This window comes from Muricauda brasiliensis, from assembly GCF_003057865.1.
GTDB classification, from domain to species: Bacteria; Bacteroidota; Bacteroidia; order Flavobacteriales; family Flavobacteriaceae; genus Flagellimonas; species Flagellimonas chongwuensis.
In genome coordinates, this window is sequence record NZ_QBTW01000015.1 from 115,343 (window position 1) to 173,013 (window position 57,671).

A 57,671-nucleotide genomic window follows, 5' to 3' on the forward strand; every position below is an offset into this window, starting at 1 on the left:
GCATTGACCAAGATTAGGGCAGGTAAAGCAAGCCCCATCATGCTTTCTACGGTAATGGTAGACTACTACGGTTCCCAGACACCACTTTCCCAAGTATCCAACATCAATACCCCCGATGCGCGCACACTATCAGTTCAACCCTGGGAAAAAAATCTATTGGGTGAAATAGAGACCGCCATCATGAATGCTAATTTGGGATTCAACCCAATGAACAATGGAGAAACCATAATCATTAACGTTCCTCCGTTAACGGAAGAGCGAAGGATACAATTGGCAAAGCAAGCAAAAGGTGAAGCCGAAGATGCCAAAGTAAGTATACGAAGTGCTAGACAAGAGGCAAATAAAGAATTGAAAGCACTGGATATTTCCGAAGACCTGCTGAGCAACGCCGAGGTAGATGTCCAAGAACTCACCAATACATACAGCAACAAGGTGGATGCCATTCTCTCTGCTAAAGAAGCAGAGATCATGAAGGTATAAAACTTAGATTTTGACCAGCTACTTTCCTAGGAACACAGCATATCATTTTCTACCTTTGCGGCCAACAAAACCCAAATGGTAGCAAAGCTCACTAAAGGATTTTGGCCCAAGGTCGCAAGCATTATACTCCGCAATAGAATCCTGATTCTTTTGGCGGTTATCGGCATTACCGTTTTTTTGGCCATGCAATGGAAAAACATGCAGTTTTCCAATACAGAAGCCAATATTCTTCCAGACGACCATCCAGCTAGTATTCAATACAATGCATTTACCAAAATATTCGGTGAAGAAGGCAATGCCATTGTTCTCGCTATAAGGGATTCAGCCCTATTTACACCAAAAAACTTTAACCGTTGGAACACATTGAGCAAACAGCTCGATGCATTTCCCGAGGTTGATTATGTGATTTCCTTAGAGAACTTAAAGGAGCTCATTAAAGACAATGAGACCCAAACCTTCTCCATGGAACCTTTGATTTCAAAGCCTCCGAAGACAAAGCAGGAAATCGACTCCCTTACCAACCACCTGTTCAAAGAACTCCCATTTTACGATAACTTGGTGTACAATCCAGAGAGCGGAACTATACAGACGGTAGTTTATCTGGACAAGGACATTATGAACACCGCAGTAAGAAACGAGTTTATCCTGAACGATCTTGCTGAACTCGTGGAAGACTTTGAACAAGAGACCCAGATGGATGTTCGCATTTCCGGGATGCCCTATATCCGTACTTGGAACACCAAATCCATTGTTGATGAAATCGGACTGTTTATCGTAGGTGCACTCTTGGTCACATCCATTATATTTTTCTTTTTCTTTAGGAGTTTCAGGGCAACCTTTATCTCCATGTGCGTGGTTATTATCGGTGTAATGTGGGCCTTTGGAATTCTTGGACTCTTAAGATATGAGATTACCATCCTAACGGCACTTATTCCACCTTTGATCATTGTAATCGGTATCCCGAACTGTATTTTCTTGATCAACAAGTACCAGCAAGAGGTCAAAAAACATGGCAATCAAGCTCTTTCCCTTCAGCGGGTGATTTCCAAAATCGGTAATGCCACATTAATGACGAACATTACCACAGCATCGGGTTTTGCCACCTTCATTATTTTGGATAGTGATCTGCTTAAAGAGTTTGGTATCGTTGCCTCCATCAATATTATCGGGATTTTTATTCTTTCCCTATTGATCATCCCTATCATTTATAGCTTTATGCCGCTTCCCAAAACCAAGCACCTAAAGCACCTGAACAAAAAGTGGATGGACTTTTTTGTGAATTGGATGGAAAACATTGTTAGAAATCATAGGATTGCCGTTTACATTACCACGGTTGCCGTACTGGTATTGAGCATCATTGGTATCTATCAGATGCGAATTACCGGTAGCCGGATTGAAGATTTGCCCAAAAACAGCCATTTTTATAAAGACATCCAATTTTTCGAAGCCGAGTTTGATGGCATCATGCCCATGGAAATTGTGGTGGATACCAAACGTAAAAATGGAGTTGTAAAACCTGCAACCCTTAAGCGAATGGACCGCTTGGGAGCTGTTATTGATGAAATCCCAGAACTGTCAAGACCAATTTCCATCGTTGATCTGGTGAAATATTCCAAACAGGCTTATTACAACGGCATTCCAAAATACTATCAGCTCCCTACCAGTCAAGAGAATACTTTTATCATGAACGCGGTTCAAAAGTCATCCACTGGCGGAGCCGACCTCTTACAAAGTTTTGTGGACAGCACAGGTCAAACCGCCCGGTTGACCACCTATATGCGCGATGTAAAAATCGACCGTATGGAGGAAATCGAAAAAGATGTTCAAGAGGCCATCACCAAGGAATTCCCGTCAGACCGCTACAATGTTTTTATGACGGGAAAGGCCTTATTATTTCTGAAAGGCACCAAATACCTCGTAAAAAACCTCTTATTGTCCCTAGCCCTGGCCATTGGATTAATTTCCCTTTTTATGGCCTACCTGTTCCGATCCTTTAGAATGGTCATCATATCGTTGGTGCCCAATCTATTGCCGCTGGTGATAACAGCGGGCGTCATGGGATATTTGGGAGTGCCCATAAAACCATCCACCATTTTGGTATTTAGCATTGCCTTTGGGATTTCCGTGGACGACACGATACATTTCCTGGCCAAATACCGGCAGGAACTCACAGCAAATCGTTGGCACATTAAACGGTCGGTGTATGCGGCCTTGCGTGAGACGGGAGTGAGTATGTTCTACACTTCCATTGTACTATTCTTTGGGTTTTCCGTATTTATCATCTCAAGTTTTGGGGGCACCAAAGCGTTGGGAGGACTGGTATCGGCAACATTGCTCTTTGCCATGCTATCCAATTTGATCCTATTACCTTCCTTGCTATTGTCTTTGGAACGAAGCATTGCCAACAAGCAAGTGCTCAAAAAGCCCCAAATCGACATTTTACCGCAGGAAGAGGACAACCTAAAGGACAAATAGTGCTTGTCAACAGCATAAATTAGGCCAATCCATTGCCATCATTTTTTATCAAAAACCTATCTTTACCAACTAAATCACGATAGTTTTAGAATGATGTCTTATTCCATAAAAGAATTGCTAGCAAAGCAACCCGTAGGAGATTCCGTTGAAGTAAATGGATGGGTAAAAACCTTTAGAAGTAACCGATTTATCGCATTGAACGATGGTTCCACCATACATAATATTCAGTGCGTCGTGGATTTTGAAAATTTGGACGAGGCATTGCTCAAAAAGATTTCGACCGGGGCTGCCCTAAAAATCACAGGGACGTTAGAGGAAAGCCAAGGTCGAGGACAAAGTGTGGAAATCCAGGCCACGGATATATTCGTGCATGGAACCGCCGACCCGGAGACCTACCCCATTCAACCTAAAAAACACTCATTGGAATTTTTAAGGGAAAAAGCGCATCTTAGGGTTCGTACCAACACTTTTTCTGCCGTAATGCGAGTAAGGTCGGTACTTTCGTTTGCCGTTCACAGCTATTTTCAGCAGAATGGATTTTATTATATGCACGCCCCAATCATTACAGGTTCAGATGCAGAAGGTGCCGGTGAAATGTTCCGAGTGTCAACTTTGGATGCCAAAAAACCTCCATTAAATGATTCCGGCGAAGTGGATTACTCCGAGGACTTTTTTGGAAAGGAGACCAACCTCACCGTATCAGGACAGTTGGAGGCTGAAACCTATGCCATGGGATTGGGCAAAGTATATACCTTTGGACCTACGTTTAGAGCTGAAAACTCAAATACTTCACGCCATTTGGCAGAATTCTGGATGATAGAGCCCGAGATGGCCTTTTATGATCTGGATGCCAATATGGACTTAGCTGAAGACTTCATTAAATATATAATTCAATACGTTCTGGACCATTGCCAGGATGATCTTGAATTCTTGGAAAAACGTCTTTTGGACGAAGAAAAAGGCAAGCCCCAGAACGAACGTTCAGAAATGTCGTTAATAGAAAAATTAAAGTTCGTGGTAGAGAACAACTTTAAAAGGGTATCCTACACCGAAGCAATCGACATCCTTAAGAACAGCAAACCCAATAAAAAGAAAAAATTCCAATTCCCTATTGATGAATGGGGTGCGGATCTGCAAAGTGAGCACGAGCGTTTCTTGGTAGAAAAGCACTTTAAATGCCCCGTAATTCTTTTTGATTACCCTGCGAACATCAAAGCGTTTTATATGCGCTTGAACGAGGATGGCAAAACCGTTCGTGCCATGGATGTACTTTTTCCTGGTATTGGCGAGATTGTAGGTGGATCACAAAGAGAAGAGCGTCTCGAGGTATTGGAACAAAAAATTAAGGAATTGGATATTGATGCCAAAGAACTTTGGTGGTACCTTGACCTTAGAAAATTCGGTACCGCCGTCCATAGTGGTTTTGGACTAGGTTTTGAGCGCATGGTGCAATTTACCACCGGAATGGGCAACATTAGGGACGTAATCCCCTACCCTAGAACGCCGCAGAACGCCGAGTTTTAATTTGATTTTATTATTTTAAGAAAGTAAGATTGTAAATCATCAATCCGTATGCTGAAACAACATCTACAGTTTAAACTTTCCCAAAAACTGTCTCCACAGCAGATTCAGCTCATGAAGCTTATTCAATTGCCGACCCAGGCCTTTGAACAAAGGCTGAAGCAAGAGCTGGAAGAAAATCCTGCATTGGAGAGCGGTAAAGAGGAAACAGACGTGCTGGATGACATGTATGAGGATACTTATGATGAATCGGACGATAACGAAAGTATAGACACGGAGGAAATCAATATTGACGATTATCTGAGTGATGATGAAATACCCGATTACCGGACCCAGGCCAATAATTACAGTGCAGATGACGAGGAGAAAAGCGTGCCGTATGCCGCTGGCATCTCTTTTACACAGTATTTGCTGAATCAGCTCAACACCGTTTATCTAGACGATGAGGAATGGGCCATTGCCGAATTTTTGGTAGGCAGTGTGGACGAAAGTGGCTACATACGCAGACCTCTTGCGGACATTATGGACGATCTTGCCTTCACCCAAAATATTTATGCCGAAGAGGAGAAGATAAAACATGTTTTAAAGATTGTTCAGGACCTAGACCCCCCAGGGGTGGGTGCCCGCTCGCTGGACGAGTGCCTCATCATACAATTAAAGCGCAAGGAACAAAAGCCTTCCATAGAACTAGCCATCAATATACTGGAACGTTCTTTTGAACATTTTACCAAAAAACATTACTCCAAACTCATACAAAAACATCATGTTTCAGAAGAGGAACTCAAAGATGCAATTTCTGAAATAGAGAAATTAAATCCGAAACCAGGAGGATCATATTCTGGAAGTACTCGGATGATAGAGCATATCGTCCCTGACTTTTCCATTAAAATCGTGGACGGTGAACTGGAACTGAGCCTAAACGGAAGAAATGCACCTGAGCTTCATGTTTCCAAGGAATACAGCAATATGCTGGAAGGCTATAAGAACGCCAAGGAAAAATCCAAATCACAGAAGGATACTGTGATGTTCATCAAACAGAAATTGGATGCCGCCAAATGGTTTATTGATGCGATAAGACAGCGCCAACAGACGTTGTTCATCACCATGAGTACGATCATGGAATATCAAAAAGAATATTTTATGACTGGGGACGAACGCAAGTTGCGCCCTATGATCCTAAAAGATATTGCCGATAAGATAGATATGGACGTGTCCACCGTATCAAGGGTGGCGAACAGCAAATATGTGGACACTCCCTATGGCACCAAGCTGATTAAGGATTTCTTCTCCGAAGCCATGAAGAACGAGCAAGGTGAGGATGTATCAACAAGGGAAATCAAAAAGATTTTGGAGACTGTAATTCGTGATGAGGAAAAGAAAAAACCCCTTACGGATGCAAAATTGGCCAAGATTCTAAAAGAAAAAGGGTATCCGATTGCCCGACGAACCGTGGCCAAATACCGGGAGCAGCTAGATATCCCAGTAGCAAGGCTACGAAAAGAAATTTGATGCGCCACGTATACAACATTATATCTTACCTTTTCCATCCTTTGTTCATACCGATTGGAGGGACTATAGTGTATTTTTTGGTGGCTCCTTACAGCACTTTAGAGACCCAAAGTGGGAACATACTCCCCATTTTTATACTAACGGTGATTATTCCGATTATTTTTTTCCTGATCTTGAAAAATCTCGGTGTAATCAATTCCATATTTTTACCGACCATTCAAGAACGCAAATATCCGCTCTATATTAGCTGTATTATCTTTTTGATGATATTGTATAAGGTAATACCCAATAATTACGTACACGAGCTCTTTTATTACTTTACCGGGCTCTTAACGGCTACCACGGCTACCATTGTCCTGTTGTTTTTTCGATTCAAGACCAGTATGCACCTTTTGGGGATGGGAAGTATTCTGACCTTCATGGTTGCGTTGAGTATTCATTTTGAGATCAACATCACCATCGCCATTAGTTTGTTTACCCTATTTACCGGAATGGTAGCTACATCCAGATTATACCTAAAGGCCCATACAAAAAATGAGCTGTTGATTGGTTTTATGCTAGGATGCTGCTCCCAGCTTATAATTCTCAAATACTGGCTATAGAATATAAAAGGTGAGTCCCACCCTTAGAACTCTCAAATCGATGGATTCACCTGCAATTGAAGCCCCTTCTTTCAACAAAGGATTTAAACTATAATAGGCGTGGATGTTCCATGTATTGTATCCAAAATTCAGCATAAGACCGTACTGCAGAGCATCAATGTCATCATTTGAAAAAGAAACATTACCTTCATCGGTAACCAATTTAGATCTTCCAGAAAACACGTACCCCAATTTGGCTCCTGCATATATTCTCCAAAACCTATATTCTGTCGCTGTAGATGTACGCCACCTAACCTCTAAAGGGAATTCTATTGCATGTGTTTCCAATTTACTGCGGTTGAAGTTCTCATCATCTAAAATCTGGTAAGCCCTTACATCACCATCTTCCGTGACACCCATATTGGAATAATACGAATTAGCGGCATAGCCCAAACCAACACCAAGTCCAAAGTTCCTTCTTTTGTTGAGCGGAATATCTTTAATAAAACCAAGTTGAAGATTATAGGAAAGGTTGCGTTGATCTAGTGCATCCGGACTATTCAACAACACGTTATATCCCACACCTACGTAAAACTGGTCTTCCAGGTAATAACTATCCACAGGTTGTGCTTGTATGCTATCTGTAGCTGATTGGCCCAAAACAAAACAAGAGCACAGCATACTTAATGAAAAAATCGAAATCTTATAAAACAACTGAATCATGTGACAATTTAAAACAAAAAACGCCCCAAATTAAAATTTGGAGCGTTTCCCACTAAATCTAAGCTATTGCCTACTGTAGATTGTTAAAAGCATCTCCCTCGTAAGTGGTATAATTCACTTTAAGGGCATTAACTTCTCTCAATTGTTGCTTAATGTCGGTAATAAGACCCATATTGGCCTCTTTATCGACCTTCAAAGCAGTAGTCAATACATTTTGAAGTTCTTGCGGTTTCTTTGCACGTTCTGCCAAAATAAATGAACCTACTTCGTCCACATTGGCAAATTTATCATTCAATTGGATCTTTGGCTCTGTTCCAAAAACCTTTTGATATTCTTGAGTAGGTGTCCCTACATAAATGTAAATAACGCGATCCTTCTTTTCCAACTTCTTAATTTCCGAAGCGTTTGGAAGGGTGTTGGCAACCATTAAAGAACTATCCTTCATCGTGGTCACTGTCATAAAGAAGAAAAGCAGCATGAAAACGATATCTGGCAACGAAGCTGTTGACACCGCTGGTAAATCTCCTTCCTTCTTTTTGGTAAACTTAGCCATATTAAATATAGTTTTTAATCGGTTGTTGTTTCTGCTTCTGAAAGCTTTTGCGGAAACATATCTTGGATACGCTTTACTTTATCTTTCAGTTCATCTCTTACGTTTGATGGTGTCTCTGGGTCCAAATATTTGGATTCCATCGTTGTAAAGTCTGAACCATACAAACGCTGAGCTTCACGGTTACGCAAGTCATTGTACGCTCCCACCAACTCGTTTTGGACGGTTATGTATGTACTATACTTGGTTTCCCTATCGTTCTTCAACGAAATGATCGCTTTTGTTGGGTTATCTGATGAAGAGGGATCTTTCTTACCTTTACAATAAGTGCAAGATCCATCGGCGCCGTTTTCCAAAAAGGCGGTGGCCGCTTCTCTCAAATCCTTAATTTCCATCAAATTATCCTCAACCAAAAGTTGTCCATTTCTGTTGATGTTCACAGTAAAAATGTTTTTCTGCTTAATCACAACATCTTGCTCTGGCGGCTCTATTGGCGGTAGCATACGGTCCAAACCTGCATCTGTTTCAATGGTGGTGGTCACCAAGAAAAAGATCAGCAGAAGGAATGCAATATCCGCCATGGAACCGGCATTTACTTCCGGCGCACCTTTTCTTCTAGGCATAATTCAACTTTTTACTTTACAAACATTCTTTTCAAACCTGGTACTATCATTAGAATTACCGCTATAAGCGTAAGGATGAAAAATACGTTCAATCCCATTCCAATGTTTTTCACAGTTCCTTCCGTGGTCTCAATACCTCTTTCGGACATTGTTTCGACCACAGCCATATTATCTGAAGAAATCCCATAAGATATAGCTACGATGATAGCTAACCCGCCAATGGCGAAAAGGGCTTTCTTGACACTACCTTTTGTGGTGAACAATTTTGCCAACCCGAACACTACTGAAGTAATCACAGCAATAGCCAAAAGGATATACATTATAATGAACATGAAGTTCATCGCGCCACTTTTAATGGCATTTGGATCATCGGCAGACGGAAGAGAGAACCAAAGTACGGCTGCTACCAATCCGATGACGATGAGCAATATTTTTACTATTTTATTCATGATTCTCGATAGATTTTAATTCGTAATTATTTCTTGTGGGCAGCCAACATATCAATCAAAGCGATTGAGCTGTCTTCCATATCGTTTACGATACTATCGATTTTTGCAATAATATAGTTGTAGAAAATCTGAAGGATAATCGCTGTGATCAAACCGAATACGGTTGTCAATAACGCTACCTGGATATCTCCTGCAATCAAAGATGCACTCAAGTTACCTACTGCTGCAATTTTCTGGAAGGCCGCAATCATACCGATTACCGTACCCATGAACCCAAGCATAGGAGCAATAGCGATAAACAAAGACAACCAAGAAACGTTTTTCTCCAATTGTCCCATTTGTACGCCACCGTAAGCCACTACAGCTTTCTCAGCAGACTCAAGTCCTTCATCAACTCTATCCAAACCTTGGTAATAGATAGAAGCAACAGGTCCTTTTGTGTTTCTACAAACTTCTTTGGCTGCTTCAACACCACCAGAAGCCAAAGCGTCCTCAACTTGTTGCTTCAATTTGGTAGAGTTGGTAGTTGCCAAATTCAAATAAATAATTCTTTCGATGGCAACGGCCAATCCCAAGATCAAACAAAGCAATACAATTCCCATGAAGGCAGGACCCCCTTGGATAAATTGCTCTTTCAATACTTGGGTGAAGCTAGCGCTGGCTTCAGCTTCTTCTTGTAACATTGCTGCAGATGCAGTTGTTGTTCCCATCACAAACATTCCAGCAGCAGCCAGAGTAAAGGATATTTTTTTCATTTTACTTAAACTTAAATTTAGTTAGTTAATAATATAAAGATATAAAAATTTTACAATTGAAAAATTAAAATACCTAGCAGAGAGGAAGGGATTCGAACCCTCGATACACTTTTGGTGTATACACACTTTCCAGGCGTGCGCCTTCGACCACTCGGCCACCTCTCTATTGTTCCATTTAGGCCGACCAATAAACGAAAAATTTATTAGTTATAGAAATTTGATGCGTTAATTTTACACCATCTCACCACGAAGGGGCGTCTCAAAAATTGTCTTGAACAATTTGTCGGGAACCCCCGTCCCCAATAGGTACATCGCTTTTGTTATGGCTGCCTCGGTTGTAATATCCTTTCCGTTAACCAGTTGCATCTCCCTGAGTTTTTCACTCGTTTCATAATGCCCCATAAAAACACTTCCTCCCGAGCATTGGGTAACATTAATTATGTGCAATCCATTTTCTACGGCTTTTTTTATCGCATTTAAAAACCATTCGTCCATTGGAGCGTTTCCAGCCCCATAGGTTTCCAAGATAAGCGCCTTTAAATCGGGAATATTCAGCACCGATCGCAGCACATTTTGATTGATTCCCGGGAAAAGTTTCAAAATCGCGACCCCATCATCCATCTTTTTATGGACTTGAAGCGACTTGCTTTTGGTCACTTTTTTGATCAAATAGTTCTCGTGCACCTTCAAATGGACACCGGACTCCACCAATGGGGGATAGTTTAATGAATTGAAGGCCTCAAAGTGTTCCGCATTTATCTTGGTGGTTCTATTGGCACGATAGAGCTTATATTCAAAATACAGCCCAACCTCGCGCAACACGGGCTTTCCCTTTTTCCGAAGGGCCGCAATCTCTATGGAAGTAATCAGGTTTTCCTTGGCATCTGTTCGTAAATCTCCGATGGGCAATTGGGAACCCGTAAAAATTACCGGCTTCTCCAAATTTTCCAACATAAAGCTCAATGCCGATGCGGAATAACTCATGGTATCGCTGCCGTGCAGCACCACAAAACCATCATTGTCATCATAATGCTCTTCGATGATGTCCGCAATTTTGACCCAATACTCAGGATTCATATTGGAGGAATCGATGGGATTTTCGAAGGACACACCACTGAGATTACAATCCAATTGCTTCAGCTCCGGTATATTTTTTACCAGTTCATCAAAATTGAAGGCTTTGAGCGCTCCGGTTTTATAATCCTTTACCATACCTATGGTACCCCCGGTATAAATCAGTAATATGTTGCTTTTCTTTTTCATAAATCAAACTCCAAAGATGTTTTTTGAGTTTTCCGTGGTAATCTTGGCAATTTCCTCCTCGGGCATACCATATATGGAAGACAGTTTTTCCAACACCTTTATTATATAGGAGCTCTCGTTCCGTTTTCCGCGATATGGTGTCGGCGCCAAATACGGGGCATCGGTTTCCAGTACAATGTGCTTGATGTCGATTTCATTCAAAAATTGGTCTATTTTACCATTTTTGAACGTAGCCACTCCTCCAATGCCCAACTTCATGTTATAAGATATGGCCTGATTCGCCTGTTCCAAAGTCCCTGTAAAACAGTGAAAAATCCCGAAGAGCTCCTCGTCTTTTTCTTGTTCCAATACTTCGAAGACCTCATCAAAGGCATCTCGACAATGAATCACTATGGGTAATTGATGCTTTTTTGCCAACTGAATCTGATAGGCAAAAGCATCTTGTTGTTGCTTTAAAAAAGTTTTGTCCCAATACAGGTCCACCCCTATTTCCCCTACAGCGTAGAATTTTTTCTTGGCCAACCACTCTTCCACATGGGCCAACTCATCTTTATAGTTTTCCTTGACATGTGTTGGATGCAGACCCGTCATCAAAAATACATTATCGGGGTAATCGGACTCCAAATCCAACATAGATTGCGTGTAGGTCGAATCAATGGCAGGGATAAAAAAGCGCTCCACCCCAGCATCTAGGGCACGCTGCATCATTTCACTCCTATCCTCATCAAAGGCCTCACTATATAAATGCGTATGCGTATCGGTTATAATCATTGATTTGAATTGTTTTCTTTAACGGAAACCGAATCCATTCTGTTTTTAAAAACATCTATGGCTTTTTTGAATTTTATCGCCCCCTCCTTGGTTTGATCATAAATAAATCCATCCAATTCAGGATGATGCTCTGAAATCCAAGACACCAAACTTTCCCGTTTGGCAGTCCACAAAGAATCATTGAAATCCACATATTCCACAACATCGATTTGGTGGATGGCATCTCCCTCTATTTTAAAAACTTCGTTCGTAAAAAATGGTCCTTCATGCAGAAAGTTGATTCGCTCACATTCCTTGGAAACCAATAAATGTAACTCGTCTCCTTTTTCTTCTAGTTCCAAAATCTCATATTTGGGATGAAACACAGAATCCCATTCGAACAAGTGGCGATATTCCAACTTGGAAAAAGTTCGCTTATAACTCATTTCATTAAATCGGATGCTATCCTGAAAAAAACCAATCACCTTGGCGTAATCGGAATTGTTCAGCGCTTGATAATACTCGCGGACCAAAGTCTTTTTATCAATTTTTTTTGAAGAAGGACCGCAACCCCAAAGCATGCCTAAAAAAAGGACCGTAATAATTATATTCGTTAATCGGGAAGTTATCATACCACAAAAATAGACTTATCTTAGATGCCCCAAAAACTTTGTTTCTGATATTACATTCCTAAAGTCCCCTCAAGGGACATTCCATATTATGGCATCACTCAAAAAAATTCTTAAATCCAAAGACTACATTAAAATACCTTTGGTACTGACCGAAACCAATCATTTTGAACTTGCAGCCTCTATCAACGGAATAACGGGAAAGTTTATTCTGGATACGGGAGCCTCCAACACCTGCGTGGGGATGGATAAAATCGAATTTTTTGGAATGGCTTCGGAAGCTACGGACATTAAAGCCGCTGGGGCGGGTGCCACGGAAATGGAAACGTTGATCTCCATCAAAAACAAAATCCAAATCGGTGATTGGAAAAAGAAAAAGCAGAAAGTCGTACTTTTTGACCTCACCCACGTGAACCAAGCATTAACCTCGCACAATGCATTGCCCGTTGATGGGATTATTGGTGCCGATGTACTTAAAAAGGGAAAGGCCGTAATCGACTACAATAAAAAATGCCTCTACTTAAAAAAGTAAAGGCATTTGCAAGTTAGAGCGTAGTCGAGAACCTCTCGACACCCATTTTATTATAATTCCAACGCTTTTTTTACGTTGCCATCCATCAACAATTCTTCCGGACTTTCCAATGCTTCTTTTACAGCGACCAAAAACCCAACGGATTCCTTGCCGTCAATAATACGGTGGTCGTAAGAAAGTGCTACGTACATTACAGGCGCAATGGCAATGGCGCCATCCCTAACAATGGCACGTTCTACAATGTTGTGCATCCCCAAAATACCACTTTGCGGTGGATTGATAATTGGAGTGGACAGCATGGAACCGAATACACCCCCGTTGGTAATGGTGAAGGTACCTCCTGTCATTTCATCCACAGTGATCTCACCTTCCCTAGCACGGATGGCCAAACGTTTTACCTCTGATTCGATTCCTCTGAATGTAAGATTTTCTGCATTTCTGATTACGGGAACCATCAGACCTTTAGGCCCTGAAACCGCAATACTGATATCGCAGAATTCGTAGGTGATCATTTCCTTGCCATCGATCATGGAATTGACCGCCGGATACATTTCCAACGCCCGGATTACTGCTTTGGTAAAGAAGGACATAAATCCTAGACTTACGCCATGCTTATTTTTGAACTCTTCCTTGTATTGATTTCTCAACTCGAAAATAGCGGACATATCCACTTCGTTGAAGGTGGTCAACATCGCGGTCTCGTTCTTGGCAGAGACCAACCTTTCGGCCACTTTCCTTCTTAACATGGACAATTTAGAACGGCTTTCACCTCGGTTACCACCTGTTGGGGTCCCCATAGATGGAACAGCTTTTACAGCATCGTCCTTGGTGATGCGTCCATCTTTGCCACTACCGGATACAGAAGAAGAATCGATTCCTTTTTCGTCCAATATCTTCTTGGCTGCCGGAGATGGTGTACCCGAAGCATAGGTTTCCTTTTTAGGCTCCTCTTTCTTTGGCGCTTCTTTTTTAGGTTCCTCCTTTTTGGGCTCCTCTTTTTTATCGGATGCACCGGATGAACCTTCAGGTTTTTCCGCACTGGTATCGATGAGGCAAACTACCTCGCCAACGGCTACGGCATCTCCCACTTCGGCCTTAAGAGTAATAATTCCGCTCTCCTCTGCAGGAAGCTCCAATGTTGCCTTGTCCGAGTCTACTTCGGCTATGGCCTGGTCCTTCTCCACATAGTCTCCATCTTCTACCAACCATTCGGCGATTTCTACCTCTGTAATGGATTCCCCTGGTGAGGGAACTTTCATTTCTAAAACCATTCTATTATAGTTTATACTTGAATTATCTTATTTGCATGTTATCCTTACTCTTATCAAAAACGTAGTCCAGCACTTGGGCATGACGTCTTTTTGAGCGCACCGCACTACCTGCAGCAGGGGCTCCGTAGAACCTACGAGAAGCCACCCTGAACTGCTTGGCCTCGTCCAAATGCATCAACATGTGGCTCCATGCCCCCATGTTACGCGGTTCTTCTTGGGCCCAAACAATATCGTCGGCGTTTTTGTATTTTTTGATAATGCTTCGCATTTCTTCTGCAGGCAAAGGGAACAATTGTTCCACACGTACTAATGCTACATCATCTCTTTCCAACTCTTCACGCTTGTCCAAAAGATCGTAATAGAATTTACCGGTACAGAAAACCAATGTTTTTACTTTGGCCGCTTTTGCATCGGCATCATCTATAACCATTTGGAAACTACCGTTGGCCATTTCCTCTTTAGTGGACACCACTTTAGGGTGTCTCAACAAACTTTTTGGGGTAAATACCACCAAAGGCTTACGGAATTTGGCCTTAGTCTGTCTACGAAAGAGATGAAACAGGTTTGCCGGCGTAGTCACATCCGCAACGAACATATTGTCCTTGGCGCACAATTGTAGGTATCTTTCCATACGCGCTGATGAGTGCTCCGCCCCCTGACCTTCATAACCGTGCGGCAACAACAGCACCAATCCGTTCTGAAGCTTCCATTTGTCCTCTGCCGATGACAAATATTGATCTATAATGATCTGGGCACCGTTACTGAAATCACCGAACTGGGCTTCCCATATGGTCAATGTTTTCGGACTTGCCATGGCATAACCATAATCAAATCCCATAACGGCATATTCCGAAAGTAATGAGTTATAGATATGGAATTTCCCGTTTTGGTTATCTCCCATCTCGTTCAACAGCACCACTTCTTCTTCATGCATCTCTGTTTTGATGACCGCGTGCCTGTGCGAGAAAGTTCCTCGCTCCACATCTTGACCAGTCATCCTAACATCGTAGCCTTCCTCTATCAACGAACCATAGGCCAACAATTCGCCCATCGCCCAATCGAGTTTGTTATCCTCAAAATACATGGAATGGCGACCATCCACCAACTTGACCAATTTTCTCAAGAACTTTTTGTCCTCTGGCAATTTAGTAATGCTCTTGGCAATCTCATCCAATTTCTTGAGGTCGTAAGTGGTATCCATAGGTTTTAGCATCACCTCTTCGGTAACTTGCTCAAAACCTTCCCATTCATCTTGCATGAAAGGGGTTATTCTGGTCTTCTCGATTTTTCTGGAATCCAACAGATTCTCTTCGAGATCGTTCTTGTATTTTTCTTCCAGCTCTTTTACGTAGTTCTCATCGATTATCCCTTCGGCTATCAATTTGGCTGCATAAATATCCCTTGGGTTATCATGCTTGGAAATTGATTTGTACAAAAGTGGCTGGGTAAACTTGGGCTCATCGCCCTCGTTATGCCCATACTTTCTGTACCCCAATAAATCCAAGAAAATATCACGCTTGTAACGCATTCTATATTCCAAGGCAAAGGTAGTGGCATGCACCACGGCCTCAGCATCATCCGCATTTACGTGAAGTACCGGTGAAAGGGTCACTTTCCCAACATCTGTACAATAGGTCGATGACCTTGCATCCAAATAGTTGGTAGTAAACCCGATTTGGTTATTTATAACAATATGAATGGTTCCTCCTGTGGAATATCCATCCAAACGTGCCATCTGGATTGTTTCATAAACAATTCCCTGAGCTGCAAAGGCAGCATCACCATGAATCAAAATTGGTAATACTTCCGAGACATTATCGCTATGGTCGCGATCTTGTTTGGCTCTTGAAATCCCCTCCACGATAGAATTTACGGTTTCCAAGTGCGATGGGTTCGGGGCAATGTTCATATTGACCATTTTCCCTGAATCGGTTTCACGCTTTGAGGTCCATCCCAAGTGATATTTTACGTCACCATCAAAAATGGTCTCTTCGTAATCCTTGCCGTCAAACTCACTGAAGATATCCTTTGGCGACTTCCCAAATATATTGGTAAGCACGTTCAATCGTCCACGGTGGGCCATACCCACTACAAATTGCTTAACCCCTTTGTCTGCAGCTTTTTCTATAATCACATCCAAAGCGGGAATCAAAGATTCTCCTCCTTCGAGCGAAAAACGTTTTTGCCCTACATATTTGGTATGCAAAAAGCTTTCAAAAGATACAGCTTCGTTCAACTTTCGGAGAATGTTCTTCTTCTCCTCAGGGCTATAATCGGGATGGTTGTCGTTCTTATTGAGCCAATCCTGAATCCACTGGATACGTTCCGGGGTTCGGATGTACATGTACTCGACCCCAATGGCATCACAATAAATGCTTTCCAAGTGACGAACGATTTCCTTTAAAGACGCCGGGCCTATACCCAATATTTTTCCTGCATCAAAAGTGGTATCCAAGTCTTCTTTGCTCAGACCAAAGTTCTCTATGTCCAAGGTAGGGACATACTTTCTTCTTTCCCTTACCGGATTGGTTTTGGTAAACAGGTGTCCACGGGAACGGTAACCATCAATCAAGCGGATTACCTGAAACTCTTTCTGCAAGGCTTCGGGCATCTCTACTTTCCTACCATTGGAAAGCACGACCATGCCGCCATCACCCTTATCAGATTCGATTCCCAAATCTTCGAGGGAACCTTCCAAACCAAAATCAAATCCTTGAAAAAAAGCCCTCCAACTGGGCTCAATAGTATCGGGATTCGTTAGATATTTTTCGTATTGCTCCGCAAAAAATGAAGTGTGCGCAGCATTTAAAAATGAATATTTGTCCATTCTTTCTGTTTCTCCAAAACTTTATGGAAAATTTTGTCAAAAATACGGGTTTTAGCATTTATATACTTGTATTCCCGTGAATTTCTTACTCAAATTTACAACTATATCACAGAATAAACAGTAAAGCAATAAAAATGAAATTTTTAACTGAAATTAACAGTGGAAACTAAAAATAATTTAACTTGACCGACCAGCTAAACCAACCTAATATGTCCAAACTTAAAAACAGATACCTTTCCCTCGATGTTTTCAGAGGACTGGACGTTGCCTTAATGATCATAGTCAACTCCCCAGGAAATGGTTCTACCACTTTTTCTCCTTTATTACATGCCGAATGGAACGGTTTTACATTGACCGACCTTGTTTTTCCAACTTTTTTGTTCGTGGTAGGAAATGCTATGAGCTTTAGCATGAAAAAGTATGAAAATATGGGTACACCTGCGTTTTTCAAAAAAGTTTTGAAACGGACGGCGATTATTTTTCTACTGGGCTTTTTAATGTATTGGTATCCTTTTTTTGATGATGGTCAACTAAAACCATTTTCGGAGACGCGTGTCTTTGGGGTTTTGCAACGCATTGCGCTATGTTATATGTTCGCCTCCATCATCCTATATTTTGTAAAGACCAAAACGGCCATTTGGCTGAGCTTGGCATTTTTGGTTGGCTACCATCTCATCCTAATTGGTTTTGGAGACCTTACATTGACAGGAAATGCGGTTCTTAAATTGGATGAATGGTTAATTGGACCAAACCACATGTACCACGGCGAAGGCATTGCTTTTGATCCCGAAGGATTGCTGAGCACACTCCCAGCTATTGTAAATGTGATCATTGGTTATTTGGCGGGTAGATTTATCCAGAACAACGGACAGAATTATGAAACAGTAGCCAAATTGATGATGTTTGGGTTTGCCCTGATCTTTGCTGGTTTGGTGTGGGACCTAGTTTTACCCATCAACAAAAAACTCTGGACAAGCTCTTTTGTATTGCTTACTTGTGGAATCGATTTGATGGCTATTGCTATTCTTATCTACGTTTTGGACATGAAAAAAGCCAAAAGTTGGAGCTACTTTTTTGAAGTTTTCGGCAAGAACACCTTATTTATTTATTTACTATCGGAAATATTTATCATCACACTTTTTGCCATAGACATGAATGGGGAATCTCTCTACAGATGGATTGCCGACAACATATTTATCTCTTGGTCCGGTGGCTATATGGGTTCGCTCTTATTTGCCCTTTGGGTAATGCTCACTTGCTGGGCAGTTGGCTATTTTATGGACAAGAGGGGAATTTATGTGAAGGTGTGACCAAAAGTTCAGTGGCTATATTTGGCCTTGTACCACACTTTTTGCCATTCCCTTTTTAATAATAAAAAGGATACCTCCGCCGAAATGTCAACAACATCGGATGGAGCTATCTTTTTAATTTCTTTTTCCGAGATATCCACTACATATAATAGGTTGAGATATTCCGGGAACTTTTCCACTATTAAAAAGTAGATTTTTTCGTGAATGATACTTTTCAGTTCCTCGGGAGCTATATCCAAAGGAAGGTTAATAGGCACATTGGCCAATTCAAAATCCTTTTTGAGCTGCAGCAAAAGTTTTTGGTAGAGCTGCTCTTGCTGGACACTTTCCAGCAACTCCAAACTGTTATTGTAGTTGGGAAGCATACTCTATGTACGTACAAATCAAGATTTGGGATTACAACAACCTAACTTCTTACTATTTTTTCCCACTCCCAAGCGGACTTCATGGCATCATCCAGACTGGATTTTGCTTTCCACCCAAGTACTTCATTGGCTCTTTTGGTATCGGCATAAGCTTGGATTATATCTCCTGACCTTCTATCCACAATTTTGTAATTGAGTTTTTCCCCGGAAACACGTTCAAAGCTTTGTATCACCTCCAATACAGAACTTCCTGTTCCTGTGCCCAAATTGAAGACCTCGTAATTAGTTTCATTTTTATCCTTCAAAAGACGTTGCAATGCCGCTACGTGGGCTTTGGCCAAATCAACCACATGGATGTAATCCCTTATACAGGTGCCATCTTCAGTTGGGTAATCATCGCCAAAAACAGAAAGCTGCTCGCGAAGTCCAATACCTGTTTGGGTAATAAAAGGGACCAAGTTTTGAGGAACACCAATGGGCAATTCTCCAATTTTTCCTGATGGGTGCGCTCCGATCGGATTGAAATATCGCAATGCAATGGCTTTAAGGTCTGGATTCACCTTGCAGGTATCCCTAATAATTTCCTCTCCCACTTGCTTGGTATTACCGTATGGGGATTCAGCAGGTTTAACCGGGGCCGACTCAGTTATCGGCATTTCGTCAGCTTGACCATAAACTGTACAGGAACTACTAAAGATGAAACTCGCACCGCCCTTTTTCTTCAACTCCTGAAGAATATAGACCAGTACACCAAGGTTGTTCTCGTAGTACAGAAGTGGTTCTTCCACGCTTTCTCCCACAGCCTTTGATGCCGCAAAGTGAATTACTCCGACAACATCACTGTGTTTTTGGAAGAAATCTTGAACCTTGGGCTTATCACGAAGGTCAAATTCTTCAAAAAGAGGTTTCTTTTCTGTAATGGCCTCAATACCATCCAACACCTTGATGGATGAATTGGAAAGGTTATCTACAATGACCACTTCAAAACCTTCATTCTGTAGTTCAACAACGGTGTGGGAACCAATAAAGCCCAAACCACCTGTTACGAGTATTTTCATTTTTATTTGTTTACGAAGTCGATTACCAAACTGGTTATATATTCAATTTGTTCATCATCCAGCTCGGTATGCATCGGAAGAGAAATCACTTCGTTAACCAATTGATTGGTCACAGGAAAGTCCTCTTCGTTGTATCGGTCGTCCACATAAGCCTTCTGTTTGTGCAAAGGAACCGGATAATATACACCACAAGGAACGTCGTTATCATTTAAATGTTGCACGAGCGCATCTCTTTTGCCATTGGTAATCCGTAATGTATATTGGTGAAATACGTGGCAATCACATACACTTTTCTCGCTATCGCAGCCACAAGATATTTTTGGAACCACAATATGTTCCTGTCCTTTTAAAGCCTGGGAATATTTCGATGCAGCTTCCCAACGCTTTTGGTTATAATAGTCCAGTTTAGGCAACTTTGCCCTTAAAACTGCCGCCTGAATAGAATCCAAACGCGAGTTGACGCCCACAACATCGTGATAATATCTTTTGTACATTCCATGGTTTACGATACCACGGATTATATGTGCCAAATCATCATCGTTGGTAAAAATAGCGCCGCCATCACCATAACAACCCAAATTCTTGGATGGGAAAAACGATGTAGCCCCAACATGACCAATGGTTCCTGCCTTTAGTTTGGAACCATCTTTTGAATAATAGGACCCACCAATGGCTTGGGCATTATCCTCTACAACATACAAATCGTGTTTTTTGGCCAACTCCATGATCTCGTCCATATTGGAACATTGACCAAATAGATGAACGGGGACTATTGCCTTTGTTTTTGGAGTAATCGCCTTTTCAATGTCTTTCACATCTATATTAAAGGTATCGGGCTCTACATCTACCAAAACAGGCGTTAACTGCAAAAGACCGATTACTTCCACGGTTGCCGCAAAGGTAAAATCAGCGGTAATCACCTCATCGCCCGGTTGCAACCCAAGACCCATCATACATATTTGGAGCGCATCCGTCCCATTGGCACATGGAATCACATGTTTAACGCCCAAATACTCCTGTAGCTCATTTTGAAAAGCTTGTACATGGGGGCCGTTTATAAATGCAGAAGAATCCAAGATTTCCGCAATAGCTTCGTTGACCTCGGTCTTTATACCTTCATATTGACCTTTTAGGTCAACCATTTGAATTTTTTTCATCCGAATAAATTAATACGTCAAAATTAAGAAATTAAGATGCCATAATAGTCTCTGACCGAAAGAATGTATTTTAGCGAAAAAGATATTCTTGCGTTTTCTGTACAACATACTTATCAATATTGCTTGGCTAGTTCTTAAGGTGATTGCTCTTTTCAATGCCAAGATCAAATTATTCGTTCAAGGAAGGAAGAGAACTTTTCCATTATTGGAAGAAAAACTGAACCCAGGGGACAAAACCATTTGGATGCACGTGGCCTCTTTGGGCGAGTTTGAACAAGGACTTCCTATTCTGGAACGGTTACGCTCCAAATATCCTGAACACAAATTGGTTCTCAGCTTTTTTTCACCCTCGGGCTACGAAGTCAAAAAGAATACTTCGGTGGCAGATGTCGTGGTGTACCTACCTATGGACAGCCATCATAAAGTGAAGCGATTTTTAAATATAGTAAATCCCCAATTGGCCATTTTTGTCAAGTACGAGGTCTGGCCCAATTATTTATATCAACTCAAAAAAAGAAATATTCCTACCATTTTGGTATCGGCCATTTTCTCAGATAGACAGATATATTTTAAATCCTTTGGAGGATTTATGAGAAAGAGCCTAGGAAAGTTTGACCATTATTTTGTGCAGAATGAGAAATCGAAAAAGCTGTTGGAATCCATCAGGATAAAGAATTCCTGTATTGGCGGCGATACTCGGTTGGACCGAGTTTCGGAAATCCTGAAACGGAACAACCAATTGGACTTTATGGACCGTTTTAAGAACAATCAGCTGTGTTTGGTGGCCGGCAGTACATGGCCCGAAGATGAAAAAATCTTGATCAATTACATCAACTCCACTCCCGAAAAAATAAAGTTTGTCATCGCCCCTCATGAAATCAAGCCAGCCCATGTTGACAAAATAACCGCTGCACTTAAAAAATCCGTGCTTCGCTATTCCGAATTGGGAGACCAAAACCTGAAAGAGGTCGATGTTCTAGTAATTGATACGATTGGTTTACTGACCAAAATTTACAGTTATGCCAATATGGCCTATGTCGGTGGAGGCTTTGCCACGGGGCTTCACAATACTATGGAACCAGCGGTCTTCGGCATCCCAATTATCATAGGACCACAGTTTGAAGACTTCAAGGAAGCGGAGGACTTGGTCAAGGAGGGAGGAATTGTACCAATTTCAAGTCAGGATAGTTTTGATAATTTGATGAGCGACCTGTTGAGCAATCCTGTTTCCATCAAAAAAATCGGTGATATCAACTCTGGTTACATCAACGCCAATAAAGGTGCTTCGGAATTGATCATGAAATACATTTCCAAGATTTTATAAATTTTGGTTAGCTTTAGCAAAATTCATCCTCCATGGACAAACGTATTTTTAGAATTTCATTGACAGCGGCCCTAGCGGGCTTTTTGTTTGGGTTCGACACCGTAGTAATCTCCGGGGCCAACCAGCCCATAAAAGAAATTTGGGGCACCAACTGGTTTTTGGGCGATTCCATTTTTACGTTCCACGGTATCTTTATCATGTCCATGGCATTGTGGGGAACCGTTTTGGGTTCGCTTTTTGGCGGAATTCCCACGGATCGTTTGGGAAGAAAGAAAACCTTGTTCTGGATAGGCATTCTGTATTTCGCATCGGCACTTGGCTCGGCCTTTGCCCCGGAAGCTTACAGTTTTTCGTTTTTTAGGTTTATCGGTGGTGTCGGGGTAGGGGCCTCATCTGTGGCCGCTCCCGTTTACATTTCCGAGATTTCTACGGCCCAGACCCGTGGAAGGCTCACGGCCATGTACCAGTTCAATATTGTTTTTGGGATTCTATTGGCTTTTATCTCCAACTATCTCATCGGAATCATTTTTGATGAAAGCATAGCTTGGCGCTGGATGTTGGGCATTGAGGGCCTTCCCGCTCTGATCTATACCATCATGGTGTTCAATATTCCCAACAGCCCAAGATGGCTTTTAATGAAGGATAAGGCCGATGCCGTGGTCATCGAGTCCATTACGCTCTTGGGAATTGCAAAGGACAAGGCATCACTTCATCTGGAACAAATCAAAATTGCCATAGTGGAAACCAAGCAAAAGACAAGTGAAGGCTTGTTTTCCGGGAAGTACAATAAACCTTTGTTATTGGCTTTTTTAATCGCCTTTTTCAATCAACTATCTGGGATAAATTTTGTGCTGTACTACGCACCGGAAATTTTGGAGCGGGCAGGTCTCGCTTCAGGTGAATCGCTCTTTAGCTCCATATCCATTGGGGTAATTAATTTGATTTTCACCTTTGTGGGCATATCCCTTATCGATAAACTGGGTAGAAAACAGCTCATGTACATGGGGTCCATCGGATACATTGTGAGTTTGGCCATGGTGGGATGGTGTTTCTATTCAGGGGCCAACTCGATATTATTGCTGACTTTCATCTTGATTTTTATTGCCTCACATGCGGTTGGACAGGGCGCGGTCATTTGGGTGTTTATTTCTGAGATATTCCCGAACAAGGTTCGCTCCTACGGGCAATCATGGGGTACTGGGACACATTGGGTCTTTGCTGCATTGATTACCTTGCTCACCCCTACCTTTTTGGATGCGGAGATAGGCATCTTCAAGGAGAATCCATGGCCTATTTTTATCTTTTTTGCAGTTATGATGGTGCTTCAATTACTTTGGGTGATTTTTATGATGCCGGAAACCAAAGGAATTACCTTGGAGGAACTTGGAAAACTGCTCAGTAAAAAAAGAGGTGATACCGAATAACGTTTCCAACAACACATACCTATAAATTATCCGTTAATCGAATAGTGGGCACAACACTTAAGGAAATATGCAAATATTTTCTTAAATTGTTAGAAATTACACTATTATGGCAGATGAAATTAGCATAGGAAACAAACTCATGGTCGGATTTTTACGGATCATGGTTTTTATATTGATTGTTATCCTAGTAGCAATCCCAGTGTTGATTGCATTGGATTTTCTAGGTGTTTTGGAGGCTATCGGCCTTTCTAATTAAAGATTACATCTTGCTCACCCATTGATCTTGTAATCAATTTAATATAAGAATCAATAGTCTTGTTAACATTTTCGGGCTCGGTAACATCCACATCGCCCCTCCAGATAAGCTCTATTTCCTCACCTACACATATACAGTAGAGAGATGTTTCTGCATGGTACACATTAAAGCTGTCATAATATTCGGAATTGTAGTAGATATCCTGATGCTCTAAATAATCGTTACTGAACCTGAGCATCATTTTATCAATATTGTTGATGCGTTCCCGAAAAGTCCTTCTATTTTCTGCACCCACCACCTTGGTAAACAGAATGGCATCAAAGCCCTTGTCCAGTAGTTGTTCTTCTACCTCTTTCAATTCTTGCTCCGACCTTTCAGCTGAAGTAAATTCCACATCGAACAGGTCAATGCTGCGCATGGCCTCTACCCCTTGCTCTTTCAAGGCATGGACAAATCTATCCTCAAATTCCATTCTGGCCGCATCATCTTTTACCATACCCACGACCAGGACTTGATAGGCATCAAAAACCACATTGTCAGGGTTCTTCCAAGTACTCACCAACTTGGTTGAAGAACAGCTTGCAAGTACAAGTAGTAGTAGACCTATGCCTATTAATTTGAGTTTCATCACTATTGTTTTAAAGAGTCATGCGCAGCAAATGCCTAATTTATTAATGCGAGGCAAAAGTTGCCTGCCGCTTTTCAAGTTGTCTTCTTAAATCCTCAACAGTTTTGGACATGGATTTCTCAAAATCGTCGGTATTGGACTTTGCAAAAATTCTTGGTCCGGGAGCGCTCAATTCAATTTCACAGATCTTGCCTTCTCCCGTTTTATCGTTCTCTGTTTTGAATAACACATTGGCCTTGATCAACCAGTTATATTTTGTTTCCAAACCTTCCAGTTTTTTCATTAATAATTGGGTCAATGATTCACTGGTCATCATCTTTTGATATTGAACATGTACTTCCATGATTATTGTTTTGATTATATTCAAATCTAAGCCTAGTAAAGATACTATTTAATGACAATTGTCAGCTTAAATCCTAATTTTAACCCAAGAAAAAAGGCTGCCCTGTACTCTGTAATACGGAGAACCAAAATTCGCCCTCCAAATCAATTTTCTTACGCTTTTTGGTTACTTCACTAATGGGAATATACACATACCTGTTGTTCACACGACTGGCCACAAATTTGGTTTTTCCAGCCATGGCCCCGTGCACCGCATGATAGGCCAATCCACTACAGTATACGCTATCGCTGGAGTTGGCAGGTGCACAACGTACTATGTAACTGGGGTCGATATATTTGATGGTCACAGGGCTCTTTCCTTTGAAGTATTCCGATATTTTTTCCTTTAGGAAAACCCCGATATCTTCATGCTGAACATTTCCTGATGCATCGGTCACAATTTGTCTATCCTTGAAAAGTTGCTGCCCTGCTCCCTCGGCCACTACAATTACCGCATGCTTTTTCTGAAGCAGCCTTTGTTCCAGAGCGGCAAAAAATCCATTTTCCCCCTCCAATGAAAAATCCATTTCCGGAACCAACACAAAGTTGACCACGGGCATGGCCAAAGCGGCCGATGCTGCTATAAAACCACTATCCCTCCCCATTAATTTAATGATAGAAATACCATTGTAGGCTCCGGTAGCTTCGTTATGGGCATCCCTAAGAATGGGACTGGCCACATCAAAAGCAGTTTGGAAACCGAAGGATTCATCGATTAGGTCAATATCGTTATCAATGGTCTTTGGAATCCCTACAACGCTGATTTTTGCATCTCTTTTGGTGATTTCGTTCCCTATGGCATTCACACCTTTTAAAGTTCCATCCCCTCCGATGGCAAAGAGCATGTCTATTTTGTTATTTTCAAGGGTATCTACCATTACCGATACATCTTGACCGCCACGGGACGAACCTAAAAATGTACCACCAAATTGATGAATATCCTTGACCTTATCGGGCGTCAACTCTATCAACTCATGTTCTTTTTCAGGGTTGAGCCCTTCATAGCCGTAAGGAATACCAACAATTTTTTTTACTCCGTAGAAGTAATGCAAGGCCATCACTAAACCCCGGATTACATTGTTGATGCCGGGACAGAGCCCTCCGCATGTTACGATTGCTGCGGTAGTGTTTTTTGCATCAAAAAATATGTTCTGCCTTGGCCCTGCTTTTTCCATGCAAATGGGTGACTCTCCATCATTCAAGCATTGATTATAGTAGTCCATGGAAATGTCGAAGACCAGTCTATCGGACTCGCTTACAAAATTGAAAATACGGTCTCCCTTTACGGTACTAAGCTGAAGGGGCGACCTATATTTAGGCGCCCCTAAGTTTTCTATATTAAAGATGCTCTTATAACTCACTGTATTGCTTCTTAAAAATGTTCTGTCAAGCTGTGGTACGAATCGATGAGCGGTCCACCATTCATGGTCCCACCTGAGGCTTGCATGGCAAATTTATCAAAATTGATATGGAAAGAGTGCGCCAATTGAATGGCTTTGCTCACATACGCTCCTTTTTGTAACCACGTTTTCATTATGGCCAGATATTTTCCAATCCACACTTACTTTGGTTTTTTGGCTGTACTCATGCCTATGTTTAAATAAATCGAAGCTCCGCATCTACTGAACCGATAACAATGGTGCCATAAGGATGATGAATCGCCTCTCTTTTACTTAATCGCTGAATTCATAAACCTCGCTCATATTACCATGAAGAAGGTTATCACAGCATTGATTGTGGTATGACCTAAAAACAAGAAAATTTGTGAAAAAATGGGCGCATGCTATCAATATATGATTTAGTCCAAAGCCAAAACCGGTATCTCGGAGTGCAAGGTCAACAGTTTAGTTAGCCTGCCCTCCGATGGAGTACTTTTTTCGGTATGGTTTCTTGGCAATATAGTTAACAGGTCAATGCTTTTCTCTACGATATAATCCAAAATGCCTTGCTCTATGTCTTCATTTTTAGTGAATGTATGATCCGCATAAAAATGCTCCAAGTAGTATTCCAATAAATTCTCGTTGGATTCCTTTACAGCCTCTTCATCGTATATCGAATCTTTATAAATGGTAAGCACGTGGATCCTGGCGTCAAAAATTCTAGCTACATCCAAGAGTGTGCTCAAAACTTCTTTATCATCAATGCGTTCCCCGCCCATTACCAAAGCAATGTTCTTAGGGTCCTTGATTTCGGTTCCATAGGGGATGGAAATCACAGGACAGTTGGCTTCCAACACTAATTTTGAGGTATTGGTTATGGCTTCATCAGTGATTTTATCGCCCATGGTACCCATCATAATCAAATCGGCGTTATTCTCTTCTTGTGCCAACAGGATAGTTCCAATCACTTCTCCTGTATCTGTAATGAACTCAGGGGCAACTTTTAATCGTACCCCGAAAGAGTCCAACACTTTGAAAAAATCCTTTCCCAGTTTTTCATTGTCAGATGCGCTTATGGGCATCGCACCCACATACAGACCAAGGATACCAATGGGTTTTTCGGTGCCTACAAAATTGACCACATATTCCAAAGCGTTGACTGATGCTTCGGAAAAATCAAAAGGAATTAATATTTTATTCAAACTGCTCATACCTATTATATTTATTGATTTCAATTCTCATTTCAAAAGTAGAATCGACCTGTGACCTAAAACATGACAGATATCAGTAACTTCTATTTTTATCCCTGATTTTCCCAAAAAAAAGAGTCACTATAAAATTCTAACGAGCTATTTTATTGCTACCATATTGGTTATATTTAGGGACCAAACCACAACGTAATATTAAAATGGATTTAGTAATAGGAATTGATATAGGGGGAACCAAAACCAAGATAGGTTTGGTAAATGAACATGGCGAGTGCTACGAAAAAACATTTTTTAGGACCAAAGAATATCCCAACTTGGATAATTACTTGGATAAGATAAAATCTACCGTTGATGAGCTTTTAGATAATTTCGGAAAAGATGCCAACATAATCGGCTGCGGTATTGGGGCACCAAATGCATCAAGCAAAAATGGCACCATTGAAAGTGCCAGTAATCTGGCATGGAAAGGAAGCGTTCCCTTGGTAAAACTACTCAAACAGCGATTGGATATGCCCATCCGTATAATGAACGATGCCAGTGCGGCCGCTTTAGGGGAAATGCTGTTTGGAGGCGCCAAGAATATGACAGATTTTATAGTAATTACTCTGGGCACCGGTTTTGGAGCAGGAATTGTTGCCAACGGTCAACTTATTGACGGTTTTGATGGTTTCGCTGGAGAATTGGGTCATGTAGACATGACCATAGGCGATGGTAGACTTACCGGACTCGGTGTAAAAGGCGGACTGGAAGCCTATGTTTCAGCCACTGGGTTAAAGCGCACTGTAATGTATATGCAGAGCAAATATCTAGTGGATAGCAGGTTCAGGGATATTGCCTATAACGACCTTCACGGCGAGGACATTACCCAAGCCGCCGAAGAAGGTGACGAAATTGCCCTCAAGGCATTCGACTACACTGCCCGAATTATGGCACAGGCCTTGGCCAACTTTACGGCCTTCACCCAACCCGAAGCATTCATTTTAATGGGTGGCCTTACCAATAGTGGCAAATGGATCATGACACCTTTGGAAAAATACTTTAACGGTTTCTTGTTGGACGTTTATAAAGGGAAGGTAAAACTCCTCCATTCTGCCATGGAAGGAAAAACCGCCGCCATTTGTGGAGCTGCCGCCCTAATTTGGGAAAACGAAAAGAAAAAACAGGTTTAAATATTATTTATATAAGAGATACATTTGGGACTGCTGCCATATTTTAGTGGAAGCCATTGTATTCCAATAATCAAGAACCGCGGAATATAGAGTTTACAGAGTATTGTTCAGTACCGAAGCATGACGTTTATCATATTTTCTGATTTGGAAGAAAACTACCTTTAACTTAGTTAAATAGTAGAAGTCATGAAACCAAAAAAGAACCCAAACGTAGAAATCGGACGCAACAGCAGTCTATATTTTATGATAGGACTTACTTCGGTATTGTTCATGACATGGCAATCTTTTGAAGTAAAGTTCTATGAAGAGGAATCCAAAGTTTCTGAAGTTGTACAACTAACCGACGAGCTTAAGGAAGATGTACCTATTACCGAAATGATACGTACCGCTCCGCCGCCACCGCCACCTTCTGCTCCGGCTGTGATTGAAATCGTAGAGGACGTGGAAGATGTAAAAGAGACCATAATAGAAAGTACCGAGAGTAGCCAGGAAACTTTTATTGAAGATGCTGTAGTCCGAATCGAGGATGTTGATGTAGAAGAAGTGGAAGAAGATGTTGTGGTTCCTTTTGCAATCATTGAATATGTGCCTGTTTTTCCCGGATGTGAAGGTTTACAAACCCAAGCAGAACGAAAGGCTTGTTTTAACGAAAAGGTACAGGAACACATCAGGGCTAATTTCAATTATCCGCCATCTGCCCTGGAAATGGGAATCACAGGTAGAGTTTACGTACAGTTCGTGATTGATACCAACGGAAGGGTCGTAGGTATAGAAAAAAGAGGGCCGGACAAATTATTGGAACAAGAGGCCGGACGAATTATCGCCGCATTGCCCAAAGTGAAACCAGGTGAGCAAAGAGGTAAGCCCGTAAGTGTTAAATACAGCATACCCATTAACTTTATAATGCAAAATTAAATCACCAAACATAACCCAGAAAAGGGTCCAGATTAACTTGTCTGGGCCTTTTTTATGACGGATGTTCTACAATCATTTATGCAGTAGTGATACCTGGGATGGCAATACTGACAATTATCATGTTTTTTGCAAACCATCAAAAGTACTTTTGACCTATAATGTAAAGGTATGCAGCTTATGTGCGAATTAGTTCAAAAATATAATGTTCCCGGCCCTCGATATACGAGTTATCCCACTGTGCCATATTGGGACATGGAGAGTTTTTCAGGAAAAAAATGGAGGTCAAGCGTGATTCAAGCTTTCGAGGAAAATCCCGATGAGGGAATCAGCATTTATATACACCTACCCTTTTGCGAAAGCATGTGCACCTTTTGTGGTTGCCACAAGCGCATCACTAAAAGGCACGACGTGGAAAGTCCATATATATCAGCAGTTTTAAAGGAATGGGAATTGTACGTGGAACTGATGGGGTTTAGGCCTGTAATCAAAGAGCTTCACCTTGGCGGAGGGACCCCGACCTTTTTTTCGCCTGAGAACCTAAAAATGTTGATTAACGGTATTACACGCCTCAGTAAAAAGACAGATAGTATTCAATTCAGTTTTGAGGGACACCCCAACAACACAACAAAGGAACACTTACTGGCACTTTACGACGTTGGGTTTAGAAGAGTATGTTTTGGGGTACAGGATTACAATCTAACGGTACAAAGAGCCATCAACAGGATTCAGCCGTTTGAATACGTAAAAAATGTTACCGAGTGGGCCCGTGAAATAGGATTCACCTCGGTCGGACACGACATCATTTATGGTCTTCCTTTTCAAGATTGTAGTGATGTGGAACAGACCATTATGAAGACCAATGCCATAAAACCGGACAGAATAGCATTTTACAGCTATGCCCACGTGCCATGGCTCAAGGGCAATGGTCAGCGCGGGTACAAAGAAGAGGACCTCCCATCATCCATTGAGAAAAAAGCACAATATGAAATGGGCAAAAGAATGCTAGCAGAATTTGGCTATAAGGATGTTGGTATGGACCACTTTGCATTACCTGCCGACAGCTTATACCAAGCTTTGGAGAAAGGAACGCTCCACCGGAACTTTATGGGCTATACCCCGTCCAAGACCACCCTAATGATTGGTCTCGGAGCATCTAGCATAAGCGATAGTTGGTACGGGTTTGCCCAAAATGTGAAGAATGTGGAAGAATATCAGAATTTGGTTTCACATGGGGTTATTCCTATTTTTAGAGGACACATTTTAAATGAGGAAGACCAAATTTTAAGAAGACATATCCTCAATATAATGTGTCGATTTGAGACAAATTGGAAACCTGAAGAAAGAGAAGTCGTTGATTTTGAAAACATCCTGGCCAGCCTATCCGAACTGGAGGCAGATGACCTTGTTGAAATAGAGGACAAAACCATAAAGGTGACAGCCAAAGGCAGGCCTTTTGTAAGAAACGTCAGTATGGCCTTTGACCTAAAGATGCACCGTAAAAAACCGAATACCCGAATATTTTCCATGACCGTTTAACCTAAAAAAGCAAAAAAATGAAAAGTATAATCGTACCCGTTGATTTTTCAAATCAATCAGAAAAGGCACTAAAAGTGGCCGCCTCGTTGGCCAAGGAACAAAATGCCGAACTATTTGTTCTCCACATGTTGGAGCTTTCTCCAGCCATTATGGGAGAATCTGGATATATTTCCCAAGAACAGGTGGTACACCTTATTAAACTTGGCGAGAAACGTTTTTCCGATTTTTTGGACAAGCCTTATCTAAAGGATATCACGGTTACCCCTGTGATCAAACACTACAAAGTATTCAGCGAAGTAGCAGAGGTAGCCGAAAAGCATAAGGCAGACCTGATTGTTATGGGCTCCAACGGAGCAGATGGCTTGCAAGAAATCTTTATTGGCTCCAACACCGAAAGGGTGGTGAGAACCTCTGATGTTCCCGTATTGGTCATCAAAGGGAACGAAGCGGACAATTTTAATCCAAAAAACTTTGTCTTCGCGAGCGATTTCGAACATGAAAGTGTACCCGCTCTGAAAAAAGCAATAGAAATGGCCAAGCTTTTGGAATCAAAATTACATTTGGTATACATCAATACCCCAGGAGACGATTTCATGAGCACCAATGATGCTTATTCCAAAATTTCCAAGTTCCTGAACAAAGCCAATGTAGGAATGGAAGTAGAAATCTTTAACGACTACACCGTTGAAAAAGGTGTGATAAACTACAGCAAAAAAATCGGCGCCGACCTTATTGGCATCCCAACCCATGGAAGAAGAGGATTATCCCATTTCTTTATGGGAAGTATCGGGGAGGATATCGCCAACCATTCTGAGGCACCGGTAATCACCTTTAAAATTTGATGGATTACATTTTAATTGGTTTCATGTAATTCAATAAAAGAGGGGGCAATCCTAGGATTGCCCCCTCTTTTGGTTAGGTTTAATTGCTTATTAACCATGAAATCTTTCATAGGCTGCCTTTTCCAATGCCTCTCTATGGTCTGGGTGTGCAATGGAAATCAATGCTTCGGCACGTTGGTGCAGATTCTTTCCGAATAAATTTACCACTCCATACTCGGTGGCCACATAATGCATGTGCGCACGTGTGGTGGTCACCCCTGCACCTTGTTTTAAAAACGGAGTTATTTTGGAAACCCCTTTTTTGGTGGTGGAGGACATGGCTATAATGGGCTTACCCCCTTTTGACAGGGATGCACCTCTCATAAAATCCATCTGGCCACCTACACCGGAAAACTGATAACCTCCAATGGTATCTGCACAGACCTGCCCTGTAAGATCAATCTCAATGGCACTATTGATCGCTGTCGCTTTTGGGTTTCTTCGGATTCTCGCCGTATCGTTGGTATAACCGGAATCCCTAAAGTCGCATATCGGGTTATCGTCTATAAAGTCGTACAGTTTTTGGGAGCCTACGGCAAAGCAGCTCACTATTTTACCTCTTTTCACCGCCTTTTCCTTCCCATTGATGACACCACTTTGCAATAGTGGAAGAACTCCATCCGAGAACATTTCTGTATGAATTCCCAAGTTTTTATGATTGCCCAAGTTGGAAAGCACGGCATTCGGGATGTTTCCTATTCCCATTTGTAGTGTAGCGCCATCTTCTATAAGGGAGGCCACATGACGGCCAATCTCGTGTTCCACTTCCGATGGCTGTGTCGGGTCATGCTGATGGATGGGACGGTCAACCTCTATCGCGAACTCTATTTCGTCGATATGGACAATTCCCGTACCATGGGTGCGTGGCACTTTAGGGTTTATCTGCGCTACAATCTTTTTTGCTGTTCTTACCGCTGGCAATGCTACATCCACAGAGACTCCCAAAGAGCAATACCCATGTTTATCTGGTGGTGACACCTGCACGAAGGCCACATCCAAAGGCAAATATTCGTCAGCAAACAACCAAGGAATCTCACTTAAAAAAACAGGGATATAGTCTCCCATATAAGTGTTTACAAATGGCCTTACATTGCCGCCTACAAAACAGGCATTTAGGGTAAACGCTTCGCAATAAGGTGCCCTGGTATATTTTGCATCGCCTTCAGTGTGGATGGAAATTATCTCAACTTCCTTTAACTCCTTGTGACGTTCGCAGAGTGCATCTATCAATTCATTTGGGGTCATTGCCGCGCCCTGGAAAAAGACCCGGTCGCCTGATTTTACAATTCCTACCGCTTCTTCCGCTGATGTTATTTTCATTCTAGATTCGATTTTTAGGGTTGATGGCATTCTATGGTCGCCGAAACGGTGTCGGCCGGAGCTGCTTTTGGGGAAACATAGGGTATTCCCAATCCAAGCCCACGCACAATAAACAAAACACCAATGATGACCACAAATACCGGTATCAATTTCTGTATTCTAGACTTTATGGCTGTACTGAACATTCCTTTGGAATAGACCACCAGGGACATTAAAGGTACGGTGCCCAAACCAAAAACCATCATGTAGAGCCCACCTTCCAAAGGGTTTCCCATGGCCATGGCTCCCAAAAGCGCCATATACACCAATCCGCAGGGAAGGAAGCCATTCAAAAACCCTATGGTCAAAAAAGTATCCGGTGTCCTTTTTTTGAGCTCTGTCCCAAGTTTGTATTTCACCTTGGCGATTATGGAGTAAATGGGCGATAATAATTTATGTCCGTTCAGATGTTTTGCTGGAATAAGTACAAGGACGATCATGAGTACTCCAATGCCAATGGAAAGCTTCTGTTGTATTCCGAACAGGGACAATCCCTTGCCCAAAAGTCCGAAAAGCACTCCGATGATTCCGTATGCCAACAGTCTTCCAAAATGATAAATGGACAACTGAGCTGTCTTTTTAACCTGATTGGCATGGTCCAAAGGTAGCATAAAGGCTATCGGCCCACACATGCCAAAGCAGTGCAAGCTTCCTAACAGTCCCAAAACCAACGCAGAGGTCAACATGATCAGTACACTAATTTTTCTTTATGTAAAAAGGAATTACCTTCGTATTGCCAGTTAATGGAAATGTCCCAGCGACCGTCCACCAAGCGATTGTCAGGTATGAGCAAATGTGTATTGGACAAACTTATAGGAAAGTCTGTGTCCAAGTGCTTGTTAGACGGTCTGTATAGGGACACTGTTCCACTTATTTTTTTGGGGTCGAAACGTTCCGGAAACGCAATCACCAGACCCTCTGCCGTTTTTTCAACCTTGAGGTTGGCATTCATTTCCTTCGCGGTTTTTGAGGCATCAATATCCTGTTGATAGGACAATTCCTTTTTATAATATTCCTCTGTCACCAAATCGTGGTTGGCGCTATCATCGGTACTCATCCGTACCACAAAGTATAGGATAAACCCAATGAAGCCGATAAAAGCCAATACGATTCCTGTTCCCCAATTAATTTTCATCTCTGTATTTTTTAATTATAACTCCTTGGTGCCAAAAACTGTGTCACCGTGGTTTCTATGAGTTTATCCCCACTATAAACCCCAATCTTCAGTTTATCCTTGTCACCGTTCAATGCCGAAGCGTTTATTTCGATGAACAATGTTCCTTCTGTAAGCTCCTCTGCGGGAACGGTAAACTTATCCTGTGAAACCATTTTGATTTCCCCGTTATGTGACATCAATTCAAAAGATACATTTTCGATATCCTTTGCAGTCTTGTTCACCAATTTGTAGGTGTACACGTTACTGATGATATTGTTCTCCTTGCGCTCGTACAATTGTCCCGGCAATCTCAAAACATTGGCTTCCACTTCGTTCCGCATAAATAACATTCCGACCAACACACCTATCAAAACGAAAAGTACTGCGGTATACCCTTTCATACGGGGAGTAAACTTGAACTTATTGTTATTGGTAATCTCATCTTCACTGGCATAGCGAATCAAACCCTTTGGTTTGTTGATACTGTCCATAATGTGATCACACTCATCAATACATGCGGTACAGTTCACACATTCCAATTGAGTCCCATTTCGGATGTCAATTCCCGTAGGGCATACATTCACACATTGTAGGCAATCGATACAATCACCATGTCCCAGTGCCTCCCTATCCTCATTTTTCCTGAACTTTTTGCGGCCGTTTTCACCTTCGCCACGTTTATGGTCGTAAGCCACCACAATGGATTTATCATCCAAAAGCACCCCTTGCAATCTACCATATGGACAGGCAATAATGCATACTTGCTCCCTGAACCACGCGAAGATGAAATAGAACACCCCGGTGAAAATCAATAACGGAACCATAGTATCCAAATGAGCCATGGGTCCATCGGTGATGTAGGCCAAAAGTTGGTCGCTACCGATTAAATAGGCCAAAAAAACATTGGCGATAAAAAAGGAGATAATGAAGAAAACGCTCCATTTCAATACTCTTTTTCTAATCTTTTTTCCTGTCCAAGGAGCTTTCGCCAAACGCATTTGTGCCCCTCTGTCCCCATCAATCCAAAATTCGATGCGACGGAACACCATTTCCAAGAAGATGGTCTGCGGGCACATCCATCCACAAAAAATACGACCATAAGCGACCGTAAACAGTGCAATGAAAATTACTCCAATAACCATGGATATCACCACAAGATGAAAATCCTGGGGCCAAAATGGAACCCCAAATATGTTGAAGCGCCTATCCAGCACATTGAACAGGAGAAATTGGTGCCCGTTAATCTTGATAAACGGTGCAGCTATCAAGAAAACCAGCAAAAAGTAACTTACGTACTTTCGGTAATCATAATACCTTCCGCTAGGTTTCTTTGGAAAAATCCAGTTCCTTTTACCTTCTTGTGTGATTGTGCCTATGGAATCCCTAAAATTTTCTTCCATCGCATTTGTGTTTATGGATAATATATTATTGCCAGAAGGTCCAAATGGACTAATTCATGGCAACTTCTGTTGAATCGGTGGCCTGCTCCATTTCTTCCGGTGCGATTTCCTCCGTTTCAGATTCTGTTCCGTTGGCTTCTTCAGGAGCATTGGGATCTATCCAGATTTCTCCTTCAGGTTCCTTTGGATTGGCAGGAGTGGTTCCCCCCAATGAAATGACATAACTGGCCACCTGAGCTATTTCCGCAGGTTTTAAGCTTTGCTTCCACGCAATCATCCCTTTACCGTCACGACCTCCTTCTGAAATTGTGGTGAACACATTTTTGATACCTCCACCCAAAATCCAATATTTATCGGTTAGGTTAGGACCAATGGCCCCACCACCATCTTGCGTATGACATGCAACGCAATTGATCTGGAAAATTTTCTCCCCAGCGGCCAAATCGGATTCATCTGAAAGAAACTCTACGGTACTGGCATCCACCAGGTCCTTTGCAGTTCTTTTATATTCCTCTATGGCCTGCTGTGCCTCGGCAACTTCTTGTTCATATTCCAATTCTTGGTCGTAATCCCCAATAACATGGAATCGCACCAAATACACCACTGCGAATACAATGGTGGCATAGAACATATATACCCACCAAGGCGGCAAAACATTGTCCAACTCACGTATACCATCGTAATTGTGGTCCAGCACAATTTCACCTTCACGCTCAATGGAGCGGCTCTTGGTCAACTTTTTCATTAAGTTCTTGGCCCATGACCAGTCGTACTTTTTGCTTTTGGCCGCCAAGTAACGCTCCTTACCTTCTTCGGAAAGGGTTTGGAACATGATGTTCTCAATAGAACCTAAAATCAATTCTATGGCAATAAGAATCATCAATACCAACAGCATAAAAAACTGCGTGATGGGATATTCAATTATTGCAGGTTTATCACCGGAGTCTATAAAGAATTCCATCAATCCGAAGATCAAAAAGAATAAAACCGGGACTCGTATCCACCAAGGTGTTTTTGTGCTCATAATGTTATAGTTTGTTTTGTTGATCATCGTTATCCAAAGGCAGTTCGGACATCTCCCTTATGTGTTCCTTGGTGGCGGTGAAAACCCACCAAAACAATAACACAAAAAACACAAAGAAGATAAGCAAGGAAACCATGGGATAGTTTGCTATCCCGTCGATGGTTTCCATATGTTCTTTTACAAATTTCAACATGGTTATTTGTTTTGAGATATAGTTTCTTCTGTTCCTTCAATTTTGATATCGGTACCCAGTCGCTGTAAGTAAGCGATCAAGGCTACGATTTCACGATCTTGCATTTCCACAAAATCCAATCCATTTTCCTGTGCGTACTTTTTGTCCGCTTCGTAGGTTCTCTCAAATTCCGGGTCTGCGTAAAGACTCTTTTCAATTGCCGCAGCCTGCTCTGCCATGGACTGTGGAGCGTTTGCAATATCCTCCTCGGTATAGGGCACTCCCAATTTTACCATTGTCTCCATCTTGGCCTGAACATCGCTACGATCGTGCTCATCGGTCACCAACCATTCGTAGGATGGCATAATAGATCCTGCGGACGTACTCTGTGGATCGTACATGTGGTTCAAGTGCCAGCTATCGGAATATTTTCCACCAACTCGAAGCAAGTCTGGACCTGTACGTTTACTACCCCACAAGAACGGGTGGTCGTACACAAATTCCCCTGCTTTGGCATATTCGCCATAACGCTCGACCTCACTACGGAAGGGACGTATCATTTGGGAGTGACAGCTTACACATCCTTCTCTGATATAAAGGTCCCGGCCTTCCAATTCCAATGGTGTATAGGGTTTAACACTGGTAATGGTAGGTATGTTGGATTTCACCAAGATGGTCGGTACAATCTGGATGACACCACCGATCAATATGGCAATGGTGGCCAAAATGGTCAACTGAACAGGTTTTCTTTCCAACCAATTATGGAAGGTTTCGCCAGCCACTCTTCTTTTGGCTACGCGCTCCAATGCAGGGGCTTCCGCTGCCTCATCCTCTACCTTGCTGCCAGACCTAATGGTCATAACCACATTATAAAGCAATACGAACATACCCAAGATATACAACGAACCTCCAATGGCCCTCATCCAGTACATGGGGATGATTTGGGTTACAGTTTCCAAAAAGTTACCATAAACCAAAGTACCATCTGGGTTAAATTCTTTCCACATTAAAGCTTGGGTAAATCCAGCCACGTACATCGGCAGGGCATACAATACAATACCCAAAGTTCCTATCCAGAAGTGGAAATTGGCTAATCCTTTGGAGTGCAATTCCGTTTTGAACATTCGTGGCACCAACCAGTAGATCATACCAAAGGTCATAAATCCGTTCCAGGCCAAAGCTCCTACGTGCACGTGAGCAATGATCCAGTCGCTAAAGTGTGCAATCGCATTAACGTTTTTCAAGGAAAGCATTGGTCCTTCGAACGTAGCCATACCATAACCTGTGATGGCTACCACCATAAATTTCAAAGTAGCATCGGTACGAACCTTATCCCACACTCCACGAAGTGTCAACAGACCGTTGATCATACCACCCCAAGATGGAGCAATCAGCATGATGGAAAATACAACCCCAAGGTTCTGTGCCCAATCCGGCAACGCGGAATACAATAAGTGGTGGGGACCTGCCCAGATATAAATGAATATCAACGACCAAAAGTGGACAATGGACAATCTATATGAATAAATAGGACGGTTAGCCGCTTTTGGCACAAAGTAATACATCAACCCCAAGAAGGGTGTGGTCAAAAAGAACGCCACCGCATTGTGGCCGTACCACCATTGCACCAAGGCATCTTGCACACCGGCATAGACCGAGTAACTCTTCAATGCGGTCACTGGCAATTCCAAGCTATTGAAGATGTGCAGCACGGCTACAGTTACAAATGTGGCTAGATAGAACCAAATGGCTACATATAGGTGTCTTTGTCTTCTTTTTAAAATGGTACCGATCATGTTCCAACCAAAAATTACCCAAACCACCGCAATGGCCAAATCTATCGGCCACTCCAATTCGGCGTACTCTTTGGATGTTGTGTAGCCCAAGGGCAAGGTCAACGCTGCGGCGACAATGATCAATTGCCAACCCCAGAAGTTGATATTACTCAGGACATCACTGAACATTCTTGCCTTAAGCAAACGTTGCAGCGAGTAATAAACCCCTGCAAAAATGGCGTTCCCGACAAATGCGAAGATCACGGCATTGGTGTGCAATGGACGCAAACGCCCAAAACTCAACCACGATATCCCTTCTGTAACATTGGGGAACAAAAACATAAAGGCCAACAAAAGACCTACTGCCATACCCACCGCGCCCCATAAAATGGTAGCGTATAAGAACTTTTGTACGATTTTGTTATCGTAACGGAACTGTTGTATTTCCATATTTATTGGTTTGTACTTTTAGTTTGTTTGATTTCCTTCTTATTTGAATTTGATTTATCCTTGTCTTTGACCACCTCATCTTCAAACAACATTCTAACCGACGGGGTATAGGTATCGTCGTATTGTCCGCTTTTTACCGAAAAAACAAAGGCTATAAAAAAGACAACGGCCACCGTTATGCTTATGGCCAACAACACATAAATAACACTCATACCTACCTGAATTTAGGTGTAAAACTACTTTGATGGTATTCCGTAAAAAATGACATATATCAGCTTTCTAAATTTTTTAATTCTTTACCCAAATAATTTGTTGCCAGGGTGGTGAACACCACTATACTAATGGAACTCAACGGCATCAAAATGGCCGCAATTACAGGCTGTAACTGTCCGGTTACCGCAAAATATAGACCCACAACATTGTAGCAGAGCGATAACAAAAAGCTCATCTTTATAATGCGCATCGAACGTCTGGACAGTTTTATGAATTTTGGCAGCATTTTTAACTTGGTTGCATCCAAGATTCCATCACAAGCAGGCGAAAACACATTAATGTTCTCCGAAACTGCCAATCCCACATCGCTTTGGGCCAAGGCTCCTGCATCGTTCAATCCATCGCCCACCATTAAAACCTTATGTTTGTCCTGTAGCTGTTTGATGTAGCCCAACTTATCCTCAGGCTTCTGGTCAAATAGCATCTTTGTCTTCTTTGGAAGTACTTTTTGCAATTGCTGCTTTTCCCCATCGTTATCGCCCGAAAGAATGCCGAGTTCCAAATCATTTGATAATTCATTGAAAATTTGGCTCATTCCGTCCCGGTAGGTGTTCTTGAACACAAACCGTCCTTTTACATCTTCATCGGCACTTATATAGACCGCCGTATTGGTACTTGTACCAGACTTGTTCTCGCCAACGTAGGAGGCCGAGCCTACTTTTATGGAATGTTGGTTATATTTTCCCTCGATGCCTTTTCCTGTATGCTCCTGGAATTCTTCTAGGGTCATTATGGAGTTGGATTTTAAAATATCGTAAAGCGACCGGCTCAAAGGGTGGTTGGAAGCCCGCAAAGTTGTTTTTAAAAGTGCGGTTTCCTCTGCTGTGAGCTCCATTCCTTCATAATGGATAGTGTCTTTTTGATTGGTGGTAAGCGTTCCGGTTTTATCAAATATCGCAGTGTCTATTTTTGATAGACGTTCGATTACGCTGGTGTTTTTGAGATAAAATTTATACTTCCCGAAAATGCGGAGCATATTGCCCAATGTAAATGGGGCGGCCAATGCTATGGCGCATGGACAGGCAATGATCAATACCGAGGTGAACACATTCATTGCCAAGCTTGCATCAAAAACAAGCCAAAAAATTGTAGCTAGTGTAGCAATGCTCAAAATAGCAATGGTAAATCGTTTGCCGATACTATCGGTTATGGTCTGGAACTGGCTCGCCTTATCCTTTGAAAATACGGAGTTCCCCCAGAGTTGGGTCAGGTAACTTTGGGATACGGACTTTAAGACCTCAACCTCCAACACCCCTGATAATTGTTTGCCGCCTGCGAACAATTTTTCTCCAGATTCCTTTACAACAGGGTCGGACTCACCGGTTACAAAACTATAATCGATTTCAGCGTTTCCTTTGATGAGGATACAATCCACAGGTATAATCTCGTGACTACGGATGAGCACCCTGTCCCCAACTTCAATATTGTAAATCTGGATATTTTCCTCTTCTCCAGTTTTCTTCAATCGGGTAACTGCAATGGGGAAGTAGGATTTATAATCCCGCTCAAACGATAGGTAGGCGTAGGTCTTTTGCTGAAAGAATTTACCCAGTAACAGAAAGAAGACCAAGCCGGTAAGGCTATCAAAAAAGCCAGAGCCCAAATCAAATATGATATCGACACTGCTTCTTAAAAAGAGGACCAAAATCCCCAAAGCTATGGGCACATCAATATTCAACAGTTTAGAGCGGATGCCCTTATAGGCCGATATAAAATAATCTTGTGCCGCATAGCATACCACGGGCAGGGAAAAGGCGAACATCAACCACCGAAAAACGTGCTTGTACTGATCCAACCAAAATTCTTCGACCTCAAAATACTCTGGGAACGAGAACAGCATTACGTTGCCGAAGGCAAAACCTGCAACGCCCAATTTGTATATCAAGGAACGGTCTACCTTTTTCCCTTTTTTGTTGTATTCCTCCAAAGAGATATAAGGCTCGTAACCGATGTTTCCCAACAAAAGCACCAAGGCTTTAAGCGAGAAATCTTCGGTTTTGTAGGTGACCCGTATGGTTTTTTTAGGAAAATCCACCTGTGAAACGCTAACGGCCGAATGCAACTTGTTCAGGTTTTCCAAGACCCAGATACAGGAACTGCAATGAATGGTAGGAATACTCAAACTGACCACTTGCACGCCATCTTCATTGAATTCCAAGAGTTGCTGTGCGATTTCCTGGTTGTCCAAAAAATCGTATTTCTGACGAATTTCGTTCGGCATGGTCCCGGCCATGCCCTCTATTTCGTAGAAGGTGGACAAACCGTTGGATGTAAAGATTTCGTACACGGTCTTGCAACCATTGCAACAAAAATCCTTATCATCAAATTGAATGCTGCGGTTACCACATTCTTCTCCACAATGATAACAGGTTGAATCTGCCATTTCACATTTGCTTTACCTAGTGCAAATTTGTAATACTCTTCTTGCTAAAAACATGATATTTATCAGTTACCACTAATTCCTTGTCCCTTAAATTTGTTCTCTCAGGTAAACTAATCATTATGGAAAGCAGGTGTGAAAATTGTATCATCAGGCAGTTTAACTCCCTTCGTGCAATGAGCAAGGAGGAATTAAAACAGGTCTCCGACTCCAAAACTACTCGCACCGTTAAAAAAGGTGAGCCCATTTTTGAAGAAGGGGATAAACTCAATGGTGTCTACTGTGTACGAAACGGGGTATCCAAGCTTTCCAAGCTTAGTGCGAACGGCAAAGACCAAATCGTGAAGTTGGCAAGTAAGGGCGAAGTTTTAGGACAACGTTCTGTAATATCCCAAGAAAGCACTAACCTTTCCGCCATTGCGGTGAACGATATGGAGGTGTGCTTTATTCCAAAGGAAAGCATCAACAATACACTTCAAAAAAATCCAAATTTTACTTTGGAGGTGTTGCGGCATATGGCCCATGATTTAAAGGAAGCCGATGATGTAATCGTCAATATTTCCCAAAAGACCGTAAAGCAAAGAATGGCAGAGGCCTTCTTGTACCTTCAAAACAATTTCGGGGAGGATGCCGAAGGTTACTTGGCACTCACTCTATCTCGAGAAGATATTTCCAATGTGGTGGGAACTGCTACGGAATCCGCCATTCGAATTATTTCCGAATTTAAAAAGAAGGGATTGATCCGTACTTCGGGCAAGAAAATCGGCATTAAGGACGAGCGCAAACTCCTTGAAATGGTCGAAGGCTTTTAGTCTATTTTCCAAAACCTGACAATTGTCATAGTATCCCCTACCCCTTGGTTCTAATTTTATCGCATCGTAAATCTTAGTCCGATGCAAAAGATATTAATACCTACGGATTTTTCGGAAAACGCATGGAACGCCATTGATTATGCCATGCAATTGTTCCGCAACAGGCGTTGCACATTTTACTTGCTCAACACCTATACCCCGGTTATCCCGAGCAGCCGATTTATGGCCAAAATGATTGATGGAGTCCGTATCGTTGATGCAGTACGGGAGAATTCCGAACAGGGACTGAACAAGACCATCAAGCGTATCCAAACCAAATACGGAAATCCCAATCATAGCTTTGAAACCATTTCTTCCTTTAATCTTTTAGTGGAGGAGGTAAAGGATATTGTTGAAACTTTCGGTATCAACCTGGTGGTAACAGGCACTAAAGGGGCATCTGGCGTGGATGAAGTATTTATGGGAAGTAATACCGTACGTATTATTAAAAGTGTGAGAAAATGTCCTGTTTTGGCCATTCCTTATCATTTTGAATATATTACACCAACTGAAATTGCCTTTGCCACCGATTTCAACCGCTTTTATACCACTTCAGAATTGGAACCTCTTTTGGATATGGCCAAAATGTTCAAGGCAACCATTCGGATTGTCCATGTGCAATATGGCATCAAAGCATTGACCGAGCTTCAGCAATTCAATTTGAACATGTTGCGCCGTTACTTGAACGATGTAGAGCATTACGTTCATACCGTTTCCGAACTCAATTCAGTTTCTCACACTTTGGAAACTTTCTCCAAAGAACTAGGCATCCACTTATTGGCCATGCTGAACTATCAGCATAGTTATATGGAAAACATGACCCGCGAACCGATCATCAAGCGAACCGCGTTTCACACCCAAATACCTTTATTGGTGATTCCAGAATTGGGGATGGAGGGAGTTTCCATAAAATCCAAAGAAGAACAAAAGATAGAGGCTGAAGGTTGATAATCCCGTATTATCTTTATACCATATATAAAATTGGTACAAAGATTCATGGACAAGCAAAGCCTTATCGATTGCCACAATCGGATAAAACCGTTTATCCACAACACGCCTGTTCTTACTTCTCGCCTTATAGACAAGGTGGTAGGTGCTCAGTTGTATTTTAAATGTGAAAACTTTCAGCGAATGGGCGCCTTTAAAATGCGTGGAGCTGCCAATGCCATTATGCAACTTACCGATGATCAAAAACAGAATGGCGTGGTTACGCATTCTTCCGGAAATTTTGCTCAAGCGCTGTCCCTTTCCGCTAAAAGTTTGAGTGTCAAAGCCTATATTGTAATGCCCAGCACGGCTCCTGAGGTCAAAAAAGATGCCGTTAAGGGATATGGAGGAATTTTGGTTGAATGTGAACCCAATCTAGCCGCCAGGGAATCTGCATCGCAAGAAATTGTTGAAAAGTACAGCGCTAATTTTATACATCCATCAAATGATGACCACGTGATTTTAGGACAGGGCACAGCTTGCAAGGAACTGTTGGAGGAACAACCAAACCTTGAATACATCTTTACTCCTATTGGCGGCGGTGGTTTAATTGCCGGCACAGCTCTCTCTACCCATTATTTTGGATTTAATTGTAAAACCATTGGAGGCGAACCTTTTGAAGTTGATGACGCTTATAGGTCCCTGAAAAGTGGAAAAATAGAGACCAATATTACTACAAACACCATTGCCGATGGACTAAAAACCCAATTAGGTGACAGGAACTTTCCCATCATTCAAAAACATGTGGAAGAAATTGTAAGGGTGACCGAAGCGGATATCGTTGCGGCCATGCGCCTTATTTGGGAGCGTCTTAAAATTGTTTGCGAACCATCCAGTGCTGTGGCTTTGGCAGCTGTATTTAAGAGAAAGAGCGATTTGAACGGAAAAAAAATAGGGGTCATAGTTTCTGGAGGAAACGTTGATTTTGGTAACCTACCCTTTAAGTGATATGGTTTTTGGGAAAAATCAGAGTAAAGGTGGTTCCTACATCCTTTTCACTTTGTACTTCTATTTTTCCGTCCATGGCCTCCACTTGGGTTTTCACCAAATAAAGCCCAAATCCCTTGCCCTCCGTGGCGCCACTCAACCTGCCGTACATATCAAAGATCTTACGTTCTTTTTCGGGTGTCAGCTCCATACCTATTCCGTTATCCGTGAACCTTATTAGAATTGAATCGACCAGTTCCTCTGTGTTTATGGAAATGATAGCAGGTATACCTTCTTTGGCATAATTGATTGCATTTAAAATAAGGTTGTAAAAGATGTTGACCACATAGCTCTTGGCACCAAAAACCAAATCCATCTTGGTGAAATCTGTACGAATCGTAGCCTTATATTTTGTGATTTCTTCGGATAAAAGTCCATCAACATCCTTCATGACATCCTTTAGGTGAACTTCTCTGAATTTCTCCCTGTCCGCGGATTTTAACGATAAGGAAAGGTGTAAATCCTTTATTGTTTGATCTAAGGCCTCGGTTGTGTGCTCTATTTTCTTTACAATATCGTCGTTCATGGGGTCCTTCCCCCATTCATATATTTTGGACAACATTAAAACATTGGAAATAGGTCCGCGTAGATTATGCGATATGATCCGAACAAAGTTCTGGAGCTCATGGTTCTGTTCTACGATTTGTTGATTGGCCAGTACATCTTTGGTAACATCTTGGGTGGTACCTGCCATCCGGTACGGTTTTCCGTTCTCGTCATAAAACGGTCTCCCTTTTTGATGAACATACCGTATGTTTCCGTTGTCCAGAACAATCCTATGAATCACATCGTGCATCCTGTTTTTCTTGATGCTATCCTGAACGTCCTCAACGAATCCATCCCTATCTTCAGGGTGAATAATCTTCATCAAGGCATCAAAGGTTGCGTCAAATTTTCCGGGCTCTTGCTCAAAAATTCTGAACAATTGGTTGCTCCAACTAATTTTATCCTCTCGGATGTCCCAGTTCCAATGCCCAAAGACGGTTATTTCCTGAGCTTCTCTATACCTTCGTTCGCTTTCTTGCAGCCTATGTGTATTTTTTACAACTTGGGAAATATCTTTTTGCCAAATACAGCATCCTATAACTTCACCGAAGTTGTTCATAAAAGGTTGAAAAGAGAACTCGTGCACCGTCAATTCCCCATTTTCCTCAAAGGTATGTTTGGATGTTGTTGGATAACGATCAAGTGCCTGCGCACAACCCTTACTACAGGGATTAAAGAAGTACGCTGACTGATAAACGGGATGTAAATCCATACCTCGTTCAGGCTTTCCCCAACCGGCTTTGCTTAGACGATCCCCAAAAGATGTATTAAAAGCAGTCAACTTATAATCTACATCCATGGCCCATACCGCATCATCCCTATCCTCAACGATTTCAACCTTGTTATCAATTAAGATATGTTTATGCTTCACGGTTAAAATTTAATTTAAGAATAAAACAATGTCACCTATAGGGGGAACAATCAAAGGTTTTACTACTAAATATACGAACTATTATTTATTAGCTCCTTGCAAATAATCCTCCAAGTGCTCGATACGCAATGGTTTAGTGATAAACTTCTTTACAAATTTACCGTACTTCTCAGCCTCGGCTTTATCCGCCTCTGCCTCAGAAGAGGTTACCAAGAGGACTTCATTGGTTTCTGGAAAGTCTTCAAGCATCATGAATTCCAAAAATTCAAATCCGCTCATTTCCGGCATATTTATATCCAATAAAATAAGTGTTTTTATCCCGGGGTTATCTCTATACCTCAAATCGTCTAGGGCCAATTCGGGATTAGTAAAACTCTTCACCCTATCTTCCATTCCCATTCTTCTAAAGTGAATAGCATTTACAGTATTCACCAGGTCTTCGTCATCGACCAAGTATATTTCCTTGTACATAGCTTCTGGCCTATTTAGTTGGTTTCAGTTTGGTTTTATTGTGAAAAAAATTGACAAATATCAATAATTTCTATCTAATAAAACTCCAATAATAATGTTTTATTACAAATAAAAGTAACCCTTTGTGTATTGAATCAAGAAATTAAAAGATTCTTATAAATCCCATTAGACCCAATACCTTTCCAAACACCTGATTGTCTTAAATTTACAATTATTCTTGTATTTTAACAAAAACTCACCTAGACTTTTAAGTCCCTTTATTTATTCAAACCTTTATATTCTTATCTCCTATATTGTTTAGAAGATATCAACCAATGTTTAAGTCCGGCATGGCTCACTTAATAGATGAATTACAAAGTAGTTTTATGTAATTTCAAAATAGCAGTGAATAGAATACGTGCCCTTAATGTCCATACATTTTTATTTGCAAGCACCTATCCTATTTATAAAATGCCAACATTAGAGTTGAGAATTAACTTGATGCATAATTCTACACATAGAATTCTATTCAATCCACAAATTTTTCCTTCTTATGGTATAAATAATTTCATTTTCAACTCTTTTTTCTATTTTTAGTGGGAATACCAACCTCATGAAAACCAAAACAATAGTTCTTTCCTTATGGGCAACTATTATTTGTTCTGGCTCTTTAATTAGTCAAAACATGCCCAGCGAACCCGCCTATTATAATTGGTTCGACAGTAAAGTCCAGCGCTACAACACAGGACTTTTCAATGGCATCCGATATACAGAACAGTATAGGACCATTAACGAAAAGCATAAGTTTTTTGAGAAAAGTGAATTTCAGTTGGGATCAGTCGTATACAATGGCCAATTTTACGACCAAACTCCCCTAAAATATGATCTGGACACCGACCAATTACTTCTAAACATTGGATACAATTATAAATTCCCAACATTGATTCTTCTCAAAACCAAGGTAGAAGGTTTTAGAATTGGAGATAGCCATTTTGTTCATATTGAAAACAAATCAGATGAAACCGATATGGAAGGTTTTTATCAAGTCTTGGTAGCCAATGATTCTATAAGACTTCTTAAGAAGAATAGTAAAAAGAGGTTCAAGAGGATTAAGGGAAGTACCATTTACTACGAATTTTTACCGGAAAACAATTATGTAATCGACTATGGTGATTCCTATTATAACATCGCCAAAAAAAAGGATGTCATTAGAATATGGCCCAACAAAAGGGATTTCATTAATGAGAATTATAACCCGGCGTTAAGGAAAATCAATGAGGATGATTTTTGGACAAGCTTCTTTTCTAAGTTATCCGATTCTTTTAATACACAAAACATCGGGAAAGAATGATCAAAAAACCTCTAATCTTATTGGTTCTGCTCTTCGGAACCATGCTAATCGCCCAAGAAAAAAATCCAAAATTTAGTTTTGATTTTGATAATGTAAGTTTGACCGAAGCCCTGAACATCATTGAATCCGATACCAATGTTCTTTTCTATTACGATGAGAATTGGCTTTCAGGAGCAACCATTTCGGGCTCGTTCGTCAACAAACCTTTGTCGGAGATCCTCACCTCTATTTTGGAAGAAACCAACATCAACTTTTTTAGGTTAAGCGATGATAAAATCATTTTGACCCAAAACAGTATTGTATATGATAGTTTGCCCGAAGGTTTTTTCGGAAAAGAACAAACGGATTCGATAGAAGAAAGAACCGATATTAAAGTGTACAGCAATCCTGTTTTTTCAAATATCGAGGCAACAAAGGCAAATACAGTAACACGAACTGTAAGAATAGGCAAGGAAAACGTATCGGACAATAGAACCACTTTCAAAATAAGTGGTTATGCGACCACGGTAGAGCAAAACCAGCCCATTCCCGACCTTTCCATTGTGCTCAATGGCAAGAGTACAGGTACCGCAACAAATACTGAAGGATACTATGAACTGGAAGTGCCGGCAGGCACCAGCATTATCAAAACCAGTTCTTTGGGCATAGAGCCCAGCACCACTAGAGTAATCGTATTCAATGATGGCGAACTCAACTTTCAACTTAATGAAAGTGTAGAATTTCTGGATGAAGTCATTGTAGAGGCAGATGCATCCAAAAATGTCGAGGAAGCTATATCTGGAAGTACAGAGCTTGTAGTGGAAGAGACCAAAAACATTCCTCTGGTACTCGGTGAAAGAGATGTCCTGAAAGTTGCCGCTACGCTACCCGGAATATCCACCGCTGGTGAAGGAGCCGCAGGTTTTAACGTAAGGGGAGGTAGTACCGACCAAAACCTGATGTTGTTGGACAATGCGGTAATCTATAATCCCTCCCACTTTTTTGGCATTTTTCAGGCACTGAACCCTTTTACCACGAAAGATGTAAAGATTCTTAAAGGGGGGATTCCTGCAGAATATGGAGGACGTCTATCTTCCGTATTCGATATAACCTCAAAAGATGCCAATACCGAAAAAATAGCAGGTGAGGCTGCCATTGGCCCAGTTACCAGTAATGTTGCCTTAGAAATTCCTGTAATAAAAGGAAAATCCGGACTACTTGTTGGTGGCAGGGGTACGTATTCCGGTTGGATTCTTCGGTCGTTGGAGGAAGAATCATTGCAAAACAGTGAAGCTTCTTTTTATGATGCCATAGCCAAATACACCCACAAGTTCAACGAAAAAAATACCGTAAAGGCTATGGGCTATTACAGCAACGACGCCTTTAGCATTACCTCAGATTCTATTTATGGATACAACAACAGGCTGTTTTCGTTGCAATGGGACCATCAATTCAATGAAAAAAATACCGGTAGCCTTGTACTTGCGAACAGCAATTACAAATTCAACATCGCATACGAAGGCAACTCGGACAACAATTTTGACCTTGGCTTTGTGGTGGATGAAACTGAAGCCAAATTCAAGTTCACCTACCTTTATAGCAAAGCACACAAATTTGATTATGGGCTATCCGCAAAATTGTACAACGTTCAACCCGGAAATTTTGAGCCCAAAGGGAGCAACTCTATAGTTACCCCCATAAATATACCAAAGGAAAAGGCACTCGAGGGTGCGGTTTATCTATCCGATAATTTTACGGTAAACGACAAACTTTTAATCGATGCTGGTATTAGATACTCTGTATTTGCCGCCTTGGGCAGTACCGAAGCCAGAATTTACGAGGAAAATATGCCAAAGAACGAGGAAACCTTGGTAGAGACCGTTTCCTACGATAACAACGAAATCGTGGAAACCTATGGCGGGCCCGAAATTCGCTTGTCAGCAAGGTACTTTCTTGGGCCTGACTTTTCGGTAAAAGCGAGTTTTAACAGCACCTATCAATACATTCATAGATTGTCCAACACCACCACAATTAGTCCTATTGATACTTGGAAACTGTCGGACAATAACATAAAGCCTCAAATGGGAAGACAGGTAGGATTGGGCTTCTACAAAAATTTAGAGGGCAACCTTTACGAGCTTAGCTTGGAAGGATATTACAAGGAATCCGATAATCTATTGGATTTTAAAGTGGGGTCCGACCTTTTGCTCAACGAGACCATTGAAACCGAAACCTTACAAGGTGATGGCCAAGCCTATGGTCTCGAGTTTTTGATACGTAAAAACTATGGAAAACTCAATGGATGGCTAGGTTACACCTATTCAAGGTCCTTTTTAAAACTGGATAGCGAATTTGCCGAGGAACGCGTGAACAATGGCGATTTTTTTCCCACCAATTACGACAAACCGCACGATTTCAGCGCCGTTTTAAACTACAAATTGACCAAAAGATTCAGTTTATCGGCAAACTTGGTCTATCAAACAGGAAGGCCCGTGACCTATCCGGTGGCCCGTTACAATTTTAACAACTCAGAATATGTAGTCTACAGTAACCGAAATGAGTTCAGGATTCCGGATTATTATCGATTGGACTTGGGCTTTAATATAGAAGGCAATCACAAATTGAAAAAATTCGCCCATAGTTTTTGGAACATCTCCATCTATAATGTCTTAGGAAGAAACAACCCTTACTCTGTATTCTTTGCGACCGAAAATGGAGAGCTGAAAGCTTACCAAAGTTCAATTTTTTCGATACCCGTGCCTACCATAACGTATAATTTTAAATTCTAACCCAAGATGCAGATTAAAACCATAGCTAGATACTTTTTCTATTGCAGTTGTTTGCTATTGGCCATTAACTGCGTGGACCCATTCGAAATACAAACGGATGAATTCGAGAGGTCCGTAGTAATCGAAGGCACCATTACCAATCAAAATAAAACCCAGAGAATATTGATTTCGCAAACCTTTCCATTAGATACGGTCTTGATGTCGGGTCTGAGCAACGCTCAAGTATCTGTATCCGACAGTAACGGTTCCGTATACTCCTTTACAGAAGCAAACGTGGGCGAATACACTTCAACTTCACCGTTTGCAGCAGAAGCCGGATTAACATACACCCTACGTGTCGAAACCTCGGATGGAAGGACCTATATTTCGGAGGACACTCCTGTTCCCTCAACATCCTCGATAGAAAATATCTATGCCGAAAGGGATTTTAAGGACGATGCAGAGGAAGGCATGTTCATCTACGTGGATAGTTACGACCCCTCCGGGGAATCCAAGTACTATCGTTTTGAATATGAAGAAACCTATAAGATCATAGCTCCATTTTGGAATGCCGGTGATGTAAATGTAATTGCTGGATATCCCAATCCTCAATTTTCCATTGTACCGCGTTCCCAGGAAGAACAGATTTGTTACAATACCATAAAATCCAACACTATTATTCAGGAAAACACTACCAACTTTAACGAAGACCGTATCAGTAAGTTTCCAGTTAGGTTTATAAACAGGGACAATTATATTCTAACCCACCGCTACAGTATTTTGGTTAAACAATATGTACAGAGTCGGGCAGCGTTTGCCTATTACGAAACGTTGGGAAAATTATCAGGCTCGGAAAGTCTGTTTTCACAATTGCAGACCGGATTCGTGGAAGGGAATATCTATTCCGAAGCAAACAGCGATGAAAAGGTCATCGGTTTTTTTCAAGTAAGTACGGTATCAGAAGAAAGGATTTTCTTTGATTATGACGATTTTTTCCCAGGGGAAAGATTGCCGGATTTTGTAAGTGACTGTCCCCTACTTTCGCCTCCGGTTATGACAGAAGGCGGGATTTCACCTTTGTTGGATGCAGTGGAACAAGACCTTATAACCTATTACGAAGATTATTCCCCACCCGATAATGGACTTATTCAAACAGAACCACACGGTCCATACTATATGGTATACAGGGTATGTGGCGACTGTACAGCACTGGGAGATAACACAGTACCAGATTTTTGGGTAGAAGACTAAAAAATATGGCATGAAAACTATAGCACTATACCTCTTCCTCTTCATTCATGTAGGGATTTTTACAATGAACGCACAGAACAGCGCTGAGGACTTAACAATGAACAATATACGCGTTCCGCATCAGGAACAAGTATATCTGCATACAAATGCGACCATGATGTTTGTGGGAGAATATATGTACTACACGCTGTATTGTTTAAAAGAAAATACGGGGCAATTGAGCAATGTAAGCAAAGTAGCCTATGTAAAATTGGTCAATCAAAATAAAGAAGTGGTCCTCAACTTTAAAATCAAACTCGAAAACGGCATAGGCGACAGTAATTTTTTTATTCCTTCAAGCATACCTTCGGGGAACTATAAATTGTTGGCATACACGCAATGGATGTTGAACAACGGAAGAAACTACTTTTACTCCAAAGATATAACCATACTTAATCCTTATACCAGTAATCAAGCTGTTTTTCGTTCTCAAGCAACTGACACGGCCCCCGAAATAGTACGGCAAGATCTCAATGAACCTACCGTCCGACCATCTTTGTCCATATCCTTAAACCGTCGCCAATTTGGAACTCGCGAGCAGGTTTCTTTGAACATTACGCCTTATCCTGGACAAGAAAGTTCAGGAAACTATTCCATCTCCATTAATAAAGTAGATGAGTTGGAAGAAAAGGTGAATAAAACTGCTTTGGATTTTCGTAAATCCTATCCAAAAAAGCAATCCCTTAAACAGCAGATATTGCCAGAACTTAGGGGTGAATTGTTAAAAGGAAAACTCTCGGTACCCGATAGCGTTGAATTGGGCAACGGTCCAACGATTATAGGAGCTTCTTTTCCGGGAGAAAACTACCTTTTTAAAACTGCAACTCCAGATAACAATGGTGTTTTCTACATCAATGTGGATGAAGATTATAGTTCGGATGATTTATTTCTTCAGGTCATTTCGAAAAATAATGCAGATTATGACATTGTCATAGAGAGCGAGGAAGATATTGATTTGAACCCATTACAATTCAAAAGTTTTGAACTCGACAAGGAGATGGAAGCCATCATAAAAGAACGAAGTATCTACAATCAAATCGAAAACGCTTATTACAGCAGTAAACCGGACACCATCCTCATTGAAAATAGAAATGCCCGCTTTTATGGTCCGGCCACGATGACTTATCCTTTGGATGACTATACTAGGTTTTCCACCATTAAAGAAACTTTCGTGGAAGTAGTGGAACATGTCTGGATACAAAAAAACTCGAATGATGAGCAAGAGTTCCACGTAAGACCTCTAGCACCGGACTTGGATTCCGGAGAACTGCCATTGATTTTTATTGATGGAATATTGGTGCAGGATGCTCAAAGACTGTTGGACCTACCAGCAGCAAGGGTGGAATCCATCTCCATTTCCCGGAACCAACATTTTTATGGCAACAAAACCTTCCAAGGTGTGGTGGATGTGTCCACCTTTAAATCAGACTATTACACTTACTATTATTCGCCATACATAAAAACACATAAGCTTTTTAAACCCAACGGAGGTAAACAATATTACCAACAATCATACGAAGGCGATTTAAAAGAAAAATATCAGCGACTCCCTGATTTTAGATATCAACTACTTTGGTTGCCAAAATTTGAATTCAAGGGTATAGAGGAAAACGTATCCTTTTACAGCTCCGACATTAGTGGAACTTTCGAGATATCCCTGGAAGGATTTACAAAAAATGGTGTTCCAGTATCGCTAAAGAAACAATTTACGGTAGAATAATACTTTTTTTGCCAAAACAGCTGGAAGTACATCCATCTCCCAAACTTGTTAAAAAAAAGCCTTACCGAAACAGGTAAATGCTTATTATTTAGGTGTTTACCAACTGTTTTAACTCAATACACAACAAAAAAAACCTTTGTGCCTAAACTTTTTTTATTTTCATATATGTAATATTTTACTTACATATTTTGTAGATAATGAAGTTCATTTATACCATTACATTGACTGCTTTTCTTTTGATAGCCCTAAAGGGCAATGCCCAGGTCAAGATTGGGGATAACCTACAATTGATCGACGCATCATCCCTTTTAGAACTGGAAAGCAGCTCTCGTGTATTTGTACTCACAAGAGTCACGGAAAGTCAAATGAACGCCATAACCCCATTAAATGGCGCATTGGTCTATAATACGGATGCACAATGCATATTTATGTATTCAGGTGACTCATGGAGAAATCTATGTACTAACAATAACGACATAAACGCACTGGGAAATAATGGGCTTTCGGTAGTCAATGGAAATACCGTACAATTGGGCGGGTCCCTCATACGGCCTACCACTGTACAGACCGATGCCATCAACACCTTGACCATTACCGGTCTTGAAGAAAACAATGATCTTTCAAACGCAACAATGGTCCTCTTGGACGACACAGGAGCGCTTACCAAAACTTCTTTGGATGCTTTGGTCCAAAAGCAAGAGAGTGTAATAGCTGCATCGGAAGGGCAAAACCAGTTCACTACCCCACAAACCATTACGGACACCGGCAAGATAGATGTTTACAGGAACGGTATAAAAATCAGTTTTTCTGCTGTCGGACCTAACTTGATAGAGCTTCAATCGGATATTATCTGCTTTGACAACGATGAAATCCGAATCGTACAAATTCAATGATCAACATAAATCGCATTAACTAAACACTTTTTACATGAAAACTTCAATCCTTTTTAAAACTATGAACTTTGCTTTCCTTGTGATAGGAATGCTGTCCTTTGGGACAATGAATGCCCAACAAACTACTGGCGATGTCACCAAAGCATCTGATATTGTTCCTGGAACTACAACTACGGGTGGGGCCATCCGGGTAATCGACAACAGAGGTACCATTAAGTATATCCAAACACAGAATGGTATTACTATGCTATCCAATACTACAGACGATGTGACAACCACAACACTTCAACTGGGAGGAACCTTGACCAACGATACTTTTATTGATGTAGACGGAAACGTGTTCGGCTTGGATGGAATTGAATTGATCTCAACCGAAACAGCCTCCACCGATGCCACCACAGCGTCCGATCATGGAACTGGTACCGGATACACCATTCTTGTACGGGATGAAGCAACAGGTGCCGTAAAAAAACTCTTGACATCCGACCTTAGCTTAATTCAAAGTGGACAGGAAAGTTTTACAGCTTCAGCGGGACAAACAGCCTATCCTCTGACTGGAAGCCCAGAGTTACCCGCCTATAGCCAAGTTTGGGTGTATAGAAATGGAGTCAAGCTAATTGCTAATGTGGATTATACCATTGCATCATCAACAGTCACCTTGGTGCCGAGTGCCGTAGCTCCAAATGATTGGGCCGTATATGCCGGTGATGTAATCGAAGTACAGTATGTGAGGTAGATTAACTTCTAAACACCGCGAATGCTTCCGTACCGCTTAAAATCCATTATTTTATCGATACTCCTCATGGGGTTGGGGCAATTTATCTCATCACAGGAAGTAAGAGTAGTGGATAACAAGGGTACCACTACGATTGTTCGGAATACGTCGGTTACTGCGGGAACCGTGGCGCCTTCCTCACCCATATTGAACGATATTTGGTTCGACACCTCAAATAGCGAGCAACAAATCGTTAACATTTGGAACGGTTCCACTTGGCAGGAGATTACATTTACCGGTGCTCCAGGCTCTATCTTTTTTGCTGGTTCGGATGGCACTCCAGAACAAGAAAACGACCGATTGTTCTGGGATGAGGTCAACAATAGGCTCGGAATCGGGACTGCATTGCCCACACAATCCATTGATGTAAATGGGAGCGTTAGAGTGCGGACCATGACCCAAGCAGCTAACTCCGATGCTATTCTAAAAGCCGACACCGGTGGAGTTTTACACCTTTCCAAAGTAAATTATGGGGGAAGATGGACCAATACCGACACCTCAACCAACCTAAACGTCAACGATACACAAGTACCAATTTTTGGAACAGCCGATTATGTTGATGATGGCACCAGTTTATATGAAGTAAGTGGAAATACTTTAATCGTAAAAGAAGCCGGCCGATATGATATCAGGGCCAATATTGCCTTAGTTGGTTACGATGGTGGTGCATTGTACACCACAAAATTTGACACGAACGTCAATATTAGAATCGCAGTTAATGGCACCCCTGTTGGTGCCTATGGGGCCAGTGGATATATCAGCTTCGAATTAGGTCATAATCATTCCAGTGTACATACCAGCGAAATTTTAGAACTGGATACCAATGATGTGATTTCCATACTATCCTACAGAGATGCAAATTCAGGTTCTGTTCTGATGGATGGTAGTGGCAACTCCAGTTTTATCATCAATAAATTAAGATAGCCATGAAAGCAATTTATGGTATTCTTCTTTTTGTATCACTAAACCTAACTGCCCAGGAAGGCACCCGGAATTTGGGAATGATCAAAGTTCATGACCAAGGAAATTTGGGCTTCCACGGAAATTTGGTGAACGATGGGATTTTTAACGATAACCAAGGGCTTGTGGGCTTTTATAGCGAACAGTCCATTATAGTTTCAGGTCTATTCCCGACCATATTCAATGATAGTGAATTCATTACCGAACAAGGAATACAATTAGCGATTTCCATGGAAGTGCAAAACAATGCTAATTTTGTTCAAGGTGATATAAGAACCCCGAAAACCGATTCATTCACCTCACTTCAATTTTTATCTGAATCCTTTTACACCGGAACGACCGATATAGCGAAAGTGGATGGCTACGCGAGTATCCAAAACAAACAACAGTTCACATTTCCGGTAGGGGATATACAACAATTGCGACCGCTGGTCCTACTTTCGGAATCAGAGAACCCAGTAGCCCATTGCGCGTATTTTTTCTCAAATCCGGATGAGTTTCCATCATTGAACAGCTTAAACAGAGAAAACACCCTCCAACAAATAAGTAGACACGAATTTTGGAGATTGGAAGGCAGCGTACCTTCTACGATTCAAATTTCGTGGAACCAACGTAGTCAAATGCCGAACATGGCCGACACGATTGATGAAATAACAGTGGTTGGATGGAACAAGATCAATCATCAATGGGAAAATTTGGGGGCTGGGGCTGTGGGAACTTTATCCGATGGAGTTGCTGTTTCGACTTTATTTGTTCCCGATGCTTATGAAGCAATTACTTTTGGCACGTTGGATATGCTCGAAACTATACCGGATTTGGCTAATTATTTGCTCACCCCGAATGGCGATGGCATCAACGATTTTTTACATATTGATGAACTGGCACTTTCAAACGACAATTGGGTGAGAATTTTTGACCGAAACGGGATGCTGGTCTTTGAAAAATACAATTATACCAACCAGTTTAGAGGTTATGCCAACAAGGGAGATGTGGTACTTAACCGAAACAACGGTCTGCCACAAGGGGTTTATTTTTACATGGTTGTTATGGAAGACCTTGGTTTGGAGTACCAAGGCTATTTGTACTTGGCCAGATAAAATAAAAAAAGCTCCTCAGTTTTTGAGAAGCTTTTTTGTGCGGGTGAAGGGAGTCGAACCCCCACGCCTTGCGGCACTAGATCCTAAGTCTAGCGTGTCTACCAATTCCACCACACCCGCGAATTGGAGTGCAAATATAAATCAATTTTCCGATTTGCAAATGCCCACCCTTTAAAAACTTGTTTTTTGTACTTTTAGGGTCCTTTTTAAATCATTTATGAAAGACAT

55 protein-coding genes and 2 tRNA genes (2 of these 57 running past the window's edge) are annotated in these 57,671 nt (G+C 41.5%); 26 read left to right on the forward strand and 31 right to left on the reverse strand.

Annotated features, from left to right (window positions below):
* The 5 genes from frr to DCK90_RS11445 all read left to right on the forward strand — a co-directional run.
* Positions 1-480, forward strand: the 3' portion of a protein-coding gene (gene frr / locus DCK90_RS11425; protein ID WP_108246346.1) for a ribosome recycling factor. 75 nt of this gene lie to the left of the window's left edge; the window shows 480 of its 555 coding nt (coding positions 76-555); its start codon lies off the left edge, out of view; its stop codon occupies positions 478-480.
* A 75-nt stretch (positions 481-555) separates the two neighbouring features.
* Positions 556-2,955 (forward strand): efflux RND transporter permease subunit, encoded by a 2,400-nt coding sequence (locus DCK90_RS11430; protein WP_108246347.1) that lies wholly within the window; start codon positions 556-558, stop codon positions 2,953-2,955.
* A gap of 90 nt (positions 2,956-3,045) precedes the next feature.
* Positions 3,046-4,479: an asparagine--tRNA ligase gene (asnS, locus tag DCK90_RS11435; protein WP_108246348.1), complete on the forward strand. Its 1,434-nt coding sequence runs from the start codon at positions 3,046-3,048 to the stop codon at positions 4,477-4,479.
* Positions 4,480-4,527: 48 nt separating this feature from the next.
* Complete coding sequence (rpoN, locus tag DCK90_RS11440) at positions 4,528-5,985, forward strand: RNA polymerase factor sigma-54 (protein WP_108246349.1); 1,458 nt, start codon at positions 4,528-4,530, stop codon at positions 5,983-5,985.
* Positions 5,985-6,587: a hypothetical protein gene (locus DCK90_RS11445; RefSeq protein WP_108246350.1), complete on the forward strand. Its 603-nt coding sequence runs from the start codon at positions 5,985-5,987 to the stop codon at positions 6,585-6,587. The genes rpoN and DCK90_RS11445 overlap by 1 nt, the downstream gene beginning before the upstream one ends.
* Here DCK90_RS11445 and DCK90_RS11450 read toward each other — a convergent pair.
* The 9 genes from DCK90_RS11450 to DCK90_RS11490 all read right to left on the reverse strand — a co-directional run bounded on the left by DCK90_RS11450 (position 6,582) and on the right by DCK90_RS11490 (position 12,212).
* On the reverse strand, positions 6,582-7,289 hold the full coding sequence (locus DCK90_RS11450; protein WP_108246351.1) for a porin family protein: 708 nt from the start codon (positions 7,287-7,289) through the stop codon (positions 6,582-6,584). The two genes, DCK90_RS11445 and DCK90_RS11450, sit on opposite strands and share 6 nt — an antisense overlap.
* A gap of 70 nt (positions 7,290-7,359) precedes the next feature.
* A complete protein-coding gene (locus DCK90_RS11455) occupies positions 7,360-7,842 on the reverse strand; it encodes an ExbD/TolR family protein (RefSeq protein ID WP_108246352.1) in 483 nt (160 codons plus the stop codon).
* 14 nt (positions 7,843-7,856) lie between these two features.
* On the reverse strand, positions 7,857-8,462 hold the full coding sequence (locus tag DCK90_RS11460) for an ExbD/TolR family protein (RefSeq protein ID WP_108246353.1): 606 nt from the start codon (positions 8,460-8,462) through the stop codon (positions 7,857-7,859).
* An 11-nt stretch (positions 8,463-8,473) separates the two neighbouring features.
* Entirely contained in the window at positions 8,474-8,911 is a 438-nt protein-coding gene (locus tag DCK90_RS11465; protein WP_108246354.1) for a hypothetical protein, read from the reverse strand.
* Positions 8,912-8,937: 26 nt separating this feature from the next.
* Positions 8,938-9,666 carry a MotA/TolQ/ExbB proton channel family protein gene (locus tag DCK90_RS11470; protein ID WP_108246355.1) on the reverse strand — a complete coding sequence of 243 codons (729 nt, stop codon included), beginning with the start codon at positions 9,664-9,666 and terminating at the stop codon, positions 8,938-8,940.
* 77 nt (positions 9,667-9,743) lie between these two features.
* Positions 9,744-9,831: transfer RNA gene (locus DCK90_RS11475), tRNA-Ser, on the reverse strand.
* 66 nt (positions 9,832-9,897) lie between these two features.
* Positions 9,898-10,929 carry an asparaginase gene (locus DCK90_RS11480; RefSeq protein WP_108246356.1) on the reverse strand — a complete coding sequence of 344 codons (1,032 nt, stop codon included), beginning with the start codon at positions 10,927-10,929 and terminating at the stop codon, positions 9,898-9,900.
* 3 nt (positions 10,930-10,932) lie between these two features.
* A complete protein-coding gene (locus tag DCK90_RS11485) occupies positions 10,933-11,700 on the reverse strand; it encodes a TatD family hydrolase (RefSeq protein ID WP_108246357.1) in 768 nt (255 codons plus the stop codon).
* Positions 11,697-12,212 (reverse strand): hypothetical protein, encoded by a 516-nt coding sequence (locus DCK90_RS11490; protein ID WP_159075822.1) that lies wholly within the window; start codon positions 12,210-12,212, stop codon positions 11,697-11,699. The genes DCK90_RS11485 and DCK90_RS11490 overlap by 4 nt, the downstream gene beginning before the upstream one ends.
* A 187-nt stretch (positions 12,213-12,399) precedes the next feature.
* On the opposite strand from DCK90_RS11490, the gene DCK90_RS11495 reads away from it, so the two are divergent.
* Positions 12,400-12,840: a retropepsin-like aspartic protease gene (locus DCK90_RS11495; RefSeq protein ID WP_108246359.1), complete on the forward strand. Its 441-nt coding sequence runs from the start codon at positions 12,400-12,402 to the stop codon at positions 12,838-12,840.
* A gap of 50 nt (positions 12,841-12,890) precedes the next feature.
* Here the strand turns inward: DCK90_RS11495 and odhB are convergent, their stop codons facing one another.
* Together odhB and DCK90_RS11505 are read right to left on the reverse strand one after the other, a co-directional pair.
* Complete coding sequence (gene odhB / locus DCK90_RS11500) at positions 12,891-14,111, reverse strand: 2-oxoglutarate dehydrogenase complex dihydrolipoyllysine-residue succinyltransferase (protein WP_108246360.1); 1,221 nt, start codon at positions 14,109-14,111, stop codon at positions 12,891-12,893.
* Positions 14,112-14,133: 22 nt separating this feature from the next.
* Positions 14,134-16,938, reverse strand: a complete 2,805-nt coding sequence (locus DCK90_RS11505) for a 2-oxoglutarate dehydrogenase E1 component (protein WP_108246361.1) — start codon at positions 16,936-16,938, stop codon at positions 14,134-14,136.
* 209 nt (positions 16,939-17,147) lie between these two features.
* Between DCK90_RS11505 and DCK90_RS11510 the strand changes: the two genes are divergently transcribed.
* Positions 17,148-18,248, forward strand: coding sequence for an acyltransferase family protein (locus tag DCK90_RS11510; RefSeq protein ID WP_108246362.1), 1,101 nt, complete (start codon positions 17,148-17,150; stop codon positions 18,246-18,248).
* A gap of 8 nt (positions 18,249-18,256) precedes the next feature.
* Here the strand turns inward: DCK90_RS11510 and DCK90_RS11515 are convergent, their stop codons facing one another.
* The 3 genes from DCK90_RS11515 to DCK90_RS11525 are packed head-to-tail and all read right to left on the reverse strand — an operon-like array spanning position 18,257 to position 20,828.
* Complete coding sequence (locus tag DCK90_RS11515) at positions 18,257-18,613, reverse strand: hypothetical protein (RefSeq protein ID WP_108246363.1); 357 nt, start codon at positions 18,611-18,613, stop codon at positions 18,257-18,259.
* A gap of 41 nt (positions 18,614-18,654) precedes the next feature.
* The gene (galE, locus tag DCK90_RS11520; RefSeq protein WP_108246364.1) at positions 18,655-19,671 is read right to left on the reverse strand and encodes a UDP-glucose 4-epimerase GalE; all 1,017 of its coding nucleotides are present in this window, start codon (positions 19,669-19,671) and stop codon (positions 18,655-18,657) included.
* Between the two features lie 2 nt (positions 19,672-19,673).
* Positions 19,674-20,828 carry a DegT/DnrJ/EryC1/StrS family aminotransferase gene (locus DCK90_RS11525; RefSeq protein ID WP_108246365.1) on the reverse strand — a complete coding sequence of 385 codons (1,155 nt, stop codon included), beginning with the start codon at positions 20,826-20,828 and terminating at the stop codon, positions 19,674-19,676.
* A gap of 88 nt (positions 20,829-20,916) precedes the next feature.
* Here DCK90_RS11525 and DCK90_RS11530 point away from each other — a divergent pair, with 88 nt between their 5' ends.
* From DCK90_RS11530 to DCK90_RS17005, 3 genes are all read left to right on the forward strand, one after another.
* Positions 20,917-22,152, forward strand: coding sequence for a 3-deoxy-D-manno-octulosonic acid transferase (locus DCK90_RS11530; RefSeq protein WP_199912688.1), 1,236 nt, complete (start codon positions 20,917-20,919; stop codon positions 22,150-22,152).
* 32 nt (positions 22,153-22,184) lie between these two features.
* Positions 22,185-23,576 (forward strand): sugar porter family MFS transporter, encoded by a 1,392-nt coding sequence (locus tag DCK90_RS11535; RefSeq protein ID WP_108246367.1) that lies wholly within the window; start codon positions 22,185-22,187, stop codon positions 23,574-23,576.
* Positions 23,577-23,682: 106 nt separating this feature from the next.
* The gene (locus DCK90_RS17005) at positions 23,683-23,832 is read left to right on the forward strand and encodes a hypothetical protein (RefSeq protein ID WP_159075823.1); all 150 of its coding nucleotides are present in this window, start codon (positions 23,683-23,685) and stop codon (positions 23,830-23,832) included.
* Here the strand turns inward: DCK90_RS17005 and DCK90_RS11540 are convergent.
* The 5 genes from DCK90_RS11540 to DCK90_RS11555 form a co-directional block, all read right to left on the reverse strand.
* Complete coding sequence (locus DCK90_RS11540; RefSeq protein ID WP_108246368.1) at positions 23,825-24,460, reverse strand: hypothetical protein; 636 nt, start codon at positions 24,458-24,460, stop codon at positions 23,825-23,827. The genes DCK90_RS17005 and DCK90_RS11540 overlap by 8 nt on opposite strands.
* 43 nt (positions 24,461-24,503) lie before the next feature.
* Positions 24,504-24,803, reverse strand: a complete 300-nt coding sequence (locus DCK90_RS11545) for an HPF/RaiA family ribosome-associated protein (RefSeq protein WP_108246369.1) — start codon at positions 24,801-24,803, stop codon at positions 24,504-24,506.
* 79 nt (positions 24,804-24,882) lie between these two features.
* Positions 24,883-26,202: an ATP-dependent 6-phosphofructokinase gene (locus tag DCK90_RS11550; RefSeq protein ID WP_108246370.1), complete on the reverse strand. Its 1,320-nt coding sequence runs from the start codon at positions 26,200-26,202 to the stop codon at positions 24,883-24,885.
* Between the two features lie 11 nt (positions 26,203-26,213).
* A complete protein-coding gene (locus DCK90_RS17010; RefSeq protein WP_159075824.1) occupies positions 26,214-26,375 on the reverse strand; it encodes a hypothetical protein in 162 nt (53 codons plus the stop codon).
* Between the two features lie 264 nt (positions 26,376-26,639).
* Complete coding sequence (locus tag DCK90_RS11555; RefSeq protein ID WP_108246371.1) at positions 26,640-27,431, reverse strand: universal stress protein; 792 nt, start codon at positions 27,429-27,431, stop codon at positions 26,640-26,642.
* A 197-nt stretch (positions 27,432-27,628) separates the two neighbouring features.
* Between DCK90_RS11555 and DCK90_RS11560 the strand changes: the two genes are divergently transcribed.
* The 4 genes from DCK90_RS11560 (at position 27,629) to DCK90_RS11575 (ending at position 31,890) form a co-directional block, all read left to right on the forward strand.
* A complete protein-coding gene (locus tag DCK90_RS11560; RefSeq protein WP_108246372.1) occupies positions 27,629-28,597 on the forward strand; it encodes an ROK family protein in 969 nt (322 codons plus the stop codon).
* A gap of 186 nt (positions 28,598-28,783) precedes the next feature.
* Positions 28,784-29,512: an energy transducer TonB gene (locus DCK90_RS11565; RefSeq protein WP_108246373.1), complete on the forward strand. Its 729-nt coding sequence runs from the start codon at positions 28,784-28,786 to the stop codon at positions 29,510-29,512.
* A 177-nt stretch (positions 29,513-29,689) separates the two neighbouring features.
* Positions 29,690-31,048, forward strand: coding sequence for an oxygen-independent coproporphyrinogen III oxidase (gene hemN / locus DCK90_RS11570; protein WP_108246374.1), 1,359 nt, complete (start codon positions 29,690-29,692; stop codon positions 31,046-31,048).
* Positions 31,049-31,065: 17 nt separating this feature from the next.
* Positions 31,066-31,890 carry a universal stress protein gene (locus tag DCK90_RS11575; RefSeq protein ID WP_108246375.1) on the forward strand — a complete coding sequence of 275 codons (825 nt, stop codon included), beginning with the start codon at positions 31,066-31,068 and terminating at the stop codon, positions 31,888-31,890.
* 90 nt (positions 31,891-31,980) lie between these two features.
* On the opposite strand, the gene DCK90_RS11580 is transcribed toward DCK90_RS11575, so the two are convergent.
* From DCK90_RS11580 to DCK90_RS11620, 9 genes are read right to left on the reverse strand one after another with little or no spacing between them, the layout of a single operon-like run.
* On the reverse strand, positions 31,981-33,249 hold the full coding sequence (locus DCK90_RS11580) for an acetyl-CoA hydrolase/transferase family protein (RefSeq protein WP_108246449.1): 1,269 nt from the start codon (positions 33,247-33,249) through the stop codon (positions 31,981-31,983).
* 14 nt (positions 33,250-33,263) lie between these two features.
* Positions 33,264-33,974 carry a sulfite exporter TauE/SafE family protein gene (locus DCK90_RS11585; RefSeq protein WP_108246376.1) on the reverse strand — a complete coding sequence of 237 codons (711 nt, stop codon included), beginning with the start codon at positions 33,972-33,974 and terminating at the stop codon, positions 33,264-33,266.
* Between the two features lie 2 nt (positions 33,975-33,976).
* Entirely contained in the window at positions 33,977-34,423 is a 447-nt protein-coding gene (locus tag DCK90_RS11590) for a FixH family protein (RefSeq protein WP_108246377.1), read from the reverse strand.
* An 11-nt stretch (positions 34,424-34,434) separates the two neighbouring features.
* Positions 34,435-35,844 carry a cytochrome c oxidase accessory protein CcoG gene (gene ccoG / locus DCK90_RS11595; protein WP_108246378.1) on the reverse strand — a complete coding sequence of 470 codons (1,410 nt, stop codon included), beginning with the start codon at positions 35,842-35,844 and terminating at the stop codon, positions 34,435-34,437.
* 49 nt (positions 35,845-35,893) lie between these two features.
* Entirely contained in the window at positions 35,894-36,868 is a 975-nt protein-coding gene (locus DCK90_RS11600; protein ID WP_108246450.1) for a cbb3-type cytochrome c oxidase N-terminal domain-containing protein, read from the reverse strand.
* A gap of 4 nt (positions 36,869-36,872) precedes the next feature.
* Complete coding sequence (locus tag DCK90_RS11605) at positions 36,873-37,061, reverse strand: cytochrome C oxidase subunit IV (protein ID WP_067037876.1); 189 nt, start codon at positions 37,059-37,061, stop codon at positions 36,873-36,875.
* Between the two features lie 2 nt (positions 37,062-37,063).
* Positions 37,064-39,265, reverse strand: coding sequence for a cytochrome-c oxidase, cbb3-type subunit I (gene ccoN / locus DCK90_RS11610; protein ID WP_108246379.1), 2,202 nt, complete (start codon positions 39,263-39,265; stop codon positions 37,064-37,066).
* A gap of 2 nt (positions 39,266-39,267) precedes the next feature.
* Positions 39,268-39,477, reverse strand: coding sequence for a cbb3-type cytochrome oxidase assembly protein CcoS (gene ccoS, locus DCK90_RS11615; protein WP_108246380.1), 210 nt, complete (start codon positions 39,475-39,477; stop codon positions 39,268-39,270).
* A gap of 59 nt (positions 39,478-39,536) precedes the next feature.
* Complete coding sequence (locus DCK90_RS11620; RefSeq protein WP_108246381.1) at positions 39,537-41,921, reverse strand: heavy metal translocating P-type ATPase; 2,385 nt, start codon at positions 41,919-41,921, stop codon at positions 39,537-39,539.
* A 119-nt stretch (positions 41,922-42,040) separates the two neighbouring features.
* Between DCK90_RS11620 and DCK90_RS11625 the strand changes: the two genes are divergently transcribed.
* The 3 genes from DCK90_RS11625 (at position 42,041) to DCK90_RS11635 (ending at position 44,704) form a co-directional block, all read left to right on the forward strand.
* The gene (locus DCK90_RS11625; protein WP_108246382.1) at positions 42,041-42,730 is read left to right on the forward strand and encodes a Crp/Fnr family transcriptional regulator; all 690 of its coding nucleotides are present in this window, start codon (positions 42,041-42,043) and stop codon (positions 42,728-42,730) included.
* An 81-nt stretch (positions 42,731-42,811) separates the two neighbouring features.
* On the forward strand, positions 42,812-43,717 hold the full coding sequence (locus tag DCK90_RS11630) for a universal stress protein (protein WP_108246383.1): 906 nt from the start codon (positions 42,812-42,814) through the stop codon (positions 43,715-43,717).
* Positions 43,718-43,765: 48 nt separating this feature from the next.
* Entirely contained in the window at positions 43,766-44,704 is a 939-nt protein-coding gene (locus DCK90_RS11635; RefSeq protein ID WP_108246384.1) for a pyridoxal-phosphate dependent enzyme, read from the forward strand.
* Here DCK90_RS11635 and DCK90_RS11640 read toward each other — a convergent pair.
* Together DCK90_RS11640 and DCK90_RS11645 are read right to left on the reverse strand one after the other, a co-directional pair.
* The gene (locus tag DCK90_RS11640) at positions 44,697-46,160 is read right to left on the reverse strand and encodes a sensor histidine kinase (RefSeq protein WP_108246385.1); all 1,464 of its coding nucleotides are present in this window, start codon (positions 46,158-46,160) and stop codon (positions 44,697-44,699) included. The two genes, DCK90_RS11635 and DCK90_RS11640, sit on opposite strands and share 8 nt — an antisense overlap.
* Before the next feature lie 81 nt (positions 46,161-46,241).
* Positions 46,242-46,631, reverse strand: coding sequence for a response regulator (locus tag DCK90_RS11645; RefSeq protein WP_108246386.1), 390 nt, complete (start codon positions 46,629-46,631; stop codon positions 46,242-46,244).
* 664 nt (positions 46,632-47,295) lie between these two features.
* Here DCK90_RS11645 and DCK90_RS11650 point away from each other — a divergent pair.
* The 8 genes from DCK90_RS11650 to DCK90_RS11685 all read left to right on the forward strand — a co-directional run bounded on the left by DCK90_RS11650 (position 47,296) and on the right by DCK90_RS11685 (position 57,443).
* The gene (locus DCK90_RS11650) at positions 47,296-47,961 is read left to right on the forward strand and encodes a hypothetical protein (protein WP_159075825.1); all 666 of its coding nucleotides are present in this window, start codon (positions 47,296-47,298) and stop codon (positions 47,959-47,961) included.
* The gene (locus DCK90_RS11655; protein WP_108246388.1) at positions 47,958-50,729 is read left to right on the forward strand and encodes a carboxypeptidase-like regulatory domain-containing protein; all 2,772 of its coding nucleotides are present in this window, start codon (positions 47,958-47,960) and stop codon (positions 50,727-50,729) included. The genes DCK90_RS11650 and DCK90_RS11655 overlap by 4 nt, the downstream gene beginning before the upstream one ends.
* Positions 50,730-50,735: 6 nt before the next feature.
* Entirely contained in the window at positions 50,736-51,959 is a 1,224-nt protein-coding gene (locus DCK90_RS11660) for a DUF4249 domain-containing protein (RefSeq protein ID WP_108246389.1), read from the forward strand.
* 10 nt (positions 51,960-51,969) lie between these two features.
* Positions 51,970-53,718: a hypothetical protein gene (locus DCK90_RS11665; RefSeq protein ID WP_159075826.1), complete on the forward strand. Its 1,749-nt coding sequence runs from the start codon at positions 51,970-51,972 to the stop codon at positions 53,716-53,718.
* A 197-nt stretch (positions 53,719-53,915) separates the two neighbouring features.
* Positions 53,916-54,611: a hypothetical protein gene (locus DCK90_RS11670; RefSeq protein ID WP_108246391.1), complete on the forward strand. Its 696-nt coding sequence runs from the start codon at positions 53,916-53,918 to the stop codon at positions 54,609-54,611.
* A 34-nt stretch (positions 54,612-54,645) separates the two neighbouring features.
* A complete protein-coding gene (locus DCK90_RS11675; protein WP_159075827.1) occupies positions 54,646-55,347 on the forward strand; it encodes a hypothetical protein in 702 nt (233 codons plus the stop codon).
* A 21-nt stretch (positions 55,348-55,368) separates the two neighbouring features.
* Positions 55,369-56,310: a hypothetical protein gene (locus DCK90_RS11680; RefSeq protein WP_159075828.1), complete on the forward strand. Its 942-nt coding sequence runs from the start codon at positions 55,369-55,371 to the stop codon at positions 56,308-56,310.
* 2 nt (positions 56,311-56,312) lie between these two features.
* Entirely contained in the window at positions 56,313-57,443 is a 1,131-nt protein-coding gene (locus DCK90_RS11685; protein WP_108246394.1) for a gliding motility-associated C-terminal domain-containing protein, read from the forward strand.
* Between the two features lie 38 nt (positions 57,444-57,481).
* Here DCK90_RS11685 and DCK90_RS11690 read toward each other — a convergent pair.
* A tRNA-Leu gene (locus DCK90_RS11690) sits at positions 57,482-57,563 on the reverse strand.
* A gap of 97 nt (positions 57,564-57,660) precedes the next feature.
* Between DCK90_RS11690 and DCK90_RS11695 the strand changes: the two genes are divergently transcribed.
* Positions 57,661-57,671, forward strand: the 5' portion of a protein-coding gene (locus DCK90_RS11695; protein WP_108246395.1) for a dipeptidase. It continues 1,378 nt past the right edge of the window; only the first 11 of its 1,389 coding nucleotides appear in the window; it begins with the start codon at positions 57,661-57,663; the stop codon falls past the right edge of the window.

Bases quoted from the DNA above. Each gene is read 5' to 3' on its own strand.
- DCK90_RS11430 (WP_108246347.1), top strand. From the start codon at position 556: ATGGTAGCAAAGCTCACTAAAGGATTTTGGCCCAAGGTCGCAAGCATT.
- asnS (WP_108246348.1), top strand. From the start codon at position 3,046: ATGATGTCTTATTCCATAAAAGAATTGCTAGCAAAGCAACCCGTAGGA.
- rpoN (WP_108246349.1), top strand. From the start codon at position 4,528: ATGCTGAAACAACATCTACAGTTTAAACTTTCCCAAAAACTGTCTCCA.
- DCK90_RS11445 (WP_108246350.1), top strand. From the start codon at position 5,985: ATGCGCCACGTATACAACATTATATCTTACCTTTTCCATCCTTTGTTC.
- DCK90_RS11450 (WP_108246351.1), bottom strand. From the start codon at position 7,289: ATGATTCAGTTGTTTTATAAGATTTCGATTTTTTCATTAAGTATGCTG.
- DCK90_RS11455 (WP_108246352.1), bottom strand. From the start codon at position 7,842: ATGGCTAAGTTTACCAAAAAGAAGGAAGGAGATTTACCAGCGGTGTCA.
- DCK90_RS11460 (WP_108246353.1), bottom strand. From the start codon at position 8,462: ATGCCTAGAAGAAAAGGTGCGCCGGAAGTAAATGCCGGTTCCATGGCG.
- DCK90_RS11465 (WP_108246354.1), bottom strand. From the start codon at position 8,911: ATGAATAAAATAGTAAAAATATTGCTCATCGTCATCGGATTGGTAGCA.
- DCK90_RS11470 (WP_108246355.1), bottom strand. From the start codon at position 9,666: ATGAAAAAAATATCCTTTACTCTGGCTGCTGCTGGAATGTTTGTGATG.
- DCK90_RS11480 (WP_108246356.1), bottom strand. From the start codon at position 10,929: ATGAAAAAGAAAAGCAACATATTACTGATTTATACCGGGGGTACCATA.
- DCK90_RS11485 (WP_108246357.1), bottom strand. From the start codon at position 11,700: ATGATTATAACCGATACGCATACGCATTTATATAGTGAGGCCTTTGAT.
- DCK90_RS11495 (WP_108246359.1), top strand. From the start codon at position 12,400: ATGGCATCACTCAAAAAAATTCTTAAATCCAAAGACTACATTAAAATA.
- odhB (WP_108246360.1), bottom strand. From the start codon at position 14,111: ATGGTTTTAGAAATGAAAGTTCCCTCACCAGGGGAATCCATTACAGAG.
- DCK90_RS11505 (WP_108246361.1), bottom strand. From the start codon at position 16,938: ATGGACAAATATTCATTTTTAAATGCTGCGCACACTTCATTTTTTGCG.
- DCK90_RS11510 (WP_108246362.1), top strand. From the start codon at position 17,148: ATGTCCAAACTTAAAAACAGATACCTTTCCCTCGATGTTTTCAGAGGA.
- DCK90_RS11515 (WP_108246363.1), bottom strand. From the start codon at position 18,613: ATGCTTCCCAACTACAATAACAGTTTGGAGTTGCTGGAAAGTGTCCAG.
- galE (WP_108246364.1), bottom strand. From the start codon at position 19,671: ATGAAAATACTCGTAACAGGTGGTTTGGGCTTTATTGGTTCCCACACC.
- DCK90_RS11525 (WP_108246365.1), bottom strand. From the start codon at position 20,828: ATGAAAAAAATTCAAATGGTTGACCTAAAAGGTCAATATGAAGGTATA.
- DCK90_RS11535 (WP_108246367.1), top strand. From the start codon at position 22,185: ATGGACAAACGTATTTTTAGAATTTCATTGACAGCGGCCCTAGCGGGC.
- DCK90_RS17005 (WP_159075823.1), top strand. From the start codon at position 23,683: ATGGCAGATGAAATTAGCATAGGAAACAAACTCATGGTCGGATTTTTA.
- DCK90_RS11540 (WP_108246368.1), bottom strand. From the start codon at position 24,460: ATGAAACTCAAATTAATAGGCATAGGTCTACTACTACTTGTACTTGCA.
- DCK90_RS11545 (WP_108246369.1), bottom strand. From the start codon at position 24,803: ATGGAAGTACATGTTCAATATCAAAAGATGATGACCAGTGAATCATTG.
- DCK90_RS17010 (WP_159075824.1), bottom strand. From the start codon at position 26,375: ATGAAAACGTGGTTACAAAAAGGAGCGTATGTGAGCAAAGCCATTCAA.
- DCK90_RS11555 (WP_108246371.1), bottom strand. From the start codon at position 27,431: ATGAGCAGTTTGAATAAAATATTAATTCCTTTTGATTTTTCCGAAGCA.
- DCK90_RS11560 (WP_108246372.1), top strand. From the start codon at position 27,629: ATGGATTTAGTAATAGGAATTGATATAGGGGGAACCAAAACCAAGATA.
- DCK90_RS11565 (WP_108246373.1), top strand. From the start codon at position 28,784: ATGAAACCAAAAAAGAACCCAAACGTAGAAATCGGACGCAACAGCAGT.
- hemN (WP_108246374.1), top strand. From the start codon at position 29,690: ATGTGCGAATTAGTTCAAAAATATAATGTTCCCGGCCCTCGATATACG.
- DCK90_RS11575 (WP_108246375.1), top strand. From the start codon at position 31,066: ATGAAAAGTATAATCGTACCCGTTGATTTTTCAAATCAATCAGAAAAG.
- DCK90_RS11580 (WP_108246449.1), bottom strand. From the start codon at position 33,249: ATGAAAATAACATCAGCGGAAGAAGCGGTAGGAATTGTAAAATCAGGC.
- DCK90_RS11585 (WP_108246376.1), bottom strand. From the start codon at position 33,974: ATGTTGACCTCTGCGTTGGTTTTGGGACTGTTAGGAAGCTTGCACTGC.
- DCK90_RS11590 (WP_108246377.1), bottom strand. From the start codon at position 34,423: ATGAAAATTAATTGGGGAACAGGAATCGTATTGGCTTTTATCGGCTTC.
- ccoG (WP_108246378.1), bottom strand. From the start codon at position 35,844: ATGGAAGAAAATTTTAGGGATTCCATAGGCACAATCACACAAGAAGGT.
- DCK90_RS11600 (WP_108246450.1), bottom strand. From the start codon at position 36,868: ATGAGCACAAAAACACCTTGGTGGATACGAGTCCCGGTTTTATTCTTT.
- DCK90_RS11605 (WP_067037876.1), bottom strand. From the start codon at position 37,061: ATGTTGAAATTTGTAAAAGAACATATGGAAACCATCGACGGGATAGCA.
- ccoN (WP_108246379.1), bottom strand. From the start codon at position 39,265: ATGGAAATACAACAGTTCCGTTACGATAACAAAATCGTACAAAAGTTC.
- ccoS (WP_108246380.1), bottom strand. From the start codon at position 39,477: ATGAGTGTTATTTATGTGTTGTTGGCCATAAGCATAACGGTGGCCGTT.
- DCK90_RS11620 (WP_108246381.1), bottom strand. From the start codon at position 41,921: ATGGCAGATTCAACCTGTTATCATTGTGGAGAAGAATGTGGTAACCGC.
- DCK90_RS11625 (WP_108246382.1), top strand. From the start codon at position 42,041: ATGGAAAGCAGGTGTGAAAATTGTATCATCAGGCAGTTTAACTCCCTT.
- DCK90_RS11630 (WP_108246383.1), top strand. From the start codon at position 42,812: ATGCAAAAGATATTAATACCTACGGATTTTTCGGAAAACGCATGGAAC.
- DCK90_RS11635 (WP_108246384.1), top strand. From the start codon at position 43,766: ATGGACAAGCAAAGCCTTATCGATTGCCACAATCGGATAAAACCGTTT.
- DCK90_RS11645 (WP_108246386.1), bottom strand. From the start codon at position 46,631: ATGTACAAGGAAATATACTTGGTCGATGACGAAGACCTGGTGAATACT.
- DCK90_RS11650 (WP_159075825.1), top strand. From the start codon at position 47,296: ATGCCCAGCGAACCCGCCTATTATAATTGGTTCGACAGTAAAGTCCAG.
- DCK90_RS11655 (WP_108246388.1), top strand. From the start codon at position 47,958: ATGATCAAAAAACCTCTAATCTTATTGGTTCTGCTCTTCGGAACCATG.
- DCK90_RS11660 (WP_108246389.1), top strand. From the start codon at position 50,736: ATGCAGATTAAAACCATAGCTAGATACTTTTTCTATTGCAGTTGTTTG.
- DCK90_RS11665 (WP_159075826.1), top strand. From the start codon at position 51,970: ATGAAAACTATAGCACTATACCTCTTCCTCTTCATTCATGTAGGGATT.
- DCK90_RS11670 (WP_108246391.1), top strand. From the start codon at position 53,916: ATGAAGTTCATTTATACCATTACATTGACTGCTTTTCTTTTGATAGCC.
- DCK90_RS11675 (WP_159075827.1), top strand. From the start codon at position 54,646: ATGAAAACTTCAATCCTTTTTAAAACTATGAACTTTGCTTTCCTTGTG.
- DCK90_RS11680 (WP_159075828.1), top strand. From the start codon at position 55,369: ATGCTTCCGTACCGCTTAAAATCCATTATTTTATCGATACTCCTCATG.
- DCK90_RS11685 (WP_108246394.1), top strand. From the start codon at position 56,313: ATGAAAGCAATTTATGGTATTCTTCTTTTTGTATCACTAAACCTAACT.